35 protein-coding genes and 2 pseudogenes are annotated in these 44,874 nt (G+C 53.6%); 11 read left to right on the forward strand and 26 right to left on the reverse strand.

Translation table 11 applies throughout. From position 1 onward, the window contains the following. The 10 genes and pseudogenes from JQC72_RS15725 to JQC72_RS15770 form a co-directional block, all read right to left on the reverse strand. Positions 1-296 (reverse strand): annotated as a pseudogene (locus tag JQC72_RS15725) (helix-turn-helix domain-containing protein); the annotation flags it as partial. A gap of 566 nt (positions 297-862) precedes the next feature. Next, on the reverse strand, positions 863-2,506 hold the full coding sequence (gene pyrG / locus JQC72_RS15730) for a CTP synthase (protein ID WP_205497328.1): 1,644 nt from the start codon (positions 2,504-2,506) through the stop codon (positions 863-865). Positions 2,507-2,718: 212 nt separating this feature from the next. Further along, the gene (rpoE, locus tag JQC72_RS15735; protein ID WP_205497330.1) at positions 2,719-3,183 is read right to left on the reverse strand and encodes a DNA-directed RNA polymerase subunit delta; all 465 of its coding nucleotides are present in this window, start codon (positions 3,181-3,183) and stop codon (positions 2,719-2,721) included. A gap of 956 nt (positions 3,184-4,139) precedes the next feature. Further along, positions 4,140-7,400, reverse strand: a complete 3,261-nt coding sequence (gene icmF / locus JQC72_RS15740) for a fused isobutyryl-CoA mutase/GTPase IcmF (protein ID WP_205497332.1) — start codon at positions 7,398-7,400, stop codon at positions 4,140-4,142. Beyond that, positions 7,333-8,043 (reverse strand): TetR/AcrR family transcriptional regulator, encoded by a 711-nt coding sequence (locus tag JQC72_RS15745; RefSeq protein WP_205497334.1) that lies wholly within the window; start codon positions 8,041-8,043, stop codon positions 7,333-7,335. The genes icmF and JQC72_RS15745 overlap by 68 nt, the downstream gene beginning before the upstream one ends. Before the next feature lie 13 nt (positions 8,044-8,056). Continuing rightward, positions 8,057-9,025 carry a methylmalonyl Co-A mutase-associated GTPase MeaB gene (gene meaB, locus JQC72_RS15750; RefSeq protein ID WP_205497337.1) on the reverse strand — a complete coding sequence of 323 codons (969 nt, stop codon included), beginning with the start codon at positions 9,023-9,025 and terminating at the stop codon, positions 8,057-8,059. Between the two features lie 11 nt (positions 9,026-9,036). After that, on the reverse strand, positions 9,037-10,179 hold the full coding sequence (locus tag JQC72_RS15755) for an acyl-CoA dehydrogenase (RefSeq protein WP_205497338.1): 1,143 nt from the start codon (positions 10,177-10,179) through the stop codon (positions 9,037-9,039). Between the two features lie 367 nt (positions 10,180-10,546). Continuing rightward, on the reverse strand, positions 10,547-11,689 hold the full coding sequence (locus tag JQC72_RS15760; protein WP_205497340.1) for an acyl-CoA dehydrogenase: 1,143 nt from the start codon (positions 11,687-11,689) through the stop codon (positions 10,547-10,549). Positions 11,690-11,926: 237 nt separating this feature from the next. Then, entirely contained in the window at positions 11,927-12,781 is an 855-nt protein-coding gene (locus JQC72_RS15765; RefSeq protein WP_205497341.1) for a 3-hydroxybutyryl-CoA dehydrogenase, read from the reverse strand. A 293-nt stretch (positions 12,782-13,074) separates the two neighbouring features. Continuing rightward, the gene (locus JQC72_RS15770) at positions 13,075-14,253 is read right to left on the reverse strand and encodes an acetyl-CoA C-acetyltransferase (RefSeq protein WP_205497344.1); all 1,179 of its coding nucleotides are present in this window, start codon (positions 14,251-14,253) and stop codon (positions 13,075-13,077) included. A gap of 270 nt (positions 14,254-14,523) precedes the next feature. On the opposite strand from JQC72_RS15770, the gene JQC72_RS15775 reads away from it, so the two are divergent. From JQC72_RS15775 to JQC72_RS15785, 3 genes are all read left to right on the forward strand, one after another. Continuing rightward, positions 14,524-15,384: a Cof-type HAD-IIB family hydrolase gene (locus JQC72_RS15775; protein ID WP_205497346.1), complete on the forward strand. Its 861-nt coding sequence runs from the start codon at positions 14,524-14,526 to the stop codon at positions 15,382-15,384. 482 nt (positions 15,385-15,866) lie between these two features. Further along, positions 15,867-16,259 carry an antibiotic biosynthesis monooxygenase family protein gene (locus tag JQC72_RS15780; RefSeq protein ID WP_205497394.1) on the forward strand — a complete coding sequence of 131 codons (393 nt, stop codon included), beginning with the start codon at positions 15,867-15,869 and terminating at the stop codon, positions 16,257-16,259. A 161-nt stretch (positions 16,260-16,420) separates the two neighbouring features. Beyond that, complete coding sequence (locus tag JQC72_RS15785; protein ID WP_205497348.1) at positions 16,421-16,894, forward strand: glutathione peroxidase; 474 nt, start codon at positions 16,421-16,423, stop codon at positions 16,892-16,894. 235 nt (positions 16,895-17,129) lie between these two features. Here the strand turns inward: JQC72_RS15785 and JQC72_RS15790 are convergent, their stop codons facing one another. Together JQC72_RS15790 and JQC72_RS15795 are read right to left on the reverse strand one after the other, a co-directional pair. After that, positions 17,130-18,797 (reverse strand): VanW family protein, encoded by a 1,668-nt coding sequence (locus JQC72_RS15790; protein ID WP_302104961.1) that lies wholly within the window; start codon positions 18,795-18,797, stop codon positions 17,130-17,132. 450 nt (positions 18,798-19,247) lie between these two features. Continuing rightward, entirely contained in the window at positions 19,248-21,332 is a 2,085-nt protein-coding gene (locus JQC72_RS15795) for a (Fe-S)-binding protein (protein ID WP_205497352.1), read from the reverse strand. A gap of 505 nt (positions 21,333-21,837) precedes the next feature. Here JQC72_RS15795 and JQC72_RS15800 point away from each other — a divergent pair. Further along, positions 21,838-22,428: a hypothetical protein gene (locus JQC72_RS15800; RefSeq protein WP_205497354.1), complete on the forward strand. Its 591-nt coding sequence runs from the start codon at positions 21,838-21,840 to the stop codon at positions 22,426-22,428. A gap of 347 nt (positions 22,429-22,775) precedes the next feature. Here the strand turns inward: JQC72_RS15800 and JQC72_RS15805 are convergent, their stop codons facing one another. Together JQC72_RS15805 and JQC72_RS15810 are read right to left on the reverse strand one after the other, a co-directional pair. Next, the gene (locus tag JQC72_RS15805; RefSeq protein WP_205497356.1) at positions 22,776-23,012 is read right to left on the reverse strand and encodes a DivIVA domain-containing protein; all 237 of its coding nucleotides are present in this window, start codon (positions 23,010-23,012) and stop codon (positions 22,776-22,778) included. Positions 23,013-23,119: 107 nt separating this feature from the next. Further along, entirely contained in the window at positions 23,120-23,725 is a 606-nt protein-coding gene (locus tag JQC72_RS15810) for a hypothetical protein (protein ID WP_205497358.1), read from the reverse strand. 421 nt (positions 23,726-24,146) lie between these two features. Here JQC72_RS15810 and JQC72_RS15815 point away from each other — a divergent pair, with 421 nt between their 5' ends. Beyond that, complete coding sequence (locus JQC72_RS15815; RefSeq protein ID WP_205497360.1) at positions 24,147-24,698, forward strand: flavodoxin family protein; 552 nt, start codon at positions 24,147-24,149, stop codon at positions 24,696-24,698. 248 nt (positions 24,699-24,946) lie between these two features. On the opposite strand, the gene JQC72_RS15820 is transcribed toward JQC72_RS15815, so the two are convergent. Together JQC72_RS15820 and JQC72_RS15830 are read right to left on the reverse strand one after the other, a co-directional pair. After that, positions 24,947-25,201, reverse strand: coding sequence for an MFS transporter (locus JQC72_RS15820; RefSeq protein ID WP_205497361.1), 255 nt, complete (start codon positions 25,199-25,201; stop codon positions 24,947-24,949). Next, positions 25,198-26,093, reverse strand: a pseudogene (locus tag JQC72_RS15830) (MFS transporter). The gene JQC72_RS15820 and the pseudogene JQC72_RS15830 overlap by 4 nt, the downstream one beginning before the upstream one ends. A 227-nt stretch (positions 26,094-26,320) precedes the next feature. On the opposite strand from JQC72_RS15830, the gene JQC72_RS15835 reads away from it, so the two are divergent. Beyond that, positions 26,321-27,100, forward strand: coding sequence for a PaaX family transcriptional regulator C-terminal domain-containing protein (locus tag JQC72_RS15835; protein ID WP_205497366.1), 780 nt, complete (start codon positions 26,321-26,323; stop codon positions 27,098-27,100). A gap of 711 nt (positions 27,101-27,811) precedes the next feature. Here the strand turns inward: JQC72_RS15835 and JQC72_RS15840 are convergent. The 7 genes from JQC72_RS15840 to JQC72_RS15870 form a co-directional block, all read right to left on the reverse strand. Then, the gene (locus tag JQC72_RS15840; protein ID WP_205497369.1) at positions 27,812-28,330 is read right to left on the reverse strand and encodes a GNAT family N-acetyltransferase; all 519 of its coding nucleotides are present in this window, start codon (positions 28,328-28,330) and stop codon (positions 27,812-27,814) included. 288 nt (positions 28,331-28,618) lie between these two features. Continuing rightward, complete coding sequence (locus JQC72_RS15845) at positions 28,619-29,386, reverse strand: SDR family NAD(P)-dependent oxidoreductase (protein ID WP_205497371.1); 768 nt, start codon at positions 29,384-29,386, stop codon at positions 28,619-28,621. A 230-nt stretch (positions 29,387-29,616) separates the two neighbouring features. Next, positions 29,617-30,987, reverse strand: a complete 1,371-nt coding sequence (locus tag JQC72_RS15850; protein ID WP_205497373.1) for a glutamine synthetase family protein — start codon at positions 30,985-30,987, stop codon at positions 29,617-29,619. Positions 30,988-31,012: 25 nt separating this feature from the next. Continuing rightward, positions 31,013-32,467 carry an NAD-dependent succinate-semialdehyde dehydrogenase gene (locus tag JQC72_RS15855; RefSeq protein ID WP_205497375.1) on the reverse strand — a complete coding sequence of 485 codons (1,455 nt, stop codon included), beginning with the start codon at positions 32,465-32,467 and terminating at the stop codon, positions 31,013-31,015. Positions 32,468-33,002: 535 nt separating this feature from the next. Next, positions 33,003-34,202 (reverse strand): M20 family metallopeptidase, encoded by a 1,200-nt coding sequence (locus JQC72_RS15860; protein WP_205497377.1) that lies wholly within the window; start codon positions 34,200-34,202, stop codon positions 33,003-33,005. Between the two features lie 327 nt (positions 34,203-34,529). Then, positions 34,530-36,068 (reverse strand): amino acid permease, encoded by a 1,539-nt coding sequence (locus JQC72_RS15865; protein ID WP_302104958.1) that lies wholly within the window; start codon positions 36,066-36,068, stop codon positions 34,530-34,532. Continuing rightward, a complete protein-coding gene (locus JQC72_RS15870) occupies positions 36,046-36,210 on the reverse strand; it encodes a hypothetical protein (protein ID WP_205497379.1) in 165 nt (54 codons plus the stop codon). Before JQC72_RS15870 ends, JQC72_RS15865 begins: the two co-directional genes overlap by 23 nt. 251 nt (positions 36,211-36,461) lie before the next feature. On the opposite strand from JQC72_RS15870, the gene JQC72_RS15875 reads away from it, so the two are divergent. The 3 genes from JQC72_RS15875 to JQC72_RS15885 all read left to right on the forward strand — a co-directional run bounded on the left by JQC72_RS15875 (position 36,462) and on the right by JQC72_RS15885 (position 39,869). Next, entirely contained in the window at positions 36,462-37,709 is a 1,248-nt protein-coding gene (locus JQC72_RS15875; protein ID WP_302104959.1) for a threonine synthase, read from the forward strand. A gap of 27 nt (positions 37,710-37,736) precedes the next feature. After that, complete coding sequence (locus JQC72_RS15880; protein ID WP_205497381.1) at positions 37,737-38,942, forward strand: trans-sulfuration enzyme family protein; 1,206 nt, start codon at positions 37,737-37,739, stop codon at positions 38,940-38,942. Between the two features lie 615 nt (positions 38,943-39,557). Then, positions 39,558-39,869, forward strand: a complete 312-nt coding sequence (locus JQC72_RS15885; RefSeq protein WP_205497382.1) for a hypothetical protein — start codon at positions 39,558-39,560, stop codon at positions 39,867-39,869. Between the two features lie 273 nt (positions 39,870-40,142). Here JQC72_RS15885 and JQC72_RS15890 read toward each other — a convergent pair whose 3' ends face one another. Continuing rightward, positions 40,143-40,844: a MerR family transcriptional regulator gene (locus JQC72_RS15890; protein ID WP_205497384.1), complete on the reverse strand. Its 702-nt coding sequence runs from the start codon at positions 40,842-40,844 to the stop codon at positions 40,143-40,145. Positions 40,845-40,997: 153 nt separating this feature from the next. On the opposite strand from JQC72_RS15890, the gene JQC72_RS15895 reads away from it, so the two are divergent. Beyond that, positions 40,998-43,418, forward strand: coding sequence for an ATP-binding cassette domain-containing protein (locus JQC72_RS15895; protein ID WP_205497386.1), 2,421 nt, complete (start codon positions 40,998-41,000; stop codon positions 43,416-43,418). On the opposite strand, the gene JQC72_RS15900 is transcribed toward JQC72_RS15895, so the two are convergent. Beyond that, positions 43,385-43,669 carry an ASCH/PUA domain-containing protein gene (locus tag JQC72_RS15900; RefSeq protein ID WP_335342489.1) on the reverse strand — a complete coding sequence of 95 codons (285 nt, stop codon included), beginning with the start codon at positions 43,667-43,669 and terminating at the stop codon, positions 43,385-43,387. The two genes, JQC72_RS15895 and JQC72_RS15900, sit on opposite strands and share 34 nt — an antisense overlap. 99 nt (positions 43,670-43,768) lie before the next feature. Beyond that, complete coding sequence (locus JQC72_RS15905; protein WP_205497390.1) at positions 43,769-44,413, reverse strand: PadR family transcriptional regulator; 645 nt, start codon at positions 44,411-44,413, stop codon at positions 43,769-43,771. 346 nt (positions 44,414-44,759) lie between these two features. On the opposite strand from JQC72_RS15905, the gene JQC72_RS15910 reads away from it, so the two are divergent. Then, positions 44,760-44,874, forward strand: a 115-nt coding sequence (locus tag JQC72_RS15910; RefSeq protein ID WP_205497400.1) for an FAD-dependent oxidoreductase, incomplete at its 3' end; no start/stop codon positions are given.

Here is a 44,874-nt window from a genome sequence, read left to right on the forward strand (position 1 = left end):
AGCGTGGTCGATCATTCTGTTTTTTGAAAAATCGTTTGAATGCATCATCCAGATGTTTTAAGGAATTTTGTAGTGAAGTTGAATCTACTTCTTTCAACCATTCCAGTTCTTTTTTAAGTTGTGCCAGTTGGGAAGAACAAGTGTTGTAAGTTAGGCCTTTCCCTGTTTGCTCATAAGCTTCATTCCATTTAGCAAGAAAGTGATTAAAAACAAAGCGACTGCAACCAAATGTTTTATTGATGAGATCTTCTTGCTCTTTTGGTTGGATATAAGCGAAACTTGAACGCCTTATGCACTTGTTTTTCACCTCCTTGCTATATATACTTTAATTGTACACATAATTCACGTACAGAACAAGGAGTGTTATTTAAAATGCCAAAGAAAAAAGTAGAGACGCAGCGTATAGATATTCGTGTCCCAGTAGTATTACTGCGTGAAATTGAAAAGTACCAAGAACGCAAAGGAATAGCCAATCGAACAACAGCAATGTTGGAACTTGTTCGAAAAGGACTGGAAGTGTCGGACGCGAGAGGGGGCTATCCCTCTCGCGTCCGACACACCGATTCATCTCACCGCTTATAGAAGCGTCTTCTCGGTGCATGATGATAAAAAGGGCGCATCCAACGCCCTTCAAGTTGTTGACATTCGCGGACTCCGACTTTCCGTCTCCGCTCCATGGAGACAACGGAGTCGCTCGACGGGAAATCCTAAAGGAGGGTGGCCGATTCCCCGTGAACCATCTTGAAGCTCAAGCGAAACAGGAGCAAGAGGGAAAACAGTACATCCAAATCGCGAGTGGTGAAATCACTTGGTCGAGCAGTCTCAGGGCAACATGATGCGCCCTGTGAAAAAACGGTCACCCTTATTGCAGTCCGCCAGATCCCGTCACACCTTCCGCCTGGGACAATTTCAACTTCAATGCCGCATGAACAAAGTCGCGGAACAACGGATGCGGTCGGTTCGGGCGGGAACGGAATTCCGGATGGAACTGGGTTGCCACGAACCACGGATGGTTGATCAGCTCGATGATTTCCACCAACCGTCCATCGGGGGAGGTGCCGGAGAATCGGAAGCCCACTTTTTCCAGATCTTCGCGGTATTCATTGTTGAACTCGTAACGGTGGCGGTGCCGTTCGTAAACGAGACCGTTGCCGTACGCTTTCTGCGCCAGCGAATCGGGTACCAGTTTGCAGGGATACAACCCGAGCCGCATGGTTCCGCCCAGATCTTCGATCTCTTTTTGTTCCGGCAACAGATCGATAATCGGGTGCGGTGTTTCGGGATCGATTTCCGAGCTGTTGGCCCCCTCCAGTTGCAACAAGTTGCGCGCGCCTTCCACACAAGCCATCTGCATGCCGAGGCAGATTCCCAAAAACGGAATGTTGTTTTCCCGCGCATAACGGGTGGCGATAATTTTCCCCTCTGTACCCCGATCGCCGAATCCGCCAGGCACCAGGATTCCGTCGGCTTCCCCAAGCAATTCGGCCACGTTTTGGTCATTTACTTCCTCGGAGTTGATCCACATCACGTCGATGTCGGTGTCGTTGTAGAAACCGGCGTGACGCAAGGCTTCAACCACGCTCATGTAGGCATCGTGCAGCGCCACATACTTGCCGACGATCGCGATTTTGGTGACATGGGAGAGGTTTTTCACCTTGTTGACCAGTGCGATCCATTCGGTCATGTCCGCTTCGCCGCATTTCAGCCCCAGATGTTTGATGACGATATCGTCCAGTCCTTCCGCTTGCAACATCAACGGTACCTCATACAGCGTTTCGGCGTCCCGTGCTTCGATGACCGCTTCCGGATCGATGTCGCAAAAGAGCGCGATTTTCCTCTTCAAATCATCGGACAGCGGGTGCTCGGTGCGGCAGACGATGACATTGGGTTGAATGCCGATGCTGCGCAGTTCCTTGACGCTGTGTTGGGTCGGTTTGGTCTTCAGTTCCCCGCTGGCCGACAACATCGGAATCAACGTGCAATGGATGTACATGACGTGCTCCCGGCCCACATCGCTTTTAATCTGGCGGATCGCCTCCAAAAACGGCAGACTTTCGATGTCTCCCACCGTTCCGCCGATCTCCGTGATCACGACATCCGGGTGGGTCTCCCGGGCCGCACGAAACACCCGATCCTTGATCTCGTTGGTGATGTGGGGAATCACCTGCACTGTTCCCCCCAGATAATCCCCGCGCCGTTCCTTGTTGATCACGGCGGAATAGATTTTTCCGGTCGTCACGTTGCTGTTTTTGGACAAATTGATATCGATAAACCGTTCATAATGACCCAGGTCCAGATCTGTTTCCGCCCCGTCGTCGGTGACGAACACCTCGCCATGCTGATACGGACTCATCGTCCCAGGGTCGACGTTGATGTACGGGTCAAATTTTTGAATCGTCACTTTCAAACCGCGGTTTTTAAGCAACCGGCCCAAAGACGCCGCTGTAATTCCTTTTCCCAGTGACGAAACCACACCACCGGTGACAAAGATGAATTTGGTTGTCATCGATTGTTCCCTCCATGCAATCAGGATTCCCATTTTCACGGAAAATAGAAAAAGCGCCACCCTGTCCAGGGGGCGCTTCTTTCGATTCGCGACTACACGGTATCGGGTTGTATCCGAACAATTAGCCCAGAAAGTAGTTTACCTTTTTGAAGGAACCTTTGTCAACAGCCAAGATCGGCATGGGCGGCAAAAAAGACCGGCACTCCCGGTCCTCAAATCAGACTTTCGTCTTCCTCCTCCGCTTCTTCTACCTCGTCTTCATCAAGTTCTTCAAATTCCTCGTCGTCAAAAACATCGTCATCATCCAATTGATCGTCGTCGAACAGCTCATCCTCTTCTTCTTCAAACAGGTCCTCTTCCAAATCTTCGTCAAAGTCATCTTTGACATTGGCCTGAACGGCGGAATCGGTGGCCTGTTCGGTGGGATACCATTTTTTCAGACCCCACAAACTTTTGCCCACACAGATAAACCGGCCGTCGATATTGATCTCGGTGTATAATTGCGCGATATAGCGCGTCATCTCCTCTTCCGTGAACCCTTTCAACCGAGCCACTTCCTGAAAAAGATCACGGTACAGCATCGGTTCGCCCTTTTCGTACAACAACTCATAAACGAGATCGACCATCGCCGTCTCTCGGATTTCTTCGGGTGTCAAGGCAGCCAGTTTCCCGCTCATCATTGGACACTTCCTTCCGTACGCATTGTCCTTGAGCCGCCAACGTTCTCGGTCCGTATGTCTATTTTAACCAAAGAAAAAGGGAAGTCAACCTGAGAAACCTTGAAAATGGAAAAAATCAGGAAGTTGGTTGCAACTTTGTGAAATCTTGATCCCGTCTTGACCAGGGATTAACATTGTCACGCTATCATCAAACTTGCACACACCCCAAATCAGAGGAGGGGGAGCGTGCTGCAGCACTTGGTATTTCCACTCATCATCCTGTTGACCGGTTTGGCCGCCATGCCGCTTGTCGATGAGTGGAAATCCACTTCCGAGTGACTGATCCGTCATCAGTCGCCATCACCCGGTCCGCTGTTACCATACTCGCTGAGCAGACGTAATTTCCTCATCTCCTCCTGTCGGATGGCGAACGAATGCCTCCCCCTCCGGGAGGCGAATCCGCTGACAAACAGTGATGGAGCCGTTGTTCACTTCCGGTTGACACCACCGGATGGTGAAAACGGCTCCCCTTTTTTCAGGGCGTAAGGCTAACGGGTGCCGATTTCCCGCCTACGTTCCGTAGCAACAGCCAGAGTTTCTCGACGGGAAACGGACCTGCTCCAAAAGAGAGTGGCCTTTTTCCCATGAGCGACCTGTGAAGCGGCGAAGGGAAAACGGCGCGCCCCATCACGGACCGAAAACGATGTTGTCACCACTCTCGTTCCCTTTTGAAAGGAGTCTCCGTTACTATCTCGTGCATCATGTTCCCGGCTCGTTCCACCTGCACCCTGCAAAGAATGAATGCAAGACCGCTTCGAACCGGGGAGCGCAGGACACGGGCATTTCGCTCAGAGAAAATTGCCCGCGATTTTGCTCCTGCGCTTCCGGTCCATCACCGGGACGGGCTCAGGTCTGGTCACTCACCCGGAAAAACCATGCCCCTCTGATGAAATGTCCGGACAGCCTGAACAGGATCACATATTCCGCCGGTATTGACCGCCGACTTCATAAAGCGCGGCGGTGATCTGCCCCAGACTGGCCACTTTCACCGTTTCCATCAATTCGGCGAAGATGTTGCCGTTTTCCCTCGCCACCTGCTTCAGACGGGCGAGAGCGGCAGGGGCCACGTCTTTGTGCCGTTCAAGGAATTGGCGCAAGCGGCGGATTTGCGATTCTTTTTCTTCCGGCGTGGCGCGGGTCAGTTCCAATTCCGGCTCTTCCGGCGGATTCGGGTTGAGGAATGTGTTGACGCCGATAATCGGCAGTTCGCCGGAATGCTTTTTGGTTTCGTAGTAGAGGGACTCCTCCTGGATTTTGCTCCGCTGATACTGTGTCTCCATCGCTCCCAGCACGCCGCCCCGGTCCGAAATCCGCTCAAATTCGGCCAACACGGCCTCTTCCACCAAATCGGTCAACTCTTCGATGATAAACGAGCCTTGCAACGGATTTTCGTTTTTGGCCAACCCCAGCTCTTTGGTGATGATGAGCTGGATCGCCATCGCCCGGCGGACCGATTCTTCGGTCGGCGTGGTGATCGCCTCGTCGTAAGCGTTGGTGTGCAGGGAGTTACACTGATCGTAGATGGCCATGAGCGCCTGCAACGTGGTGCGGATGTCATTGAAGTCGATCTCCTGCGCATGCAGGGAACGACCCGAGGTTTGGATGTGGTACTTCAACTTTTGACTGCGTTCGTTTGCTCCGTACAACCGTTTCATCACCACCGCCCAGATGCGGCGGGCCACCCGGCCGATCACCGAATACTCCGCATCCAGCCCGTTGCTGAAGAAGAACGACAGGTTGGGGGCAAAATCATCCACATTCATGCCGCGACTGCGGTAATATTCCACGTAGGTGAACGCGTTGGCCAGCGTAAACGCCAGCTGGGTGATCGGATTGGCGCCGGCCTCGGCGATGTGGTACCCGCTGATGCTGACAGAGTAGTAGTTGCGCACGCGGTTTTGGATGAAATACTCCTGGATGTCCCCCATCATCTTCAGCGCGAATTCCGTGGAGAAAATGCAGGTGTTTTGCCCCTGGTCCTCCTTCAGAATGTCCGCCTGCACCGTTCCGCGCACCGATTGCAGCGTTTTTGCCTTGATCGTTTCGTATTCCTCCGGGGAGGGTTCGCGACCGTGCGCTTCGCGGAATTTTTCCACCTGCTGATCGATGGCCGTATTGAAGTACATGGCCAGAATAATCGGTGCCGGGCCATTGATCGTCATCGAGACGCTGGTATTGGGTGAACACAGATCGAATCCCTTGTACAGTTCCTTCATGTCGTCCAACGTGCAGATACTCACCCCGGACTCCCCGATTTTTCCGTATATGTCGGGCCGCTCGTCCGGGTCTTCGCCGTACAGGGTGACGCTGTCAAACGCGGTGGACAACCGTTTGGCCGGATCGTTTTTCGACAGGTAGTGGAATCGGCGGTTGGTCCGTTGCGGTGTCCCTTCCCCGGCGAATTGCCGTTTGGGGTCCTCGTCCGTCCGTTTCAACGGGAAGACGCCCGCGGTGTAGGGGAAACGCCCCGGCACGTTCTCCAAAAGGCACCAGCGCAGGATTTCCCCCCAATCCTCGTAACGGGGAAGCGCGATCTTCGGAATTCTGCTCCCGGCCAGCGTCTCATGGTACAACGGCATGCGGATCTCCCGGTCCCGCACTTTGAACACGAATTCATCCTGCCGATACATTTCCTTGAGCTTCGGCCATTCTTCAATCAGTTTTTTGCAATAGGGGTCCAGCTGTTCCTCGATTTTGCGGATCGCCTCATCCAACGGTTTCAGCGGCGCTGCCGACGTTGTTTCCTTCACCAGCCATTCGTGGGCGCCGTGCAATTGAAACCACCGACGGGCAAGTTCTGTCTGTTCCTCCACCCATTTGCGATAATTTCGCACCGTGTTGGCAATATCCCGCAGATAATGCGTCCGCTCCGGCGGGATGATGTGGCGGATTTCCACTTGTTGTCCCGTCACGTCCATGGAGGATTCCCAGCCGAGATGGAACTTCTCGTTCAGCTTGTCGATGAGAGCCCGGTACAACACATTGGTGCCCGGATCATTGAAGCGGCTGGCCATGGTGCCGTAAACCGGGATTTTCTCATCCGGCAGATCAAATTGACCGTGATTGCGACGCCATTGTTTCTTTACGTCGCGCAATGCGTCTTCCGATCCTTTGCGGTCAAATTTGTTGATGGCGATCAAGTCGGCGTAATCCAACATCTCAATTTTTTCCAACTGAGATGGTGCGCCGAATTCGGATGTCATCACATAGAGAGACAAATCGCTCACTTGCGTGATGTCCGCATCTCCTTGACCGATCCCGCTCGTTTCCACGATCACCAGATCGTATCCCGCCCGTTTGACAATGGCGATCGCGTCGCGGGTGGCCGCACTGAGCTCGGACCGGTTACGCCGCGTCGCCAAGCTTCGCATGTACACACGCGGATGGTGTACCGCGTTCATGCGGATACGGTCGCCGAGCAGTGCACCTCCCGTGCGTTGTTTGGAGGGGTCGATGGAGAGAACGGCCACTTTTTTTCCCGGGAAATCTTCCAGGAACCGGCGCACCAGCTCGTCAGTGAGTGAACTTTTCCCGGCACCTCCGGTTCCGGTGATGCCCACCACCGGAACAAACCCGCCCCCGGCAGCGGACTCCGCCAATTCCGCCAGTGTGGATGCCACCGCCTCACGTCCTTCCCGATCCTCCGCCACATGTTCGGCCAAGGTGATCAGGCGGGCGATGGCACGTGGATCGGCTTCCGGCAGTTTCTCCAATTCCCATGTCACCTGCTCCACGGTGGGGAAGTCGCATTCCTTCACCATGTGGTTGATGATGCCTTGCAACCCCATTTTCATCCCGTCGTCAGGGGAGAAGATCTTGGCCACGCCGTACGCTTCCAACTCCCGGATCTCACGGGGAACGATCACGCCGCCCCCGCCGCCGAACACGCGAATGTGCTCAGCGCCCCGTTCTTTGAGCAGATCGATCATATATTTGAAAAACTCCATATGCCCGCCCTGATAGGAGGAGACGGCAATGCCCTGCACATCCTCCTGAATGGCCGCCGTCACGATTTCATCCACCGAACGGTTGTGCCCCAGGTGGATCACTTCCACTCCCGACGCCTGCAACAGACGCCGAAACAGGTTGATGGAAGCGTCATGCCCGTCAAACAGGCTGGCCGCCGTCACAAACCGCACCGCATGTCGGGGACGGTAAACCTCGGTTGTCGTCATGGCGATCACCTCCTGCCGGTGTCGTCAACTCCCTCAGCAACAATGCCGTCTGCAGGCGGGTATATTCCTCCAAGTTGTAATACTTTCGGAGGGCCCACCGGCGAAACGTCCACATCTGCCCCATCACCATGATTTGATGGGCCATCAGTTTGACCGAGGAAGGCTCCAGATGAAGCGTCCCGTCGGCGATTCCCTTTTCCAAAATCCGCTCAAACAGGGACGTGATCTCTTCTTCTTTTTGCAAAACGTACCGAAGCGCTTCCTTGGGCAATGATTTGGTTTCCTGATAGATCAACAGAACATAGTCGCTCATTTCATCCATCACGCGAAAATGATGAGACACGGCCCGCACCAAACTGTCCCTCCCGGTGGCTTCCTCATCCACCGCTTCTTTCAGCCGTTTTTCCAGCTCAGTGTGGATGTCGTCGCACACCAGGTACAATACGTCTTCTTTGGTTTGAATGTATTCGTACATCGTGCCGATGCTGAAGCCGCATTCCCGTGCGATTTCACGGGTGGTCGTCTTGTGGAACCCCTTTCGGACGAACAACTCCACCGCACCGCGAATGATTTGCCGCCTCCGCTCTTCCACCAGCTTGGGGTTTTTGATCTCGGAAGGGATCGGTTTGCGATGCTGAGGCATCCGCACCCCTCCTTTATTCGGAATGATCTCCTCCATCGCTCTTGCCTCTTATTTGCCCCCACCACTGATCCGCCACCTGATGCGGACCGATTTCCCTTCGTTCGACGCGGTCCAGATCGGTTGCGACTTCGGGACGGGATAACCAAGACTGAATCTCCCGGTGCAAACGTTCCTCCATGATGGCCAGCAATTCCCGGCGCAGACGGCGGAGGCGACGCCGGTTCCATTCTCCGGATTGTTCAAGGAAATCCCGGTGTGCCGTCAACGCTTCCCACAACCGGTCCATCCCCTGCCCCCGCGTCGATACCGTTGATACGACGGGCGGTCGCCAAACGTGATCATGCTTGGCGATGTCCAACATCTCTTCCAGTTGGGCGATCAGTTTGCGGGCGCCGTCCAGATCCGCTTTGTTCACCACGAACAGATCAGCGATTTCCATCACACCCGCTTTGAACACCTGGATGGTGTCGCCCGCACCGGGTGTTACGACCAACGCCACGGTATCCGCCAAATGCATGATGTCGACCTCGGACTGCCCCACTCCGACGGTTTCCACGAAAATCACGTCGTAACCGGCCGCATCCAACACCCGAACCGCTTCCCCCGTCGCTCGGGACAACCCGCCCAGACTGCCGCGAGATCCCATGCTCCGGATGAAGACACCCTCGTCCAGTGTGTGGGCGGTCATCCGTACACGGTCGCCCAAAAGCGCTCCGCCGGTGAACGGGCTGGTGGGGTCCACCGCGATCACACCCACGGTCCGTCCCTGTTTGCGCAAATGGCGAATCATCCGGTCGGTAAGCGTACTTTTTCCTGCCCCCGGCGGACCGGTCCACCCGATCACCCAAGCCCGCCCGGTGTAAGGATAGAGAGCTTCCAACAATGCCGTCCGCTTCCGCTCCTCACCACTCTCCAAACACGTGATGGCTCTCGCGATCGCTCGTCGGTTTCGCTGCCGGATGTCCCGCACCCACGCGTTCATGGCCATCACCCTTAGGATTTCAGCAGGTGATTGGCGATGACCACTCGTTGAATTTCATTGGTGCCCTCGTAGATTTGCGTGATCTTCGCATCGCGCATCATGCGTTCCACCGGATACTCCCGCGTATATCCGTATCCGCCGAACACCTGAACCGCCTCGGTGGTCACTTCCATCGCCACATCTGCGGCAAACATCTTGGCCATCGCCGATGCCTTTCCGTACGGAAGCCCTTGGGACTCCAACCATGCCGCCTGATAGGTGAGCAGACGCGCCGCCTCGATTTTGGTGGCCATATCCGCCAACTTGAATTGAATCGCCTGAAGTTTGGCGATCGGCTGACCGAATTGCACCCGTTCCTTGGCATACGCCAGCGCGGCATCCAACGCTCCCTGGGCGATTCCGACCGCTTGGGCGGCGATGCCGTTGCGCCCGCCGTCCAACGTTTTCATGGCGATTTTGAAGCCTTCGCCTTCTTCTCCCAGCCGGTTTTCCACCGGAATCCGGCAGTTGTCAAAGAGAATCTCCAGCGTGGGAGAGGACCGAATGCCCAATTTTTTTTCTTTTTTGCCGAAGGAAAACCCCGGTGTTCCCTTTTCCACGATAAAGGCCGAGATGCCATGGTGCTTCTTGGCAGGATCGGTCACCGCAAACACGACGTAGATTTCGGCTTCCCCGCCGTTGGTAATGAAAATCTTGCTCCCATTCAACACATATTCGTCCCCGTCGCGCACCGCGGTCGTCTTCATCCCCGCGGCGTCCGATCCGGAACCGGGTTCAGTCAGACCGTACGCGCCGATTTTCTTTCCTTCCGCCAGCGGACGCAAAAACCGTTCTTTCTGCTCATCTGTGCCGAATGCAAAGATGGGCCAGCTGGCCAGCGAAATGTGGGCGGACAGCGTGACACCGGTGGAAGCGCACACGCGCGACAGCTCCTCCACGGCGATCACGTAGCTGAGGAAATCGGCCCCGACCCCGCCCACTTCCTCCGGCCACGGGATTCCCGTCAAACCCAGCTCGGCCATCTTGTCGAAAATGGTACGGTCAAATCTCTCTTGTTCGTCCCGCTCGGCCGCCGTCGGCGCCACTTCCTTCAATGCAAACTCCCGCACCATCTTCTGCATCATCACATGCTCTTCGCTCAGTTGAAAATCCAAGTGCTCTCCCCCGCTTCCCTCGTTTGTATCCCTGCGGGATGACGGGTCCGTTCATCGGTCCCTCTCCACTCCGTCTCTTTCTGGTCCCGCATCCCGCCAGGGCATGTCTGGTGAATACCGCCCATATCGCTTTCCCGGCCCGCTCCGCCTGCACCCTCAAGGAAGCAGATCATGACCGCTACGACCGGCCCCGGCGCAGGGTGCGGGCAAAGCAAGCTTCGCTTGGAGGAACCCGGGATTCCATTCCTGCGCTTGCCGGGACTTTGCTTCGCAGGGCATTTTTTGGGTCGCTCTCCCGGAAAAATATTGCCCCTTTACGGAATGACCAAACACACTTATGAATGGTCAGCCTTCCCGTTTAAGGCACTTAGTCCCCCAGCAACGTCGATGCGATAACGAGGCGTTGAATCTCGTTGGTGCCTTCATAGATCTGCGTCACTTTGGCATCCCGGAACAACCGCTCCACCGGATACTCCCGGGTGTACCCGTACCCGCCGAACACCTGGATCGCTTCCGTCGTGACTTTCATGGCCGTATCGGTCGCAAACAGTTTCGCCATCGACGCTTCCCGTTTGCAATGATGTCCCTGTTGACGCAGGTAAGCCGCCCGGTAAATCAACAATCGGGCCGCCTCAATGGCGGTGGCCATATCCGCCAACTTGAACTGAATCGCTTGCAGTTTGGCGATCGGCTGTCCGAACTGCACCCGTTCCTTGGCGTACGCCAGCGCGTGCTCATAGGCCGCTGTGGCGATGCCCAATGCCTGTGCCCCGATCCCGATCCGTCCGCCCGCCAGGTTGGACAGCGCGATTTCATACCCCTGTCCTTCCTTCCCGAGCAGGTTGGATGCGGGGACTTCCGCATTGTCAAAGATCAGCTCGCACGTATTGGAGCCGTTCAATCCCATCTTTTTTTCTTTCTTGCCAACGGAAAATCCGGGGGTGTCCTTCTCCACGATAAACGCGGACATCCCTTCGGTTCCCTTGTCCGGGTCGGTCAGGGCAAATGTCACGTACACATCCGCCTCACCGGCGTTGGTGATGAACACCTTACTGCCGTTCAGCACATACTTGTCACCCACCCGGCGTGCCGTCATGCGTATCCGGGCGGCATCGGAACCGGCCGAAGGCTCCGTCAACGCAAACGCCCCCAGGTACTCGCCACGTGCCATTCGCGTTACGAAGGTTTTCTTTTGCTCTTCGTTGCCGTAGCGCAGAATCGGCATTGTTCCCACCGAGGTGTGCACGGCCAGGATGACACCGACTGTTGCGCTTACTTTGGAAATCTCCTCCAAAGCCAAAATGTAGGAGATGAAATCAGCGCCGGCACCGCCCCACTCTTCCGGAATCGGAATCCCCATCAGCCCCAGTTCCGCCATTTTGTCCACAATCCTGCGAGGGAACGTGTCTTGTTCATCCATTTCCTGAACCATGGGCAGGATTTCGGTTTGGGCAAAATCCCGTACCATCTGGCGCAACATGTTTTGTTCGGATGTGAACTGGAGATGCATATCCCTCGTCCCCCTTCGGACGGAATGCCGGGTAGCGTTGTATCCCCTGAACTGCCGGGACGTGTCTGGAAAATCCAATCATCTGCTTTGTTTTCCCAGAGGGCGACACCTGCGCCCGGCGAGGAAACCGCTAAAACCGATCAGCTGACTGACCCCGATTCCGGCTGCGTCATTCGCTCTCCCGCCCCCGGATCGTTTCATACAACCGACAACACCCGGCCTTCCGTTGCCGTTTTCTCATTCGTAAACGTAAAACCCGCGTCCCGTCTTGCGCCCCAGCCAACCGGCCGACACGTATTTTTTGAGCAAAGGGCACGGGCGATACTTGCTGTCACCGAACCCCTCATACAGCGTCTCCATGATGTACAGGCACGTGTCCAATCCGATGAAGTCGGCCAAGGTGAGCGGACCCATCGGATGGTTCATGCCCAGTCTCATCACTTCATCGATCGCTTCCGGTGTGGCTACTCCTTCATACACCGCATAGATGGCTTCATTGATCATCGGCATGAGTACCCGGTTGGAAACGAAACCGGGGAAGTCTTGCACTTCGACCGGCGTTTTCCCCATGTGGCGGGCCAAACTGTCGACGGCGCGAAATGTTTCGTCCGAGGTGGCCAGACCGCGGATCACCTCGACCAACTTCATCACCGGCACCGGGTTCATAAAATGCATCCCGATCACTTTCTCCGGTCGCTTGGTGGCCGCCGCAATTTCCGTGATCGGCAGCGACGAGGTGTTCGTCGCCAAAATCGCGTCCGCCGGAGCATGTTCATCCAGCTGACGGAAAAGATCCGTCTTCACTTGCTTGTTTTCCACTACCGCCTCGATGACCATGTCCACTTCGACCACGGCTGCGGCCAAATCGGTCATCGGGCGTAAGCGCCCCAGGATCTCCTCCTTTTGCGCTTCGGTGAGCCGCCCTTTTTCCACTTGACGCCCCAGGTTTTTCTCAATCGTCTGCAGTCCCTTGTTCACCCGCGCTTCATCGACGTCCACCAACGTTACATGAAGGCCGGATTGCGCCGCCACCTGGGCGATGCCACTGCCCATCTGACCGGCGCCAATCACGCTGATGCGTTGGATATTCATGCGCATCCCCTTTCTGTGGCCTTTTTTCCTCTTACCGGGCATGTCTGATCAATATTTCGCACCATCGCCTTCACGGTTCGCTCCACCTGCAATCTCAAAAGATGCAGATCATGCCCGCTTCGACCCGGAGTGCAGAATGGAAAGTACGATTCATTTGGAGGAACTTGCCCGTGATTTCGTTTCTAAGCTTTCCGTGTCTTCGCTCGGTCGGTCTTGGCAAGCCGCTCTCTTTGGAAAGTATTTCTTCTAACGGATTTACCGGACACACCCTGAGAAATGCTCCATACCGAAGATCAATCCACCTTGACCAATACGGCATCTCCTTGCGCCGCACCGCTGCAAATGGCCGCGATCCCCCATCCTCCGCCGCGCCGACGCAATTCGTGAATCAGCGTGAGCAGGATTCGCGCACCGCTGGCGCCGATCGGGTGACCCAGCGCAACGGCTCCGCCGTTGACGTTCACCTTTTCTTCATCCCAACCCAGGATTTTTCCGTTGGACAATACAACGGCAGCAAACGCTTCGTTCACTTCAAACAGGTGAATGTCGTCCAGCTTCAGATCATGCTGCTTCAGCAGCTTTTGAATCGCATGGGCCGGGGTGATGGGGAAATACCGCGCTTCCATCGCCACTGCCGCATGACCGACGATCTTGGCCAACGGCTCAGCCCCCAGCTCCCGCGCCTTGTCCGCAGAGGACAGAACCAGCGCCGCCGCGCCGTCATTCACACCGGGAGCATTCCCCGCGGTGATCGTGCCGTCTTTCAAATAAACCGGTGGAAGCGCTGCCAGTTTGTCCAGGGAAGTGTCCCGCCGGGGGGATTCATCCGTGTCTACCAACAGCTCGCGTTTCTTTGTCTTTACCGTGACGGGGACAATCTCTTCCGCCATTTTGCCCGACTCGATCGCTGCGATCGCCCGCTCGTGACTGCGCAAAGCCCACCGATCCTGGTCCCCGCGCGATACCCCGTACTCCGCCGCCACGTTGCTTCCGTGAACAATCATGTGAACATCGTCAAACGCACACCACAAACCGTCATGAATCATCAGATCCACCAGCTTCCCGTCGCCCATGCGCTGTCCCCAGCGCCCCGACGGCACAATGTAGGGAGCGTTGCTCATGCTCTCCATGCCACCGGCCACAATCACTTGCGCCCCACCGGACCGGATCACCTGATCCGCCAATGTCGCACTGCGCAGTCCCGATGCGCACACCTTGTTGATCGTTTCCGTCTGCACGCTCCAAGGCAACCCCGCATGGCGCGCCGCCTGCCGGGAGGGAATTTGGCCCGCTCCGCCCTGCAGCACCATACCCATGATCACTTCCTCCACCGCTTCACCCGGAATCCCGGCACGTTCCAGTGCTCCCCGAATCGCGATGCCACCCAGCTCGACGGCGGGAATCGCCTGCAAAGCACCGCCGAATTTCCCGAACGGTGTGCGGGCACCGCCCAACACCACGGTTTCCGTCACAATGGACACCTCCAGCAGCAAAAATTGATCGAGCGCTCGTTCGAAATTCGCCGAAAAATGAAAACGCCTTCATTTCTAAGATAACCCGAGGTGCTTGTCAATGCAATAATAATTGTTTGTAAGATCATGATAGGATGAAATTTCCTACTTTTTATGATATGAGGATCACTCACCGGATTCCCCTCACAGGCCCCATCATTTTTCCCGATTCACCTCTTGACCTGAAAAGCATTTCAGAATGTACACTCAAGGCAAAAGGGGGAAATATCCTTGAAATTAACAGCCATCGATCTGGACGGCACTTTACTCGGCACGGATGGCACCATCCATCGGACGAATGCCGAAGCGATCCTGGAAGCCCAGGCGCGCGGCATTACGGTCGTGATCGCTACCGGACGTTCCCTCTCTGATGCCAAACGATTGCTCAAGGCGGCGGGATTGTCCTGTCCGGTCATCGCCGTCAACGGGGCCGTAGTCGAGTGGGAAGGCGAATGTATCCGCAACGTCTTCCTTTCCAAACCACTGGTGGAGTCCGTATGGGATCTGCTGAAAAACTCGGACATTTACTACCAAATCTACACCCAACAAGGGATTTTCGCTTCACGGGAAGGGCAACGCCGTCTGGCGGAGGAATCGGCCCTCATCGAACAGGCTGCCGCCGGTTCGGTGTCACAGGTCGCCCTTTGGCACATGTCCCAACTCCAACTCCGCCAACAGGGCCTGATGGAACTGCCCGACGAATCATTGCTGCCGGACTGGCGTGTTCACAAATTCTTGTGTTTTTCCACATCGGAGAGAAAGCTGACAAGCATCCGGAAATGGACCCGTCAGTTTGGGGAGTTGATCGCATTCTCTTCCGGTGCGGGTTCATTGGAAATCACCTCCCGCAAGTCACAAAAGGGAATTGCACTCCGTTGGCTGGCCGAACGTTTGGGAATACCGATGGAGGAAACCGCCGCCATCGGTGACAGCGAAAACGACTGGTCCATGCTGACCGCCGCCGGACTGGGCATCGCCATGGGTAACGCCGATCCGGCCATCCGGCAGGTGTGTCGTCACACCACCCTCACCAACGACCAGAACGGAGTGGCACACGCATTCCACACGTGGATTTTTCCGCAAATACGCTAGAACCCCTGAGAGCCGGCGTTACCTTCGGGGCGTGACGGCAAGGGTTCTGGACCCCCCGGGTCACAGGCCCGGGGGATAATGATAAAGAGCAGGAAAGCCCAGCCTTTCAGGGTTGGAATGAAAGCGAGCGTCGGAGGTAGGGCTTCCAATCTCGTAAGTCCGACAGAATTTGGGAACAATCGAGCCGGGAAGCACGGAAACACTCCAAACTACGATGCGGGCGAACTCGTGAAACGAAAATCACCCAAGCTAGCACGAAGATCGCAAATGACGACGTGGGAATGCATCAACTCTCTCACGAGTCTGAAAGCTTTTTCACCATCAAGCCAAGAAGCTCCATACTCGTGAAACGAAGCAAAAACAGGCTTGTACGAAGCCATCGTGGATGGAAGTGGATTGCCACGACGGATGAAGCGAGAAGCCCACGGCGACCGAATGGAGTGCCTCTGGTGCTTCAGCCGTGGGGCATGATGCATACTTTGATGACGATCCATTCCTGCAACGGCAATTTCCCGACAAAAGGAGGATTCGCCTTGGCCATTGCCCCCACCCCGCAACCGCCGTACTATGCCGTGATTTTCACTTCCCTGCGATCCGATCAGGATGCTGAAGCCTATGCGCAAATGGCCGAACGTATGGTGCAACTGGCCAAACAGCAACCCGGATTTTTGGGGGTCGAGAGTGTTAGAGACGCTGAAGGCTTCGGCATCACCGTATCCTATTGGGATTCCCCCGAGTCGATCCGCCGCTGGAAAGCGCACGCCGCACACAAAATCGCTCAGGAAAAAGGGAAAAACGGCTGGTATGAACAGTTCTTCACCCGCGTGTGCTTGGTCGAGCGGGATTACCGATGGGAGCGCAACCCGGATGGATAACCAATCCATCATCCTCAACCACAGCCATTTCAGAGTCCGAACGGACTCTTTCTTTTTTTCTGACGATTGACAAATGGAAAGACGCGGCGTATAATTCATTTTAAGAAATTAAATTGTGTACAATTTAATATCCCAAAAAGAAAGGAGCAGACATCCTCATCATGAGCGTCCATGATTATTCCGCCGTCACCATCCATGGTGAAGAGAAATCCTTGTCCGAATACCGCGGCAAGGTGTTGCTGATCGTCAACACCGCCAGCAAATGCGGATTTACCCCGCAGTACAAAGAACTGCAGATGTTGTACGAGCAATATCGCGACAAAGGCTTGGAAATCCTCGGTTTTCCCTGCAATCAATTTGGCAACCAGGAACCGGGTTCCCATGAAGAGATCGCTTCGTTTTGTCAATTGAATTACGGTGTCAGTTTTCCCATGTTCGCCAAAGTGGACGTCAAGGGGCCGAATGCCCATCCGCTGTTTCGCTATCTGACCGAACAGGCACCGGGGTTTTGGAACAAGGAGATCAAGTGGAACTTCACCAAATTCCTCGTCGATCGGGACGGAAAGGTTTTCAAACGGTATGCGCCGACAACCCCTCCCCGCAACATTGAAAAGGACATCGAAAAACTGCTTTGACACTCCACACGGCTGAAGTACACAGGCACTCCCTATGATCGCCGTGGGATTCTTGATTGGTGAACGCCCTCAGTCCATTTCTGTTTCGGGTTTCGGGTAACCCTCAAGCTAAGGGGTGTGTCATCACCCCATCCCAAGCAGTTCTACCAAGCGCAGAAGCGCATACCAAAAAAATCACGCCCCAACCAGGCGTGATTTTTTTCATGAAACGGGCCGTGAAACCTCCCTTGGAGCTTTACATACCGCCCGTTCCCCCATTCGGTGGAGTCGTCCCCCCAGACCCTGTGCTGTCGTCCGTCCCCGTCGATCCCGAACTGCCCGGATCGCCGGTACCGCCAGTCGTTCCGTCTGTTCCAGAGGTACCGGTGTCGGTACCTTCACTGCCCGTACTACCGGGATCGGTGCCGGTACTGCCGTCTGTACCGCCGGTGGGCTGACCAGTATCTCCAGTACTGCTGCCCATGCTTCCCGTATCCGTTTCGCCGGCGCTCCCTGTCGTGCCACCGGAATCGCCTCCCGTCTCACCGCCGGTGCCTCCGGCTGTGGCGTCGGCCCCGGACGAATCACCGGTTTGCCCGTCCGATCCGCCGGCAGAATCGGAATGACCGTTGTCAACCGCACCACCACCGGTTCCCGAACCGGATTCCGGGGAATGATGCGAATCCGGACGATTGTAATCCGGCGGCAAGACGATGTGGTCCGACGGTTGGTCCGGTGTGACCGATTGTTCGGGCGGCAAGCTTTTGGAAGCCGGTTTTACCGGGTTGCGATCCACCTTCACATCCGGCGTCGAGTAGATTTCCACAGTCAGCGCATCTGTCTTGAGCTTTGTTCGAATGACGACCGGGGCGTTCAGATTGTTTCTGAAGCGAAAATCAGGTTCGTTCCAGGCCACCGTGGCATCTCTGCCCACTGGAACATAAGTGGGGGTTTTACTGTATGAAAAACGAGATAAGACCTCCAATCCCGCGTTGTCCACGCAGTTAAACAAAGTGGATGACGTTTGGGAAACGCCGCCCCCCACTCCCTCACTGAATTCGCCCTGCACGATTTTCGTCACCGGTTCGTATCCCCGTTCTTCCGTCCGTTGACCGACGGTTTGGTTGAACGAAAATACATCTCCCGGATTCAGTACCACACCATTGATGGCGCGGCTGGACAATCGGATGTTCTTCGCTCGACTTTGGTTGTCCGGATTGAAGTATGTCGTATACTTGCCGATCCGTTGTTGGTCCACCATTTGCAATTGTTCTTCCGTCACCCTGGGAGCTTGGGGAATCATGGGGATCTCTTGCGGACGGTTGACGATTTTGGGTATGCGGGAAACCCACTCATTCTCAATCACGGCGGTATCCATCACCATACCGGAACGGGAGGGTTGAATCGGATCACCGAGCCGTTTCATCCTGGCATCGACGGCTGGCTGATCCACTTCTTTCTTTACCAATCTTAACCATAGACCCAATTGTCGCCGGTTGATGGTATCCGGATTTTCTCCGTCATAACCGACACTTTTCAGATCCAGTTCCCAAGTTTTCCCACCATGCGTCAAAATCAGTTCCGAAGGTTGAAACAAATAACTGAATCCGTAAACACCGACCAGTGCGAGGAGGAGCAATGCCACCAACATGATGCCCATCCTCTTCTTTTGTTTTCGTTTGTAGGCACGGAGTGCCCGCCTTACGGCAAGTTCCGTTGCGTTGTCCTCCACCACCGCCAGAGCGGTCGGTGCTTGACGCACCAACTCCTCGTAAGCCTTCTGGACTTCCAAGAGCTTTCTGGCCGCATCACGCGAAGAGTTCACATCGGGATGATACCTCCGCACTTGCTGGCGGTACGCTTTTTTGATCTCTTCGATCGTGGCGTCCTGGCGAACCCCGAGAATACGGTAATATTTCTCCATCAAATGCGCGGACCTCCACGATAAAGATTAGGCTGTCCAACTTATTCCAGATAATAGAGAGCGGTTCCCTTCCATGATATACAAAAGAAAGGGGGATTTTGGAATTCTACCAACCGAATGGGTCATCTTCATCTTTCTGATGAATATTTTTTATGAATATGCAAGCATCTAAACAACACATTAGCATAGGAAGAAAAGGTCCACAATAAAGAAACACGTCGTATTCGAAAATACATCCTATGTCCTATGCACATAAACAAAGGAAGGTTTTGCTTGTTTTCTCCCAAAAAAACCCCTCCATCTATGGAGGGGAAAACTGCTAAGCGTGTCCAGCGGTTCCCAGCGCATGTCCGATTGTTGCTTGAATCCATCTCCCGGTGAAAGGAAAGCGTTTTCTCATCGGGTGAAAAACAGGGCTACTGTTCCGGCCGAATTCTTTACCGAACCTGATCACTGCACACCCTCAGCCACAGGCGGCTGTTCGGAATCAAACTCGACAGACAAGGCGAGCAGTTCGGCCACGTCCATCGTTTTCACCCGATCTTCGACTTCTTTGGCTTTGGTGCCGTCGCTCATCATCGTCAGGCAATACGGACACGCACTGCCGATCACGCTCGGATTGACGGCCAGTGCCTGCTCGGTCCGCGCGACGTTGACACGGACGCCGGCCGTTTCTTCCATCCACATCATGCCCCCGCCGGCACCGCAACACATCCCGTTTTCCCGGTTACGCTCCATCTCCACCAGCTCGATCCCGGGAATTGATTGCAAAATGAAGCGGGGAGCGGAGTATTCGCCATTGTAACGCCCCAGGTAACACGAGTCGTGATAGGTGACCCGTTCCTTCACTTCCTTGGTCGGCTTCAGTCGGCCCTGGCGGATCAGGTCGGCCAGTACTTGCGTATGGTGGTATACCTCCGCTTCCAGACCGAAATCCGGATATTCATTTTTAAATGTGTTATAAGCATGCGGGTCGATCGTCACAATCTTCTTCACGTTATGCTTTTCAAACAACGCGATGTTCTCCGTCGCCAGTTGCTGGAACAAAAATTCATTTCCCAGGCGTCGGGCGGTGTCACCGGAGTTTTTCTCCTTGTTCCCCAAAATGGCAAATTTCACGCCGGCATGGTGCAGGAGCTTGGCCACCGCCTGCGTAATTTTCTGACTCCGGTTGTCGTAGGAGCCCATCGAACCGACGAACAGCAGGTATTCAAATTCCTTTTCCTCTTTTACCGTCGGTACGGGCACATCCAGTCCCTCTTTCCAACGGTCCCGCTCTTTCTTGCTGAGTCCCCAGGGGTTGCCCTGCCGCTCGATATTTTGGAACGTCCGGGTGATTTCGGCGTTCATTTTTCCCTCGGTCAATACGAGATACCGGCGCATGTCGATAATTTTGTCCACATGTTCGTTGGCAACCGGGCAAGCGTCCTCACAGTTGCGGCAAGTGGTACAGGCCCACAGTTCCTCTTCGGTGATGACATCGCCGATGAGGTTGACCGGATACGTTTCCTGACCGGCCGCCGCCTCCATCACCGCTTGGTTGGCACCGCTGAATGCAAAAGACGGCATCCACGGGGCCCGCGATGTGATCGCCGCCCCTTTGGCAGTCAAATGATCACGCATCTTCACGATCAAGTCCATCGGAGAGAGCAGTTTGCCCGTTCCGGCGGCCGGACACATATTGGTGCAACGACCGCATTCGACACACGCGTATAAATCGATCAGCTGTTTTTGGTTAAAATCCTCAATTTTTCCGACTCCGTAAGATTCTGCCGACTCGTCTTCAAAATCGATCGGTTTCAGTTTGGCCGGCGGGTCCTGCCGCTTCAGAAAGACGTTGATCGGAGCCACCAGCAAATGAAAATGCTTGGACTGCGGAACGTACACCAAAAACGAGAACAGGATCAGCGCGTGAATCCACCAGAACACATAAAACAACACTTCTCCCGCCTGCGGCGACAACGAACCGAACGGTGCGGCGATCAGACTGGAAATCGGCGTCGACCAAGCGGGCAAATGATCGGGACGCCACACGTGTTCAAACGCAGCCGAAAACAGAATGGAAAGCATCAAACCACTCAGGAACCAGATAACGAGTCCCGCCTTCCACCCCCGCTTCAGTCGCGGCAGTTTCTCGATAAAACGGCGGTAAAAGGCGTAACCGGTCGCCAACAACACGGCGAATACCGTGATTTCCTGAATCAGCGTAAACACCGGATAAGCCGGTACGGGCAAATGATACCCCGGCGCCAATCCCTTGATAAACAGATCAATGGCACCGAACTGTATGACGATGAAGCCGTAAAACATCACGACATGCATGATGCCGCTCTTTTTGTCTTTGAGCAGTTTCTTCTGTCCGAAAACGTTCACCCACACCTCATTCAGACGGGTGCTAAGATCCGCTTGCCAATCGACCGGTTTTCCCAGTTTGACATAGGTGTAACGACTGTACACCACCCGGCCGAACAGGTAGACGGCATAACCGGCGACAGCGAGAAAGGCAACCAAATTCACGATTTGCAGAACGGACACGAAACTCACTCCTTTCGGAAAGTTGCGGTCATCCTATTTATTCAAATATTTTAACATAAAATGAATGGGTATTCATTCATTTTTTTCAGAGGACAGCCATTTCGAAATCGTTTACATCCTCATCATACTGCTCCTGACGGTTCTTGTCGAGGTCCGTTTCCCTGTAAATCAGTGATTCACCGGTGTGAGGTCGTGTCCGGTAAAGCCGTGAAAGAGCAAATCTTTCCCAGGTGAGCGAAGACCCAAGCCCGGTGAGCGAAGAACCGGAAAGCGCAGACATGGAATCGCGGGCAACTTCCTCTAAACGAAGCGTACTTTATCCGCGTCCTGCGTTCCGGGCGGAGCGGACATAACCTGTCCCCTGCGGGCGCAGATATTACAATCCGGGAAAGCGATGGGACAGGATTCACCAGATACGCTCTGGTTGAAGAGGTGAATGGATTTCCATCCTCCGACAAACATTAATCTCAAAGCATCCTCATGGTACGGTGAAAGGGGAAGGGACATGAACAAACCAAAGATATGGAAAAAACCGGTCACTTGCAAACGGCCGAACGAAACTCGGCCGTGTCCGGTCATACTCGCACCAAAGAAAGGGGCGGCCTGGTTCCCGATACGATTTCGATCCGTCATATGGGCGTTTTTGTTCAGCGCCTCCATTCTGTTGTTGATGACAGCATGCGTTCGACAGACATCCACACCGGAGGACACCGCCATCCGATTCTATAAGGCCGTATGGGTGGACGGCGACATTCAGAAGGCGCGATCTTTCGCGGCCCCTTCAGTCAAGGTCAGAGAGTTGACTTGGCGCATTGAGGAGACGCGCCGGGATCGACCTGTCAACAGTCCCATTCTCATCGTGGAATCCCCCTTGCATGCATCGATGAACCCTGCGCGGAAAATCTATCTGATCCGTCGCCCTCGTGACCGTCGGGACTTTCAGGTGGAACTCGTCCGTCAGGACGGACACTGGATCGTAACGGGTTTCAAACAAAACTATCACTCGCTTCAGGGTGGGTACAACAGCGGCGAAACATTTGAACGACTCCAGCACGAACATCCGGGACTCAAGTGGCGGCACATTGATCAACCGTGACACAAGGGACGGATTCCCCTCTCCGTTTCCGTAGGCTGAGGGAATACCGTCCCTTACTCTCATCCCGGTACATCTTGTTCTTTCCCGCTCCTGCATCGTCCGGCTGTGGAAAGGCTTCCTCTCTTGTTCCAAGGTTCTGATCCATATCACCGGTATCGCTTCCCGGTTTGCTCTATCTGCACCGCTCAGAACCGAAGAGGCAGGACGCGGGCAAAGTACGCTTCGCTTGGAGGAAATGGCCCAAGATCCCATCCTCAGCTCTCGGTTCTTTACCCGGTCAGGCTGGAAAAAGTCGCTCACCCGGGAATTGACTTCCTCACCGGCATGACCAGACACACCCTGACAGCCTACACCATCCGCTCCAAGCGTTCCAACCGGCGCAAAATGTCGTCGATCACTTCACGACTGACCGCTTGCGCTTTGGCTCTCTCCAACTCCAACTTCAAACGCTCGTTTTCCTCCAACACTTCCTCATAGTTTTGGATCACCAAGTCCAAAAACTCATCCACCGCTTGCCGGGAATATCCCTTCCGCTCGCGCGGGAACTCCTTATTGAAAATATCTTTGGGCGTTAAACGTTCCATCTGACTCCTCCTTTACTCGTCCCAGGTGAAACACCGTCCATTCTTCCCTCATTGTAGTGGAATCTGATGATTCCGCCAACAGAGTAATATTCAGTTAAAAAACCATTTCAATTCTTTCTGTAATATCGTAAACCTGCCACAAATATGGAATGAAAGGGGATGGCGGATGGAAGAGCGCCCTGTCCGACGGCGCGATATGGTATTCTATGTGCCATCCTCTTCTTTTTGACCCTGCCTGCCATTTTATTTGATTGTGACTGTTCCCCGTTGGTGCTGTCATCCTGCTGAATCCATTTTTCCGGTGGATCGGTGCTTCCCACCTCTCTCACTGGCTTGATTCGTCGCTTTGTGGATCGATCGAATGTTGAAATGGTTGTCGGTTCATCGAATCTATCGACCGCTTCGATCGATTGTGATTCATACCATTCCACACCAGTTGTTGGATTTGGCATGATGTCCGCAAAATAGTGAAACGGTAACGGATATGATGGAAAGGGTTCCGGACGCTTTGAAGGAAATGTTGATGGGTCGCCATTGAAATATGGCCGTGCAAGCTGGGGAAGAAAACACATGATTGACAACCCAACCTCATACATTTGATGGTATGCCACGGAAAGGAGGAAAGAAATGGGTGTTTTGTACGACCTGGCACAACTGGCCAAAAAGAATGACGCCAGAGCGCGAATCATCATGCGAACCATGCTGTTTGCCAACCTTGCCGACTCCCCTTCGCAAAAACAGCCCCGTCTGAACCACGCCGAACATACGCCGACAGCTCCTTTTTTGGGTACTGCATCATCAGATGTGGTTCAGCCGAAGCTGTTTGCCAAAAAATCTTTTTCAATGCAAGACCACCTGAGAGGTGTCTGATCCACACTGTCGTCCTCTGTTTCCCGGTTCGCCCCACCTGCGCCCTTACCTGAAGCAGATCATGGTCACATTTGAAACCGGATCGTGCAAAACGCGGGTAAAGAGACATGACCAGACACGCCAAGTTCGTCTTTGTTTTTCCCTCTCCTCCCGACGCCGGATACTACGTCTCATCCGGCGATTTTTTTGTGGTCCAAGAGAAAACAAACCGATACAATAAGAGGCGGATAACCATCGCGAACGGAAGAAAGGGTGGCGAAGCATTTGAGCATTCTGGTCTTGTACGGCAGTCAACGCGAGGAGAGCAACGCCAAAAAGCTGACCCAAGCGGTACTGGAGGGGATTCCCCATCATGCGATCGATCTCAGGGATTGCACCATCCTTCCCATCAATGATCACCGTCATACACCGGGCGGATTTTTGCCTGTAGACGACGATTACGATACCGTCATCCAAGAGGTGTTGCGACACGATATCCTGATTTTCAGCTTGCCGATCTATTGGTACGGCATTCCGGGGCGGATGAAAAATTTTGTCGACCGGTGGTCGGTCAGCTTACGGGATTCCCGTTTTGATTTCAAGGAAATCATGCGGCGCAAAACCGCCTACGTCATTGCCGTCGGCGGTGATAATCCCCGCGTCAAAGGGTTGCCACTGATTCAACAATTCCAGTACATCTTCGATTTCGTGGGTATGACATTCGGCGGCTACATCATCGGCCAAGCAAACCGACCGGGGGAAATCGAAAAGGATTTGAGAGCGTTGGCCGAAGCTGAACAGCTGAACCGGATCTTGGGACAAACCGGTGAGGCATAACCTTTGGTTGAATGGCGAAAAGACCGGGGGTTACCCCATCAACGAAATCGGGTGGCCGTTTTCCCTCTTGCTTATGAATCACTGCACTCAAAGATCGCTTGGAAAACGTCCACCCTCGTATGGTGGGCAGGTCCGAATTTACCGTTGAGACAATCTATCTAGCTTTCTACGAGGGTTACGGGAATTTCGAGTGGAACTGTGAGAACAACCTGAAGGCCGGGGTCGCCCGATCTTTTCTCAAAGAAACATCACTCGATACCTTGCCGGACCGCAGCTTTCCGAACCGGGGTGATTTTTACCGCAATACCCACCAACAAAATGGCAATAGCGGCGGAAACAGCACACATCAGTCCGACACCCGCAAAACCGCCTCGTTCCAAAATCAATCCGCCCAGCGCAGCTCCTACCGTGGTGCCGACGTACATGAACGAATTGTTCAGCGACATCATCGTCCCGCGCAAATGAGGCGCCATTTCTGTCAAAATGGCATTCAATGCGGTCAAGGAAGCCCCCCACTCACCATCCAGACAAAGATGCATATCAGCGCCGATGTGAGGCTGTAGACCGTGTGTGGCAACATAAACAGCGTAACAGCCATCACAGTGAGAGCCCACATTAACATACCACGTTTGCCATACCGGTCAGATAAAAAGCCGCCGACCATATTCCCGACAAAATTTCCGACCCCAACCGCAACGATGATGATACCGACCATGGTTACCTTCAGATGGAAGGCCGTAGCAAGCCATGATCCCAAATAGGTGTACATGCCAAAACTGGCTAACATCAGGAAAAATGTAACGCACAATCCCGAGAAAGCTTGGCCATTGGTCATCACTTGTCCCGAAGAACGTAAAAGATCAGGAGGCGTTCCGGGCGGATACGAGCGATGAACACGGGGATATATCCCAAATGCGCCCCCCCAGATGACAAACGCAAGGATAGACAGCACCCAAAACGGAGTCCGCCAGCAATGAATGCCCCTGCAGGAACACCGATGATCTGGCTGACGGACAAAGCCGCTGCGATGATTCCCACGGCTTTGCCCCGCTTCTCATAGGGAATCCAATCACCGACGGAGGCCCATACTTGCGGAGCGGTCGCGGCAGCAGCAAATCCGGACAGTGCGCGGAAAAGAAAAAGTGTCCAAAAGTTCCAAGCCACTCCGCACAACAACGAGAATAATCCAAAGGCAAAGGTACCCCATAAAATCATCTTACGACGACCGACCCGATCTGAAAGCGGTCCGAATACCAACGCCGCTACAGCGTAGGCAAGCGCATAAGCGGTAACCAACAAACCTCCCTGCCCCACCGACATATGCAGTTCTCGACTTAACAACGGAATGAGAGGTGACACCAAAAATGTATCTGCTCCAATCAAAAAAATGATCATAAAAAGCAATAGGATCAACAATCGGTAATGGAGTACAGCCGTCACCCGATTCACCTTTCCTTTCTGGACATTTTTCTGATACTTATTTTTGTAAAGCGATCGACTTATTTTAATTTATAACCTACTTTTTTTACATTAGCCAATTATTTGATTATAAAAGGGAGAAACCTTTGTTTCCAGCTGTTGCGATTCATGCTACAATTCCTTTGTATATGGGGGGTGAGTCCATGATTTCTCTTGAGAAGCAAATCCTTTACATACTGATGAGAAAACCTGAGATGGAAGTGTCGGAACTGATCGACATCTACCAAGGACGGCGATATTCACCTCAATCCGTTCGAAATGCATTATCCCGTCTCAAACGACTGGGATACATCCGGCACCATCGGCGGCGGTATTCGCTCACTTCTGCGGGTACAAACTTTCTGACGGCGTTTCAATTCAAATTGGCTCAAAAAGACCGCACCTGGAACGGTTCTTGGCATTTGGTTCTGTACCAGATTCCCGAATCCCACCGGAACTTTCGAAACACCCTGCGTCAAGAGCTGATCCATTTAGGATACGGGCAGTTGTATCACAGCGTATTTCTCTCTCCCCACGATCAAACGCAATCCGTCAGACAAATCTTGGAGGAGCAGGGATTGAGTGAGTTTGTCAGCATGTTCACCGGGCATTTCACTTTTGGGGAGATTGATTCCAAGGTACATGAGATCTGGGACTTGGAGCACATCAGGGGGTTATATGAGGAGTTTCTCGCCTGGGGCTCGGAAAAACGCACACACTTTTCACGTCTGCCTTCTATTTCGCCATGGGATGCCTTTTTCGAGATTTTGGAGCTGGGCGAGCGTTTCGGGAATATCCTCCTTCAGGACCCGATCCTTCCTGCCAAATTTCTGCCGAAGGACTGGCCCGGCCCCGAAGCATGGCGTTTGTACCGCGAGTTGTATGATCATTTGATTCAATATGTCGAAAGCGATAAGGGCATTTTGCAATTGGCCCGGAAATGAAAGCGCTTTCTGTTCCGGTCGCAACAAGCATAATAAATGAATTATTACCGTATGCCCTTCAAATAGAGAACATTTCCTTCCAACAATCAAAATTTTTGACAATAAATCCTGAAATGTCGACAAAGGAACCGTACCCAACATCCATGGCAGTAACACGGTCACGGTGATGGTACCGGATATTGTCCCAACTACAGAAATGGCTGTCTGAAAGCCCACGGTAACAATAGGAAGGCCCTTGGGGTATTTCAATCGTGAGATGAAAGGCGGCGTTGCTCGCCATCTCCTTTTGGCGATGGTAAGAGCAACCAATTTGTTGTATACGAGCGGTGCTCTCCCACTGGCTGTGGGGTTGTTCCTGTGTACGTCATGGCAGGAGGTTCTGGTGCGAAAACTTCCACCAGTCAAGAGGAACCGGCGTACCGGCAACAGGTGCCCCGCCCATGCGGGCACATGCAGCATCGCTGCAGAACTGCATGGGACGGGGTGATGACACACCCCTGAACCTGGGTGTTGTCCAAAGTGGAAACGGACCGTGGACGCCAACGACCCAGGAATCCCACGTCTTCAGATGTGTGGTGTGTCAAGGCTTATGTACCAACTTCTCCAAGCGAATACCTCCTTGCTTGGCGCTCCCGCAAACCCGGCGGCATCACCGGACCATACAACAAGCCATCCGAAACCGGATGGCTTGTTGTTGTACAGTCAATTGGTTCACGATGCCGTTTCATATCGCATACAGATGACCTGCTTGACACCCGCAGGAAAGCGTTTCTCCCTTGTCTCGTATTCCCGGAATCCCAACGCGCGCCAAAACGAAAGCGCGGCCCGGTTATCCTCCACCACTCCCAGGCGCACCTCGGGCCAACCGCGCTCGGCTGCCCATCGAAGAAACCTTTCCGCCGCTTCGCGGCCGAATCCACGTCGCTGACAGTCGCGGTGGATCATCAACAGCCCCAGCCAAGGCATACCGTCCGTATCCGACCGTTCCCAGTATTCCAAGATTCCGATGAGTTTCCGATCCTCCTGCCGAATAACGCCCAGCGGCGTGCGGCCCGTCCACTCGGCCACCTGCAGATCCCGCAACATCTGATCGCGGGTGTAGACCCCCATTCCGTCGGTGATGCCTTCGGTTATGCGGAGATAATCGGGATTGGATAGATACACCAGATAGAGGTCGTTCAAATGTTCGTCTTCGATCGGGGCCACTGTCAACCGCTCGGTTTCAAACATGAGGATTCCTCCCATTTTGCCATGAAAGCGGCAGCCGATTCCCATTCATATGACGTTGGCCAAAAAGGAAAAGAGGGGGAGGGACCGGCCGCAGCGACTCGGTCAACATTCTCTCCCCTTAAAAGGGGGGGAAAGGTTATTGACTAATATACGCAAACCCCTGTTTCCCGTCTTCCGCTCCGTGGCAACAGCCAGAGTCGCTCGACGGGAAATCAGAGTCACTTTTGGCAAAGAGGTGAGGTGGCCACCCCCTTTGTCAAGCCTCCCTCCATTAAGGGGGACGAGCTTTTAAAAATAGTTGCTGGTAATCCCGCCGTCGATCGTGATGACCGCACCGTTGGTCCAGTCGGATTCGTCGGAGGCAAGGTAAATTGCGCAATGGACAATATCCTCCGGACGGCCGAACCGCCCGCTGGGTTGACGGCTCAACCGGATGCGACGGGCTTCCTCATCCTTCAACAGCCATTCCGTCATCAACGGCGTTTCAATCGGCCCCGGACAGATCACATTGCTTCGAATCCCTTTGGGCCGGAATTGAATGGCCAGCGATTTGGTGAGGGAAATCACCGCTCCCTTGGAAGCGGTATAGGCGTCTTGGGGCACACTGCACCCGACCAGGGCGACAAAGGAAGCAATATTGATGATCGACCCTTTCCCCTGTCGGATCATATGGGGGATCGTGTATTTGCAGGTCAGAAAGATGCCCCGGACATTCACCGCCATCACCTGGTCCCACACCTCGACGGACGTGTCAATGACGGAGTGATCGGCTTCCGGCATGATTCCCGCGTTATTGTACAACACATCCAGCCGGCCGAACCGTTCGTGTGCTCCTTCGATCGCCTGCTTCACACTGGCCTCATCGGCAACATCACAGGGGAAGAAAGCCGCTTCTCCCCCTTGTCGGACGATGAATTCGGCCGCTTCTCTCCCCGCCTCTTCGTTACGTTCCAGCACAGCGACTTTGGCTCCCTCGGCGGCAAACATTTCCGCCGCCTTTCTGCCCATCCCGCTGCCGGCACCGGTGATGACAGCCACTTTCTCTTTCAGGCGCATAAAAGTCCCTCCTGCCATTGTGTGAATATCCCTGTTTGATTTCCGAGTGAGTCTGATTTGCCAAGGTCGCCCACTGGAAACAAGCCACCCTTCACGCAATTCGGTGAATGCTTCCTTGAATCCGCCTGAAAATGCACGGTCTACTGGCGCGAATCACTTCATAAACCCAGGGCGACCAAGGGATTCCCCTTTGATGCTTCAGTTGTGTGGAGTGTCAACATACGAACCGGTTATATACGTTCAAAGTAGCGCCGTTTTTCCCAATCGGTGACGATTCGGTCATATGCTTGCTGTTCCACCCGGGCGGCATTCAGGTAGTGAGCGGCGACCTCCTCTCCCAATGCCTTCCGAACAAACCCGCTTTCGGAAAACGCGACGATCGCTTCGTACAGCGAAGCAGGGAGACGGTGTGTACCGGTCTGGTTATATCCGTTGCCGTCGCAAGCCGCTTCCAGCTCGTAGCCTTGTTCGATGCCTTCCAATCCGGACGCGATCATGGCGGCATATGCGAGATACGGGTTGGCATCGGCTCCGGGGAAACGGTTCTCGATGCGCAGGCTCTCCCCTTTGCCCACGATCCGCAGTCCGCAGGTCCGGTTATCCCAACCCCAAACGATGTTGGTCGGTGCCCAGCTGGCGGTGATGTACCGTTTGTAGGAATTGACATTGGGAGCAAACAGGATCGCCGTCTCCCGCATATGGCGAATGACGCCCGCAAGGAAATGGCGCATCGTCCGTGACATGCCCCGCTCCTCCTCCGGATCGTAAAAGGCATTTTTCCCACGTTCCCGGTCCCTCAAGCTCACGTGAATGTGACAGCTGGAGCCGGTCCATTCGTGATCCGGCTTGGCCATAAACGTCACCGCCACCCCTTGCTGGATCGCCATCTCCTTCATCCCGTGTTTCAGCAACACATGCCGGTCGGCTGCCTCCAACGCCGGACTGTACCGCACATTGATCTCATGCTGGGCGATACCCGCTTCCCCTTTGGTGCACTCCACCGGAATTCCCGCCTGTGTGAGTTGCTCCCGGAACAAACGGTACAAGGGTTCGTTTCGCGTTCCCTGCAAAAGTTGATAATCTTCATTATAATGGCCGCCCAGGTTTAACCCTTCATACCCCTTGCTCCACGCTTCTTCGTAGGTATTCCGGATCAGGTAAAACTCCAGCTCGCTCGCCATGTACGGATCAAAGCCCAGTTGTGCGGCACGTTCCAACTGACGCTTCAAGACTGTGCGTGGCGCGATCTCCACCAGCCGACCTTCTTCATCGACCACATCCGCGAGGATCAGGGCCGTTTTTTCCAACCAAGGGATCAGGCGAAGCGTCTCCCAATCCGGTCGAGCTGTCCAATCGCCGTATCCTTTTTCCCACCCTACCGCGGAAAATCCCTGCGGGGTGGTCATCTCCATATCCGTTCCGAGTAAATAATCACAAAAATGCGTACCTTTATCCATGACTTCAAGGAAATAACCCGCCGTCAGCCGTTTGCCGACCAACCTCCCCTGCATATCACAAAACCCCAGGATGACCGTATCCACCACATCTTCGGCAATCCATTGCTTCAAAATATCCGGGGTTGCCGTCTGTATTGTCGTCATGGAATCGCCCCTTTCTCCCGATTGTTTACAGATTGATCGACAGATACTTGAGGTTGAGAAATTCTTCCATGCCGTAACGTCCGCCTTCCCGTCCCTGCCCGCTCTCTTTGATCCCCCCGAACGGTGCCTGCGGGACGCTCAGAGAGGTGCCATTCACCGCTACCATGCCGAATTCCAACCCTTCCGCCACTGTGAAGGCACGACGGATATCCTTGGTGAAAAAGTAAGCGGCCAGTCCGTAAGGGGTATCGTTCACCCGTTTCACGATCTCCTCCTCACCGGAGAAGGAAACCACGGGTGCCACCGGACCGAAGATTTCCTCCTGCGTGATGCGCATATCGAAGGTCACACCGGACAACACGGTAGGGGCGTAGAAGGTTCCCCCCGCAAACGGCCCTTCTGACAGCCGCTCACCGCCGGTCAAGATCTTCGCTCCCTTCTCCACCGCATCCCGAACCAGATCATCGATTTTCCTGATGCCGGCTTCATCGATCACCGGGCCGATCTCGGTCCCCGGCTCCCAGCCGAAACCGACTTTCAGCCGCTTTACACGGTCGACCAATTTTTGCAGGAAATCGTCCAGCAAACGCTCATGAACATAGATGACGTTGATCCCGTTGCACATCTGTCCGCAATTCTCAAATTTATTGCCCACCGCGGCAGTCACCGCCCGATCCACGTCCGCATCAGCAAACACGATCAACGGTGCGTTGCCGCCCAGTTCCAACGACAGCCGTTTCACCTGCCGGGCCGAGGCTTCGATCAGATGTTTGCCCACCTCGGTGGAACCGGTGAAGGAGATTTTTCGCACCTTGGGATCATCCAGCAATGCTTGTCCGATTTCACCCGCGTTTCCCGTCACCAGATTGGCCACACCGGACGGCAGTCCCGTCTGATCCAGCAATTGCATGAGAGCAGCGGCAGTCAAGGGAGTCTGGCTGGCCGGTTTTAACACCACCGTACATCCGGCGGCCAGTGCGGCTGCCATTTTTCGCGTCACCATCGTGGCCGGGTAGTTCCATGGGGTAATCAATGCCGCCACGCCCACCGGCTGGCGAATCACCAAGATGCGTTGGTCGCGTTTGGAGCCGGGCAGGGCCTCCCCCGCCACCCGTTTGGCTTCTTCACCGTACCACTCCGAAAAATCCGCCGCCGCATCCACTTCTTCCAACGCTTCCGACAAAGGTTTCCCCTGCTCCATCGTAAGCAGGCGCGCCAACGACTCCCGGTTGCGACGGATTTCCTCCGCCCACTTTTTGAGATAGGCTCCCCGTTCGGCGGCCGTCAAACCGGACCAGGCGGGAAATGCCCGATGTGCGGCATCGACGGCTTGTGCTGTTTCATTTCGGCCTCCTTTGGGTACGTCTCCGACTACCTCCCCGTTGGCGGGGTTGACCACGGTAACCGTTTCGCCTGATTCACTGTCCACCCATTGCCCACCGATCCACATCCGCTGATGGATCGCTGTCCATGTCTGCATGATCTCCCTCCTGATTCCATCGTTTTGATCCGGGTGAGTCCAGGGTTGTCTGGTTGATCCCTCTTGTCCGGATGCCATTGTTCCCTGTCACAACCGTTTTGCATCTCATCATCCGGCTCCAAGCGACTTGGCAGGCCAATGCCACCAGGGCGTGTCTGGTGTTGTCCACAGTGTTTTCCCGGCTCGCTCCACCTGCGCCCTGCAGGGATGCAGATGATGACCGCTCCGACCCGGTCAGCGCAGTTCGCGGGCAAAGTACGCTTCGCTTTGAGGAAATTGCCCGCGATTTCAATCCTGCACTTCCCAAGTCTTCGCTCAGTCAGGGCTTGGTCAGTCGCTCGTCCGGAAAAACATGGCTCCCTTACGGAATGACCAGACACGAACCAGTGCCAATGCTATTAGCCCGCCTCGAAAAGATCGCGGGTAAAAGGCCACCCTTCTCCCAGTTCGATGTATGACCAAACCCACTCGAGTCCCCTGTTGGCAGACCTTCTCCTCATACCGACAAACGACCAATCGCGTCCCGAAGGATCAATCAGGCTCTGTCTTCCCGCGGGTTCGCCAAGGGTGTACAGGACATCAGCAGGGCCAACAAAGACGTACGCGGTACTACGCTTTCCGGTTCGATATATTCGTCCGGTCCGTGATCCAATCCGCCTACCGGCCCCAACCCGTCCAAACAAGGAACACCCTGCGCGGCGATCCAATTGGCATCGGACCCCCCTCCCGTATCCGTGTCCCGCAAGTGAATCCCCAGGAACGCCGCACACTCCCGGGCCAAAGCAGCCAGCCGATCGGTCGCCGGATTGCGGACCATGGGCGGAAACCACAGCTTCAGGTCCGCTTCCGTTCTCGCGCCGGAGATGCCCGACCGGGAGACCGCCTCCCGCACCAACGCCTCCACTCGGGAAACGGCATCGGGATGAAACAGACGAATATCCAATTGTGCCTCAGCCCGATCCGGTACCACGTTGGACTGGGTTCCGCCCCGGATCGTCCCGATGTTGATCCGAAAGGTCCCCTCCTCCGCCGCCCGTTTCCGGAGCCACTGGAGACGATCGATCAACTCCACGACGGCATTGGCTCCTTTCTCCGGCTCCACACCCGCATGAGCGGATCGGCCGTGGGAGGTCAATGTCAGCTGGATCACCCCCGCCCGGGCACTGACGATATCCCCGTTGGCCCGCGCCGCTTCCAACACATAGACGGCATCCATCCCGGACAGCAATTCGATCATCCGGTTCCGGGTGTGAAAAGAGCCGGTCTCCTCCTCGCTGTTCACTACCAGACGAACTTCGCCAAAATCCTCCCATCCCAATCTGCACAACACCTGAACAGCGTAAAGCCCCACCAACAAACCGCCCTTCATGTCACATACACCGGGTCCCATTAAGCGATCACCACGGCGTTGCATCGGCCGCGCTTCCGCCGTTCCGTCAGGGTAGACCGTATCGGCATGCCCCAGCAAACCGATCCGCTTCTTCCCGCTTCCCTGCATCCGTCCCACCCACAATCCGGCACATCCTTCGATTGGCAGATGAGACACTTGAAAACCCGCGTCCGCCATCCAACCGGCGAAAATGTCCCCCACCCGTTTCACGCCCGCAGGGTTTTGCGTGCCGCAATCGATTTCCACCAGTGCCCGCAATCGTTCCTCCCAACCTGCCGTCACGTCAGCGGCAACAGAGCGGATTTGATCAGGCGTGAATGATTTCCTTGACGAGGGATCGTTCATTGTTTTCCTCCTTTTCGGGCAATATCGTATGCATCATTTTTACGAAGAAAAAGAGCAAGACCGCATGGACCGGTGGCAACGCCGGTAAATGCTTCGCTTGGGGCGGTCCGGTAGCTGGACCTTGCACCCTGCAAGGAATCAGATCGCTCCGGAGTGCAGGTCGTTCGTCCGGGGTGGTTTTTTCGACCGCTTGGAAAAACATTGTCCCTTTACTGAATGACCAAACACACCCCGGCAGAAATGGCCATTGATGAATGCCACCATGCAACCGGCAGGGCATTCGGTCAACCGGAAACCATCATCCGCTGATCGAATAGCCGGCACACCCTAACCCCCCAGCTCGGCTTCCCGCCGGGCCAACTCCTCGGCCGACACCCGCAAGGCCGCCTGAGGACCGGGGAAATGATCCCGATAATATGCCAAATCCATGACCAACAAGATCAACATCATCGCCACGAGTGCGATCCCTGCATTTTGATTGGGTGGTATCACCATCACCACACTGATCAACACGATCCACATCAACGCGGCAACAGCAACCGGCTTCCCCCACCTTCCCAAATTCCACGGTCCCAGATGACGCGGGGTAAATCGGCCTTTCGCCTCGGCAACCAGCCGGAGCCAAATGGGAATCCCGTAGGAAACGTACAGCCCCACCACGCTGACCCCTGTCAAAAAAGCAAGGGTGGTGTAGGTGGTATCGGGGTTGACCATTTTGATGAAATAGTCAACCAATGCCAGGACGAACGACAAAATGACCGACAACCAAATCGCCTGAACGGGTGTCCGGTATCGTTTGCTGATTCGGGCAAACCAATCGCTGCGCGGCATCCCCTTGTCCCGCGCAAAAGCGTACACCATCCGGGAGAATGAAGTGATGGAAGAAAGGCCGCAAAACCACATGGCCAACACGATCAACCACAAAATCGTTTGACCGAAGGCAGTGCCCAATGCCTGGCTGATCACATAAATGAACGGATTTTCCGCAGATACCGCCGCCTTCACATCATGGACGGACAAGGTAACGAAAGCCAACATCACCATCCCGGCCACAAAGGAAAACGCAACGGATGAGAAGATTCCCCATGGCGCCCGCACCCGGGGGTTAATCGTCTCCTCTATGGTGTGGGCTGAAGCGTCGTATCCGGTAAACGTCCATTGCGCCTGCAGCAAACCGATAAGAAAGGCCAGCCAATACGGCTTGTCCGAAAACGTTTCTCCCAGCCGGAACAAGGTATCGATCGGTTGCAGGGGACGCTGTCCCAGAAAGGCCAAGCTTACGACCAAAATCAGCACCACCGCAATGTGATACCAAGCGGAAAAATCGTTCAGCCTGGCCACTATGCGAATCCCCACATGGTTGAGGATGCCGTGGGACAACAGCACGAGAGCAAACCAGATCAATGTGGTTGTCTCCGTCATTTGATAGCCCAACACCGGCGAAAGCAAACCGTCGGCAAAAAGGGCGACCGAGTAGTCAATGCCCGCCACGATTCCGATCTGGCCGATCAGGTTGATCCAAGCCGTATACCACCCCCAGCGTTTGTTTCCCAAAAGCGAGGCCCAATGGTACAACGCCCCCGCCGTCGGGATGGCGGAGGCCAGCTCAGCCATGGATGCGGCCACCAACATGCAAAACAAGGCCACCAGCGGCCACCCGAAGCCCATCATGCCCGTCCCGCCATAAGTCAATCCGTGACCGTATAATGATACGGCACCGGTCAAAATCGAGATGATGGAAAACGAGATGGCAAAATTCGAAAACCCGCCCATGTCCCGCAACAGTTCTTGGGCATAGCCGAATCGGTGCAACAGCTTTTTGTCCTCGGACAACTGGATCTCCTTACGAGATTTGCTGGTCGTCAACCATGTCCCCCTCCTTCACGCTCCCCAAGAAACTTTCATGCGCTTCCTCGTTGAAAGAGCGCACATTCCGGTTGGCGATCGCACCGATCGTCACCGCCACCACGCAAGTGGCTGCGATCAACAACAATCCCCATACCGTCACCCGAACCACCTCTTTCTCCCGATTGCCATCAATGATGATATGGTCAGTGTAACACAAATAAAGTTAATGTTCAAAATTTACCTATTATTGGAATAAAAAATGCCATAGAAATATCATCCAATCAAAACGAAGGTTCACCAGATGATGAAAGCCAAACTTGTTCATACAATTTCCGGCCCGATCCATATCATCAATCTTGAGATTTGTTAATATATTATTTAACCTATCAGATAAGTAGGAGTTGAATCGAGTTGTACAGTTATGTCTCCCATCTTGCATGTCCGAAATGTCACCGAACCTACCGAGTGGAAGAAGAACATCATCTTTGTCTGTGTGGGTCTCCCCTCAGGGTGCATTATCATCTGGAAGAGTTAAAAAAGATATACCGGCCCGTTCATTTGACGGGAAGGGAGAACACCTTATGGAGATATCATGAGCTCCTGCCCGTTCAAACTCCCGAGCATGTCGTTTCCTTGGGCGAAGGAATGACTCCGTTGATTCCCATGTTCAAAATCGGTCAAGAGATGAACATTGCCAAATTGTACATGAAAGATGAAGGCTCCCTTCCAACCGGGACATTTAAAGCGAGGGGAGCGGCCGTCGGTGTGTCAAAAGCAAAAGAACTGGGTATACGGGAGATAGCCATGCCAACCAACGGGAATGCGGGCGCTGCCTGGTCGCTCTATGCGGCAAGAGCCGGTATTCGATCCCATATCGTGATGCCGGTCGATGCCCCGGAGATCACGCGGAGTGAGTGTGCGATTGCCGGCGCCCGCCTGTATCTTGTCAACGGTTTGATCAGTGACGCGGGGAAAATCGTGGCACAAGGGATACAGGATTTCCACTGGTACGATGCCTCTACGCTGAAAGAACCATACCGGATCGAAGGGAAAAAAACCATGGGTCTGGAAATCGCCGAACAGATGGAGTGGAAATTGCCTGACGTGATTTTATACCCCACAGGAGGCGGAGTGGGATTGATCGGCATTTACAAAGCACTGCAAGAATTGCGGGAACTCGGTTGGATTCAGGATCGGCTTCCCCGGTTGGTTGCCGTACAAGCGGAAGGATGTGCCCCCATTGTCAAAGCGTGGGAAGAAAAGAAAAGGGAATCCGAATACTGGCACAATGCCTCCACCGTTGCTTTTGGAATCAATGTACCGAAAGCGTTGGGAGATTTCCTTGTACTGGAAGCGATTTACCAGACTGAGGGATGTGCGATCGCAGTGGACGATACTTCCATTTTGGAAGAACAAAAGCGGATCGCCCGGTTGGAGGGGGCGTTTGTCTGTCCCGAAGGAGCCGCAACGTTTGTTGCCGCTCGCCGCCTGAGAGAAAACGGTTGGATTCAGGAAGGAGAAACGGTTGTCGTGTTAAATACGGGAACAGGAATCAAATATCCCCGCACCATACAGGCAAAACCGCTCATGCTCCAACCGGGTGAACGCATCGCAATGAAATCCCGGGAAGGCATGGCCGATCGGGAAGTTGAATCTTAACTTTATTCCGGGAAAGGGAGAAGGGATATGAACAAACGCGATCATTTTCAAGAGCCAAATTTCGGTGAACTCAAAAATGAAACACTGGTGATACATGCCGATGATGAGCTCACCAATGATGGAACGGTAGCTCCGGCGATTTATTACTCAGCCACGTTCCGCGCACGAGATTCCGCCGAATTCGCAGACATGGCGGGAACTCCTCGCCATCCCCGATATTACACGCGTTACGGCAACCCGGTCCATGAACGCGTCAAGAAGGTGATGGCGGAGTTGGAGGGAACAGAAACGGCACTGGTCACCGGCTCCGGGATGGGGGCGATTGCGACAACCATTCTCGCGCTGGTCAGCGCCGGCGACCATGTGATCGCACAGACGCGGCATTATATGAGTACCGCCAAGATCATGGACGAGATGCTGCCGCGATTCGGTGTTGACGTGACCTTGGTCGAACAAGCCGACATCTCCGCCTTTGAAGCGGCGATTCGGCCCAATACAAAGCTCATCATGGTGGAATCGCCGGCCAATCCGACTTTGGTGGTGACCGATTTGGCTGCCGTGGCGGAGTTGGCCCGCCCACGCGGGATTATCGTTGTAGCCGATAATACGTTCGCGACGCCGATCAATCAACGGCCTCATGACCTGGGTGTCGATGTGGTTGTTCACAGCGCAACCAAATATTTGGGTGGTCACCATGATTTGACGGCCGGCGTGATCTGCACCAGCGAAGAGTTGGCCGAGCGCATTTGGCACACGCATATCTCCATCGGCTCAGTTCTCTCGCCGATGGATGCGTGGTTGCTATTGCGCGGTTTGCGTACGCTTCCGATGCGGGTCGAACGCATCAATGCCAACGCCCTCGCCTTGGCGGAGTTTCTGGAGGCACAGCCGCAGATCGAGCGGGTATATTACCCCGGACTTGCCAGCCATCCACAACACGAGTTGGCGAAGCGTCAAATGCGTGGTTTCGGGGGAATGATCGCCTTCGAAATCAAAGGCGGTTATGAAGCGACAGAGCGCTTCGTTTCTGCACTGAAACTGTCGCTGAACGCAGTCAGCTTGGGCGGGGTTGATTCCCTGGTGGTACACACTGCGGCGATGTGGGGAGGCGTGATGACCGAGGAACAAATGCGGACAGCCGGAATTCAGCCCAATTTCGTACGCTATTCGGTCGGACTCGAGCATATCGACGACCTGAAAGCGGATCTGTTACAAGCACTGCAGGTGGTTTAATGCATACTTGGTGATTGAAATCGATCTGCATCGATTGATCAAGGCCGGAACGTTATGTTTCCGGCCTTTAACCACACCCGGATTCCCCCTATCAACCTCAGCTTCCTATGTGGCACAAATATCGAGTAGCGTTGTACCCTCTACACCGATATCCCCAGTGATCTGTACGGTTTTTTTAGTAATCAAACTGGTATCCGGGATGAAGATGGAAAGGATTTAGCATTTCCGGACGCGTTTCGACTCCAACGTAGGACATACCGAGAAAAAGGGATGATTCAGATTATCCGTTAAATGGAGGGGCCTGAGTTGATCCGAACGGATGCAGAATATACCAAAAGTCCCTGAAGGCTTTAGAGGCACAACGGAAGAGCATTCAAGAAAAGAAACAACACTTTGAACAAATCGGTTTAACCCCGGAACAGGTGGAAAAAGCATTAGTACCATTGTGGACGTATTACCATCAAATCGAAGACGAAGTGAAATACTACGAGAAGGTAAAAAAAGGTGAGTTCCCGCGAAAAACCAGCTTGGATCAGTTGGGGCGAATGCTGATTGCTTACCGCATTTACAAAGGAATCACACAAACTGAATTGGCAGAGCGTTTGGGAGTCTCCAATGGTGTACAAATGGAGGGCACACCAGTTAAAAACAGACAATGAAACAGTTATTCCTCCAGGAGTGGTATGTTCTTATAGTCCAGACCCGAAGGAGATAGAGTTTTACGAGAAGATACACAAACTGACCGAACTCTCCGATCAATTAAAAGAACAGGTCGAGCAAGGTTATGTAGAAAAACAGCTCCTGATCGAACTCAACAAAAAACTGGGGGATCTCCAGTCCAAGTATGGAAACATCCTCGTTTTCTCTGCGACGGTCGCTGCCATCATTAGCGGACTCAAAGATTTGATTGAGTTCTTCGTAGGCTGAAAGAGTCATCCCTTCATCCACAACCGGGGACTGTTCATATAACAGGGGGCGGCTCCTGGCATATATTGACTTACAGGTGTTGAGGAGAGGGGAAACCCTCTCTTTCTTTGTATGTGGATAGCTCTGTTCCATAAGGGTCATATGTTCCCCAACGACCACTGATGGAGAGAAAGGCAATACTATCCGAAGAGATTGACGAACTGAGAAGGAGGGAGAAGGGAGAAATCCGGGGACTGGCCCCTGGCTCGAAGACATCGCCGCAAAAGTGCAAGGTCATAGTAATTCCAATAAACTGAGTAACCGGTATAAGTAATAGATACCCCGCATTTGATTGCGGTTGATGGAATTCAGTTTTTCGAGAGAGTCCCGGGCGAATCTTCTTGCGACTTCAATGTGGTTATGGCCTAACTCCTTAATAACCTGCCTAATGACTTCGAGTGGATAATTGGCCGATCGCAATATACGGATCATCTGGATTTGCCGGATTTGGTTGCGATGAAACCTCCGATAGCCGTTTGTTTGGTCCCGGGGCAACGAAATCAGCCCTTCCTTTTCCCAATGCCGGATGGCTGAACTTGAAACACCTGTTAAGGCGGAAACCTCCCCAATCGTCATCCATTTTCTTTTCCCTTCCGGTTCGAAATTGTCCAGTTCCTCGTTTTCCAAGATCCGAACGGTTTTCTCCGCCATCGTTTTATCTTGGTGGATACGTGCCTGTTGCTTGTTAACGAGCCAGAGCGCGTCGTCCACCTCTTTCCTTTGCACTTTTCGCAAAACTTCCTTTGTGATACTCCTGCCGAATCCAGGGAGCATGGCCCAAATGCATTCAAAATAAGCCACGTGTTCTTCGGTGTACATCCGATAGCCGTTTGCTGCGCGCTCGGAAGGAGGAACAATTCCCCAACTTTCATAACGTCTCAGGGTGCTTGTGCTGATATTCAATTTTCTGGCAATGTCAATCGGTCTTATCTTCATGTCCTTCCCTCCATAAACATTATAACTAAAGTTTAAACCAGCATGAAAATGTTTCTCTCGATAATACTGGGGAATATTGAATTTAACTTTAGCACTTGCATCAATGTTGTAGAATGAATTTGCCAGTTAAACATCGTGCGAGGAGGAATGAGCATGCAGGGCACTATCAAGATCAAAGGCGCTCGGGAGCACAACCTGAAAAATATATCGCTGGAAATTCCCAAGCATAAGCTTGTTGTCATCACCGGACCCTCAGGTTCCGGGAAATCCACCTTGGCGATAGATACACTGCAACGGGAATCCCAGCGTCAGTTTATGGAATCATTGGGGATGATCACCTATCAGACCAGCAAACCAAAGGTTGACGCCATCCACGGACTCAGCCCGTCCATCAGTGTGGGACAACATATTGCGAACCACAACCCGAGGTCGACCGTCGGTACCGTGACAGATATCTATACTTATCTCAGAATCCTGTTTGCCAAAATTGGAGAGCGACCATGTCCATCCTGCGGGACGACGATCGGACCTTCTTTTGAAGGAGAAGTTTCCCAGGACGGAATTTTGGATGAAGAAGAGCCCTATGATACGTACGGAATGGTCCCTTGCCCAAATTGCGGTCATCCCCTTGAGAAATTGACGATGACACATTTTTCATTCAACAAGCCGGAAGGCGCATGTATTACCTGCAGCGGGCTGGGCCAAATCGCCACTTTGAACATGGACGCCGTAATTGATAAGAATCGGAGTTTGCGTGACGGTGGTGTCTTGATCTGGCAGCACGATTTTGTGATCGATCATTATACGAAGATCCTGAAGGCTGCGGCCAAACATTACGGATTTTCATTTGACGAGCATCTGCCCATAAAGGATTACAATGCGGTTCAACTCGATTTGCTCCTTTACGGAGTGGAGAGTGAAGAATTCAAGAGGCATTTCCCGAACGTGATGCCGCCGAAAGCGGTGAGAAAAGGAAAGTTTGAAGGTGTGATAACGGGAATATGGAAAAGATACAGGGAAAAGGGAAGCGAACCCGGCGAATCACAATTGTTTCATAAGCAATTGTGCCCTGATTGCCAGGGGGCAAGATTAAAGAAGGAAAGCCTTCTCGTTACCGTCGACGGGGCTTCCATTGCCGAGGTTTCTTCATGGTCGATCGCGGATGCGTTGGCCTGGATGAACTCATTGCAGGACAAATTGAAGGACAAGCTGTCTTCGGAGCAATTGCTCATTGTCAAACCAATCCTGCACGATTGTGTAGTCAGAACGAAACGGCTCATGGATGTAGGGCTTGGTTATATGTCGCTTCACCGACAGGTCGTTACGCTGTCCGGAGGGGAGGCGCAAAGGTTAAGGCTGGCAACGATACTGGGTTCCGGACTGACCGGTGTACTCTACATTTTGGACGAACCGACGGCCGGACTGCATCCGAAAGATACAAAAGGACTAATCCGAATGTTGTACCAATTGCGAGATTTGGGAAACACTGTGCTGGTTATTGAACATGACGAAGAGGTGATGCGGGCGGCTGATCACATTATTGACATGGGGCCAGGCGCTGGCAGCTTTGGAGGAAATGTGGTTGGTCAGGGGCGATTGGAGGATTTGATCAACAACCCGAAATCGGTGACTGGAGCGTATTTCAGAGAAGAAAGCCATCCCGGGAAAGTGCGCAAACGAAGGAGAGGGAATGGTCATTTTCTGACGATCCGAAATGCGCATGCGCGAAATTTGAAGCACATTACGGTTTCGTTTCCGCTCGGCTGCCTTGTTTCCGTTACCGGTGTTTCGGGTTCGGGGAAATCCACGCTCCTGTTCGATGTGCTTGCCGCTTCTTATCGGGAAAAGGGACAGCCCATCGGTTGCGAAAGAATCACCGGATGGGATGCGGTTGGACAGCTGGTTACCGTTGACCAGTCACCCCTTTCGCGCATGAAGAGATCCAACATTGCCACGTATACCGAAGTGTATACACACTTAAGAAATCTGTTTGCCCGTTTGCCCGAAGCAAAACGCAGTAAGTTAACGGCAAAACACTTCTCTTTCAATTCGCCTGGAGGCAGGTGCGAAACCTGCCAAGGACTCGGCGTTGTACCGGTTCACATGCATTTTCTCCCGGAGGTGGAAGTTCGTTGCCCTGCTTGCCGCGGCAGACGTTTTAAAAAGAGTGTTCTCCGTGTTACGTACAAAGGCTATACCATCTCCGACTTATTGGACATGACCGTTCAAGAGAGTTTGTCCGTTTTTGAGGACCAGCAGAAAATAACCGAAACGGCGAAGCTGCTCTGTGAAGTGGGACTTGGCTACTTGAAGTGGGGACAATCCGTCAATACGTTGTCTGGCGGAGAAGCCCAACGGACCAAGTTGGCCAAAGAATTGAGCAAAAAAACGAAAAATCATACGTTGTATTTGCTGGATGAGCCGACAACGAGGCTGCACCCCGGAGCACTGAAAACCGAACAAATAAGCCGCCCCACATGGGACGATCACCATTGTCATCCATCATACTCCGGTGAGCAAGTATCCAGTCAATTTCCTCGTCAGTACCGGTCTCTAGGGTCTCCGGCACTTTGAAACCACTTCGGATCAGTGAGGGACAGCGCGACATACCCGGGTTGTAGCCCTTCATCCCCCTTCACGATGTGTGTGATACGTCGGACCACTTCTCTTCCGGTATAACTCTCCCGTTCAGGGTCCCACTCTTGAAGAAGGAGATAGTGTCCTACCTTGAAACCTCTATCCTCTTTGCGAATCTCAACCCTCTTCTGATCCCGCAAAACTGCCTCAAAACATTCCGACCAGATTTTGAGCTTGTGGATCATCATCCCTCCACCTTTTCCCAACACCGTCACTCGACAACTGAGACTCGGCTGTCCCCCAATTCTGTCGGACTTGCGAGAGGGACAAAGCTCACCGTAAGGGGGTTAATCTTCCGACTGTTGGTCTTGTTGTTGCAGTAAGGCAAGCAATTCATTGCGTGTTTTTTTCAAGAAATGAAGCAGTTCCTCTTTTTCTTCATCATTTGAACAACGTAACACTTGATGAGTGACAAACATGACCAGGCGGGACAATTCGGCCGCTTCAAAATGGATTTGTTGAACATCCTGATGCTGAACAAAGGGTTCGAATTCAGAAGAGATGAAAGATGATTGTTCTTTTTGGTTTTCTTTCAAATAGTTTCGCCCGGCATCCGTTATGCAATATAATTTTTTTCCTTCCCTCTCTTCCACGGTGACATAGCCTTGATCTTCCAACAATTGCAAAGTCGGATAGATCGATCCGGGGCTTGGTACATAGAAACCTTCTGTTTTCTCTTCCAATTTTTTCATCATTTCGTAACCATGCATGGGTCCTTCAAGCAAAAGTTTGAGAAGGGCGAATTTGATGCCTCCGCGTTTGAAAAAGCGTTTTCCCGATCTCATCGCTTTGAAAGGGTTCTTCGGACCAAAAGGTCCTCCGGCACCAGGCCCGTGAAAAAATCTCATTCTCGGATCGAAAGAACCGTTTGCCATTGAATCCTGTCTCATCCAAAGATGAAAAGGGTTCATGTGATAAGGATGGTGAAACATAGAACTTGTCCCCTTCCTTCTGGGCGTTCGATAACGATATATCGTAAACTGATTATAAACGATATATCGTTATCGATCAACATATTTTTCTCTATGATGGATATAAGGAGTCCATATATGTATCCCCTTAAGTCGAACTTCTTCTCGCCGAAATAGTTTGATTTGTCGAAAAAACGGGTATAGCAATAGAGCAGTGAGTGGATGGAAGTCTCATTCAAATCGAAGTCCATCCGTATCTCACTCAGTTTGACCACCGTTTTCGACGGCGAAATGATGGTGTACTTCATGAACCGGGCGAAAGAGCTGCTTGAAAACCCGAACCTCTTGATGATGGAGATGAGAGAAGATGGTAGTGGGAGATTTCGCAAACGAAGTCGACGTGCTGGTCATCGGCGGCGGTCCCGGCGGCTACGTGGCCGCCATCCGGGCCGCCCAGCTGGGACGCAAAGTGACGCTGGTCG

Origin of the sequence: Polycladomyces zharkentensis (assembly GCF_016938855.1) — a bacterium.
In the GTDB taxonomy this organism is placed as follows: Bacteria; Bacillota; Bacilli; order Thermoactinomycetales; family JIR-001; genus Polycladomyces; species Polycladomyces zharkentensis.

Bases quoted from the DNA above. Each gene is read 5' to 3' on its own strand.
- pyrG (WP_205497328.1), bottom strand. From the start codon at position 2,506: ATGACAACCAAATTCATCTTTGTCACCGGTGGTGTGGTTTCGTCACTG.
- rpoE (WP_205497330.1), bottom strand. From the start codon at position 3,183: ATGAGCGGGAAACTGGCTGCCTTGACACCCGAAGAAATCCGAGAGACG.
- icmF (WP_205497332.1), bottom strand. From the start codon at position 7,400: ATGACGACAACCGAGGTTTACCGTCCCCGACATGCGGTGCGGTTTGTG.
- JQC72_RS15745 (WP_205497334.1), bottom strand. From the start codon at position 8,043: ATGCCTCAGCATCGCAAACCGATCCCTTCCGAGATCAAAAACCCCAAG.
- meaB (WP_205497337.1), bottom strand. From the start codon at position 9,025: ATGAACGCGTGGGTGCGGGACATCCGGCAGCGAAACCGACGAGCGATC.
- JQC72_RS15760 (WP_205497340.1), bottom strand. From the start codon at position 11,689: ATGCATCTCCAGTTCACATCCGAACAAAACATGTTGCGCCAGATGGTA.
- JQC72_RS15765 (WP_205497341.1), bottom strand. From the start codon at position 12,781: ATGAATATCCAACGCATCAGCGTGATTGGCGCCGGTCAGATGGGCAGT.
- JQC72_RS15780 (WP_205497394.1), top strand. From the start codon at position 15,867: ATGACGATCCATTCCTGCAACGGCAATTTCCCGACAAAAGGAGGATTC.
- JQC72_RS15785 (WP_205497348.1), top strand. From the start codon at position 16,421: ATGAGCGTCCATGATTATTCCGCCGTCACCATCCATGGTGAAGAGAAA.
- JQC72_RS15790 (WP_302104961.1), bottom strand. From the start codon at position 18,797: ATGGAGAAATATTACCGTATTCTCGGGGTTCGCCAGGACGCCACGATC.
- JQC72_RS15800 (WP_205497354.1), top strand. From the start codon at position 21,838: ATGAACAAACCAAAGATATGGAAAAAACCGGTCACTTGCAAACGGCCG.
- JQC72_RS15805 (WP_205497356.1), bottom strand. From the start codon at position 23,012: ATGGAACGTTTAACGCCCAAAGATATTTTCAATAAGGAGTTCCCGCGC.
- JQC72_RS15835 (WP_205497366.1), top strand. From the start codon at position 26,321: ATGATTTCTCTTGAGAAGCAAATCCTTTACATACTGATGAGAAAACCT.
- JQC72_RS15840 (WP_205497369.1), bottom strand. From the start codon at position 28,330: ATGTTTGAAACCGAGCGGTTGACAGTGGCCCCGATCGAAGACGAACAT.
- JQC72_RS15845 (WP_205497371.1), bottom strand. From the start codon at position 29,386: ATGCGCCTGAAAGAGAAAGTGGCTGTCATCACCGGTGCCGGCAGCGGG.
- JQC72_RS15850 (WP_205497373.1), bottom strand. From the start codon at position 30,987: ATGACGACAATACAGACGGCAACCCCGGATATTTTGAAGCAATGGATT.
- JQC72_RS15855 (WP_205497375.1), bottom strand. From the start codon at position 32,467: ATGCAGACATGGACAGCGATCCATCAGCGGATGTGGATCGGTGGGCAA.
- JQC72_RS15860 (WP_205497377.1), bottom strand. From the start codon at position 34,202: ATGAACGATCCCTCGTCAAGGAAATCATTCACGCCTGATCAAATCCGC.
- JQC72_RS15880 (WP_205497381.1), top strand. From the start codon at position 37,737: ATGAACAAACGCGATCATTTTCAAGAGCCAAATTTCGGTGAACTCAAA.
- JQC72_RS15885 (WP_205497382.1), top strand. From the start codon at position 39,558: ATGGTGTACAAATGGAGGGCACACCAGTTAAAAACAGACAATGAAACA.
- JQC72_RS15890 (WP_205497384.1), bottom strand. From the start codon at position 40,844: ATGAAGATAAGACCGATTGACATTGCCAGAAAATTGAATATCAGCACA.
- JQC72_RS15895 (WP_205497386.1), top strand. From the start codon at position 40,998: ATGCAGGGCACTATCAAGATCAAAGGCGCTCGGGAGCACAACCTGAAA.
- JQC72_RS15900 (WP_335342489.1), bottom strand. From the start codon at position 43,669: ATGATGATCCACAAGCTCAAAATCTGGTCGGAATGTTTTGAGGCAGTT.
- JQC72_RS15905 (WP_205497390.1), bottom strand. From the start codon at position 44,413: ATGTTTCACCATCCTTATCACATGAACCCTTTTCATCTTTGGATGAGA.